This is a genomic window from Neorhizobium lilium (assembly GCF_004053875.1).
GTDB classification, from domain to species: domain Bacteria; phylum Pseudomonadota; class Alphaproteobacteria; order Rhizobiales; family Rhizobiaceae; genus Neorhizobium; species Neorhizobium lilii.
On the sequence record NZ_SBIP01000001.1, the window covers coordinates 1 to 57,671 of the forward strand.

50 protein-coding genes and 1 pseudogene (1 of these 51 running past the window's edge) are annotated in these 57,671 nt (G+C 59.9%); 16 read left to right on the plus strand and 35 right to left on the minus strand.

Features of this window, described 5'->3' with window-relative positions; translation table 11 throughout:
* The 10 genes and pseudogenes from EPK99_RS00005 to ccoN all read right to left on the minus strand — a co-directional run.
* Positions 1–265 (minus strand): annotated as a pseudogene (locus tag EPK99_RS00005) (5-aminolevulinate synthase); the annotation flags it as partial.
* A gap of 172 nt (positions 266–437) precedes the next feature.
* Positions 438–1,157 (minus strand): response regulator, encoded by a 720-nt coding sequence (locus tag EPK99_RS00010; protein WP_128440595.1) that lies wholly within the window; start codon positions 1,155–1,157, stop codon positions 438–440.
* Positions 1,158–1,290: 133 nt separating this feature from the next.
* The gene (gene ccoS / locus EPK99_RS00015; RefSeq protein ID WP_128440596.1) at positions 1,291–1,449 is read right to left on the minus strand and encodes a cbb3-type cytochrome oxidase assembly protein CcoS; all 159 of its coding nucleotides are present in this window, start codon (positions 1,447–1,449) and stop codon (positions 1,291–1,293) included.
* Positions 1,446–3,731, minus strand: coding sequence for a cation-translocating P-type ATPase (locus EPK99_RS00020; protein ID WP_128440597.1), 2,286 nt, complete (start codon positions 3,729–3,731; stop codon positions 1,446–1,448). Before EPK99_RS00020 ends, ccoS begins: the two co-directional genes overlap by 4 nt.
* A complete protein-coding gene (locus tag EPK99_RS00025) occupies positions 3,728–4,213 on the minus strand; it encodes a FixH family protein (RefSeq protein ID WP_128440598.1) in 486 nt (161 codons plus the stop codon). Before EPK99_RS00025 ends, EPK99_RS00020 begins: the two co-directional genes overlap by 4 nt.
* Positions 4,210–5,778 (minus strand): cytochrome c oxidase accessory protein CcoG, encoded by a 1,569-nt coding sequence (ccoG, locus tag EPK99_RS00030; RefSeq protein WP_128440599.1) that lies wholly within the window; start codon positions 5,776–5,778, stop codon positions 4,210–4,212. The genes EPK99_RS00025 and ccoG overlap by 4 nt, the downstream gene beginning before the upstream one ends.
* A gap of 144 nt (positions 5,779–5,922) precedes the next feature.
* On the minus strand, positions 5,923–6,786 hold the full coding sequence (gene ccoP, locus EPK99_RS00035) for a cytochrome-c oxidase, cbb3-type subunit III (protein ID WP_128440600.1): 864 nt from the start codon (positions 6,784–6,786) through the stop codon (positions 5,923–5,925).
* A 1-nt stretch (position 6,787) separates the two neighbouring features.
* A complete protein-coding gene (locus EPK99_RS00040) occupies positions 6,788–6,940 on the minus strand; it encodes a cbb3-type cytochrome c oxidase subunit 3 (RefSeq protein WP_128440601.1) in 153 nt (50 codons plus the stop codon).
* Between the two features lie 8 nt (positions 6,941–6,948).
* Positions 6,949–7,683, minus strand: a complete 735-nt coding sequence (ccoO, locus tag EPK99_RS00045) for a cytochrome-c oxidase, cbb3-type subunit II (protein ID WP_128440602.1) — start codon at positions 7,681–7,683, stop codon at positions 6,949–6,951.
* A gap of 9 nt (positions 7,684–7,692) precedes the next feature.
* Positions 7,693–9,315, minus strand: coding sequence for a cytochrome-c oxidase, cbb3-type subunit I (gene ccoN, locus EPK99_RS00050; RefSeq protein ID WP_128442068.1), 1,623 nt, complete (start codon positions 9,313–9,315; stop codon positions 7,693–7,695).
* 237 nt (positions 9,316–9,552) lie between these two features.
* Between ccoN and EPK99_RS00055 the strand changes: the two genes are divergently transcribed.
* The 3 genes from EPK99_RS00055 (at position 9,553) to EPK99_RS00065 (ending at position 12,893) form a co-directional block, all read left to right on the plus strand.
* Positions 9,553–10,314 (plus strand): Crp/Fnr family transcriptional regulator, encoded by a 762-nt coding sequence (locus tag EPK99_RS00055; RefSeq protein WP_128442070.1) that lies wholly within the window; start codon positions 9,553–9,555, stop codon positions 10,312–10,314.
* A gap of 23 nt (positions 10,315–10,337) precedes the next feature.
* Positions 10,338–12,284: a hybrid sensor histidine kinase/response regulator gene (locus EPK99_RS00060; RefSeq protein WP_128440603.1), complete on the plus strand. Its 1,947-nt coding sequence runs from the start codon at positions 10,338–10,340 to the stop codon at positions 12,282–12,284.
* Positions 12,285–12,449: 165 nt separating this feature from the next.
* Complete coding sequence (locus tag EPK99_RS00065) at positions 12,450–12,893, plus strand: pseudoazurin (RefSeq protein WP_128440604.1); 444 nt, start codon at positions 12,450–12,452, stop codon at positions 12,891–12,893.
* Between the two features lie 71 nt (positions 12,894–12,964).
* Here the strand turns inward: EPK99_RS00065 and hemN are convergent, their stop codons facing one another.
* Positions 12,965–14,317: an oxygen-independent coproporphyrinogen III oxidase gene (gene hemN / locus EPK99_RS00070; protein ID WP_128440605.1), complete on the minus strand. Its 1,353-nt coding sequence runs from the start codon at positions 14,315–14,317 to the stop codon at positions 12,965–12,967.
* A gap of 170 nt (positions 14,318–14,487) precedes the next feature.
* Here hemN and EPK99_RS00075 point away from each other — a divergent pair, with 170 nt between their 5' ends.
* The 4 genes from EPK99_RS00075 to EPK99_RS00090 all read left to right on the plus strand — a co-directional run bounded on the left by EPK99_RS00075 (position 14,488) and on the right by EPK99_RS00090 (position 18,581).
* On the plus strand, positions 14,488–15,018 hold the full coding sequence (locus EPK99_RS00075; protein ID WP_128440606.1) for a sigma-70 family RNA polymerase sigma factor: 531 nt from the start codon (positions 14,488–14,490) through the stop codon (positions 15,016–15,018).
* Positions 15,011–15,778, plus strand: a complete 768-nt coding sequence (locus EPK99_RS00080) for an anti-sigma factor family protein (RefSeq protein ID WP_128440607.1) — start codon at positions 15,011–15,013, stop codon at positions 15,776–15,778. Before EPK99_RS00075 ends, EPK99_RS00080 begins: the two co-directional genes overlap by 8 nt.
* A gap of 21 nt (positions 15,779–15,799) precedes the next feature.
* Positions 15,800–16,513 (plus strand): Bax inhibitor-1/YccA family protein, encoded by a 714-nt coding sequence (locus tag EPK99_RS00085; RefSeq protein ID WP_128440608.1) that lies wholly within the window; start codon positions 15,800–15,802, stop codon positions 16,511–16,513.
* Between the two features lie 166 nt (positions 16,514–16,679).
* Positions 16,680–18,581 (plus strand): potassium transporter Kup, encoded by a 1,902-nt coding sequence (locus EPK99_RS00090; protein ID WP_128440609.1) that lies wholly within the window; start codon positions 16,680–16,682, stop codon positions 18,579–18,581.
* 46 nt (positions 18,582–18,627) lie between these two features.
* Here the strand turns inward: EPK99_RS00090 and EPK99_RS00095 are convergent, their stop codons facing one another.
* The 7 genes from EPK99_RS00095 to EPK99_RS00125 all read right to left on the minus strand — a co-directional run bounded on the left by EPK99_RS00095 (position 18,628) and on the right by EPK99_RS00125 (position 26,553).
* Positions 18,628–20,055, minus strand: a complete 1,428-nt coding sequence (locus EPK99_RS00095) for a gamma-aminobutyraldehyde dehydrogenase (RefSeq protein ID WP_128440610.1) — start codon at positions 20,053–20,055, stop codon at positions 18,628–18,630.
* A gap of 13 nt (positions 20,056–20,068) precedes the next feature.
* Positions 20,069–20,884, minus strand: a complete 816-nt coding sequence (locus EPK99_RS00100; RefSeq protein ID WP_128440611.1) for an ABC transporter permease — start codon at positions 20,882–20,884, stop codon at positions 20,069–20,071.
* The gene (locus tag EPK99_RS00105) at positions 20,874–21,836 is read right to left on the minus strand and encodes an ABC transporter permease (protein WP_128440612.1); all 963 of its coding nucleotides are present in this window, start codon (positions 21,834–21,836) and stop codon (positions 20,874–20,876) included. The genes EPK99_RS00100 and EPK99_RS00105 overlap by 11 nt, the downstream gene beginning before the upstream one ends.
* Positions 21,833–22,819, minus strand: a complete 987-nt coding sequence (locus EPK99_RS00110; protein ID WP_128440613.1) for an ABC transporter ATP-binding protein — start codon at positions 22,817–22,819, stop codon at positions 21,833–21,835. The genes EPK99_RS00105 and EPK99_RS00110 overlap by 4 nt, the downstream gene beginning before the upstream one ends.
* A 66-nt stretch (positions 22,820–22,885) precedes the next feature.
* A complete protein-coding gene (locus EPK99_RS00115; protein WP_128440614.1) occupies positions 22,886–24,046 on the minus strand; it encodes an ABC transporter substrate-binding protein in 1,161 nt (386 codons plus the stop codon).
* A 121-nt stretch (positions 24,047–24,167) separates the two neighbouring features.
* Positions 24,168–25,079, minus strand: a complete 912-nt coding sequence (locus EPK99_RS00120) for a LysR family transcriptional regulator (protein WP_128440615.1) — start codon at positions 25,077–25,079, stop codon at positions 24,168–24,170.
* A 148-nt stretch (positions 25,080–25,227) separates the two neighbouring features.
* A complete protein-coding gene (locus EPK99_RS00125; RefSeq protein ID WP_164901652.1) occupies positions 25,228–26,553 on the minus strand; it encodes a dicarboxylate/amino acid:cation symporter in 1,326 nt (441 codons plus the stop codon).
* 296 nt (positions 26,554–26,849) lie between these two features.
* Here EPK99_RS00125 and EPK99_RS00130 point away from each other — a divergent pair, with 296 nt between their 5' ends.
* Together EPK99_RS00130 and EPK99_RS00135 are read left to right on the plus strand one after the other, a co-directional pair.
* Positions 26,850–28,622: a sensor histidine kinase gene (locus tag EPK99_RS00130; RefSeq protein WP_245455703.1), complete on the plus strand. Its 1,773-nt coding sequence runs from the start codon at positions 26,850–26,852 to the stop codon at positions 28,620–28,622.
* Complete coding sequence (locus EPK99_RS00135; RefSeq protein ID WP_128440618.1) at positions 28,619–29,974, plus strand: sigma-54-dependent transcriptional regulator; 1,356 nt, start codon at positions 28,619–28,621, stop codon at positions 29,972–29,974. Before EPK99_RS00130 ends, EPK99_RS00135 begins: the two co-directional genes overlap by 4 nt.
* A gap of 6 nt (positions 29,975–29,980) precedes the next feature.
* On the opposite strand, the gene EPK99_RS00140 is transcribed toward EPK99_RS00135, so the two are convergent.
* The 5 genes from EPK99_RS00140 to cyoA are packed head-to-tail and all read right to left on the minus strand — an operon-like array spanning position 29,981 to position 35,015.
* Positions 29,981–30,748, minus strand: a complete 768-nt coding sequence (locus EPK99_RS00140; RefSeq protein ID WP_128440619.1) for an SURF1 family protein — start codon at positions 30,746–30,748, stop codon at positions 29,981–29,983.
* A gap of 7 nt (positions 30,749–30,755) precedes the next feature.
* On the minus strand, positions 30,756–31,166 hold the full coding sequence (gene cyoD, locus EPK99_RS00145; protein ID WP_128440620.1) for a cytochrome o ubiquinol oxidase subunit IV: 411 nt from the start codon (positions 31,164–31,166) through the stop codon (positions 30,756–30,758).
* Positions 31,163–31,783, minus strand: coding sequence for a cytochrome o ubiquinol oxidase subunit III (gene cyoC / locus EPK99_RS00150; RefSeq protein ID WP_128440621.1), 621 nt, complete (start codon positions 31,781–31,783; stop codon positions 31,163–31,165). The genes cyoD and cyoC overlap by 4 nt, the downstream gene beginning before the upstream one ends.
* A gap of 2 nt (positions 31,784–31,785) precedes the next feature.
* Positions 31,786–33,789 (minus strand): cytochrome o ubiquinol oxidase subunit I, encoded by a 2,004-nt coding sequence (gene cyoB / locus EPK99_RS00155; RefSeq protein WP_128440622.1) that lies wholly within the window; start codon positions 33,787–33,789, stop codon positions 31,786–31,788.
* A 44-nt stretch (positions 33,790–33,833) separates the two neighbouring features.
* Positions 33,834–35,015 (minus strand): ubiquinol oxidase subunit II, encoded by a 1,182-nt coding sequence (gene cyoA, locus EPK99_RS00160; protein ID WP_164901710.1) that lies wholly within the window; start codon positions 35,013–35,015, stop codon positions 33,834–33,836.
* A gap of 303 nt (positions 35,016–35,318) precedes the next feature.
* Here cyoA and EPK99_RS00165 point away from each other — a divergent pair, with 303 nt between their 5' ends.
* The gene (locus EPK99_RS00165; protein ID WP_128440624.1) at positions 35,319–36,662 is read left to right on the plus strand and encodes an MFS transporter; all 1,344 of its coding nucleotides are present in this window, start codon (positions 35,319–35,321) and stop codon (positions 36,660–36,662) included.
* A 30-nt stretch (positions 36,663–36,692) separates the two neighbouring features.
* Here the strand turns inward: EPK99_RS00165 and EPK99_RS00170 are convergent, their stop codons facing one another.
* The 7 genes from EPK99_RS00170 to EPK99_RS00200 all read right to left on the minus strand — a co-directional run bounded on the left by EPK99_RS00170 (position 36,693) and on the right by EPK99_RS00200 (position 45,203).
* Positions 36,693–39,161, minus strand: a complete 2,469-nt coding sequence (locus EPK99_RS00170; protein WP_425374157.1) for a DNA translocase FtsK — start codon at positions 39,159–39,161, stop codon at positions 36,693–36,695.
* Between the two features lie 283 nt (positions 39,162–39,444).
* On the minus strand, positions 39,445–39,705 hold the full coding sequence (gene minE, locus EPK99_RS00175; RefSeq protein WP_128440626.1) for a cell division topological specificity factor MinE: 261 nt from the start codon (positions 39,703–39,705) through the stop codon (positions 39,445–39,447).
* Positions 39,702–40,517 carry a septum site-determining protein MinD gene (gene minD / locus EPK99_RS00180; protein ID WP_128440627.1) on the minus strand — a complete coding sequence of 272 codons (816 nt, stop codon included), beginning with the start codon at positions 40,515–40,517 and terminating at the stop codon, positions 39,702–39,704. Before minD ends, minE begins: the two co-directional genes overlap by 4 nt.
* A 30-nt stretch (positions 40,518–40,547) precedes the next feature.
* The gene (gene minC, locus EPK99_RS00185; protein WP_128440628.1) at positions 40,548–41,288 is read right to left on the minus strand and encodes a septum site-determining protein MinC; all 741 of its coding nucleotides are present in this window, start codon (positions 41,286–41,288) and stop codon (positions 40,548–40,550) included.
* A 132-nt stretch (positions 41,289–41,420) separates the two neighbouring features.
* Positions 41,421–43,520: a response regulator gene (locus EPK99_RS00190; RefSeq protein WP_128440629.1), complete on the minus strand. Its 2,100-nt coding sequence runs from the start codon at positions 43,518–43,520 to the stop codon at positions 41,421–41,423.
* 96 nt (positions 43,521–43,616) lie between these two features.
* Entirely contained in the window at positions 43,617–43,865 is a 249-nt protein-coding gene (locus EPK99_RS00195) for a hypothetical protein (RefSeq protein WP_128440630.1), read from the minus strand.
* A gap of 117 nt (positions 43,866–43,982) precedes the next feature.
* Positions 43,983–45,203: an ROK family transcriptional regulator gene (locus EPK99_RS00200; protein WP_128440631.1), complete on the minus strand. Its 1,221-nt coding sequence runs from the start codon at positions 45,201–45,203 to the stop codon at positions 43,983–43,985.
* A gap of 195 nt (positions 45,204–45,398) precedes the next feature.
* Here EPK99_RS00200 and xylF point away from each other — a divergent pair, with 195 nt between their 5' ends.
* The 5 genes from xylF (at position 45,399) to EPK99_RS00225 (ending at position 51,260) form a co-directional block, all read left to right on the plus strand.
* Positions 45,399–46,439, plus strand: coding sequence for a D-xylose ABC transporter substrate-binding protein (gene xylF / locus EPK99_RS00205; protein ID WP_128440632.1), 1,041 nt, complete (start codon positions 45,399–45,401; stop codon positions 46,437–46,439).
* Between the two features lie 160 nt (positions 46,440–46,599).
* On the plus strand, positions 46,600–47,910 hold the full coding sequence (locus EPK99_RS00210) for a sugar ABC transporter permease (RefSeq protein WP_128440633.1): 1,311 nt from the start codon (positions 46,600–46,602) through the stop codon (positions 47,908–47,910).
* Between the two features lie 14 nt (positions 47,911–47,924).
* A complete protein-coding gene (locus tag EPK99_RS00215; RefSeq protein ID WP_128440634.1) occupies positions 47,925–48,707 on the plus strand; it encodes an ATP-binding cassette domain-containing protein in 783 nt (260 codons plus the stop codon).
* A 129-nt stretch (positions 48,708–48,836) separates the two neighbouring features.
* A complete protein-coding gene (locus tag EPK99_RS00220) occupies positions 48,837–49,811 on the plus strand; it encodes a L,D-transpeptidase family protein (protein WP_128440635.1) in 975 nt (324 codons plus the stop codon).
* A gap of 78 nt (positions 49,812–49,889) precedes the next feature.
* Complete coding sequence (locus tag EPK99_RS00225) at positions 49,890–51,260, plus strand: cytochrome P450 (RefSeq protein WP_128440636.1); 1,371 nt, start codon at positions 49,890–49,892, stop codon at positions 51,258–51,260.
* 2 nt (positions 51,261–51,262) lie between these two features.
* Here the strand turns inward: EPK99_RS00225 and EPK99_RS00230 are convergent, their stop codons facing one another.
* The 5 genes from EPK99_RS00230 to EPK99_RS00250 all read right to left on the minus strand — a co-directional run bounded on the left by EPK99_RS00230 (position 51,263) and on the right by EPK99_RS00250 (position 57,204).
* Positions 51,263–52,144 (minus strand): dihydrodipicolinate synthase family protein, encoded by an 882-nt coding sequence (locus tag EPK99_RS00230; protein ID WP_128440637.1) that lies wholly within the window; start codon positions 52,142–52,144, stop codon positions 51,263–51,265.
* Positions 52,145–52,173: 29 nt separating this feature from the next.
* Complete coding sequence (locus tag EPK99_RS00235; RefSeq protein WP_128440638.1) at positions 52,174–53,793, minus strand: ABC transporter ATP-binding protein; 1,620 nt, start codon at positions 53,791–53,793, stop codon at positions 52,174–52,176.
* A complete protein-coding gene (locus EPK99_RS00240) occupies positions 53,786–54,709 on the minus strand; it encodes an ABC transporter permease (protein ID WP_128440639.1) in 924 nt (307 codons plus the stop codon). The genes EPK99_RS00235 and EPK99_RS00240 overlap by 8 nt, the downstream gene beginning before the upstream one ends.
* A 10-nt stretch (positions 54,710–54,719) precedes the next feature.
* The gene (locus EPK99_RS00245; RefSeq protein ID WP_128440640.1) at positions 54,720–55,634 is read right to left on the minus strand and encodes an ABC transporter permease; all 915 of its coding nucleotides are present in this window, start codon (positions 55,632–55,634) and stop codon (positions 54,720–54,722) included.
* A gap of 61 nt (positions 55,635–55,695) precedes the next feature.
* A complete protein-coding gene (locus tag EPK99_RS00250; RefSeq protein WP_128440641.1) occupies positions 55,696–57,204 on the minus strand; it encodes an ABC transporter substrate-binding protein in 1,509 nt (502 codons plus the stop codon).
* Positions 57,205–57,545: 341 nt separating this feature from the next.
* Between EPK99_RS00250 and EPK99_RS00255 the strand changes: the two genes are divergently transcribed.
* Positions 57,546–57,671 carry the start of a sialidase family protein gene (locus EPK99_RS00255; RefSeq protein WP_128440642.1) on the plus strand. The gene runs 1,071 nt beyond the window's last position, so 126 of the gene's 1,197 nt are visible here — the first part of the coding sequence; its start codon is at positions 57,546–57,548; its stop codon lies off the right edge, out of view.

Here is a 57,671-nt window from a genome sequence, read left to right on the forward strand (position 1 = left end):
TCGTGCCAGAGATATTCCGGGTGCCTCCCGCACCCGCGCCACAGTGGTCGATCGCCTCGTGCATGGCCGCGATCACTGCCGGATGCTGGCCCATGCCCAGATAGTCGTTCGAACACCAGACTGTGACATCCCTGGCACCGTCTGGCGTATGACGGGTGGCACGCGGGAAATTCCCCCGGTGACGCTCCAGATCGGCAAACACCCGATACCGACCTTCCGCGTGAAGTCCGTCAAGCGCGCCCTTGAAAAATGCCTCGAAATCCATTTCACACTCCAGTCGTCGTACAGCACGAATAATACGAAGCCGCGCAAGGGTATTTGATATGCGTCAAGTGCCTGCAGACATCATGTTTGCCCGATTATAGCGGTCTTGGATGATTATTGGTTAACACGCCGGCGGCGTACTTCGGAAACGGCCGCTGAGACAGGGAGCGGCTTCACGACCGGCGTCCTGTAAAGACATAGCCAACCCCGCGAACCGACTGGATCAGCACCGGCTCCTTGGGATCCTGCTCGATCTTCTTGCGCAACCGAACGATCTGGGCATCGATGGCTCTGTCGAATGCTTCCAGATCCCGGTTCCTGGTGAGGTTCATCAGGGTCTCTCGAGACATGACGCGCCCAGGATTGCGAACAAATACCAGAAGCATGTCGAATTCGCCGCTCGTGAGCGTAACATCCTGGCCGTTCGGCCCCGTCAACCGCCGGCGCGATATATCGAGCTGCCAGCCATCGAATCGCAGCGTCTCCTCGTCTGCCTTGGCAAGCGGAGTTGCGTGCTCCGTCAAACTGCGCCGACGCAACACAGTTCTTAAGCGTGCCAGCAGTTCACGCAGGTGGAAGGGCTTGGCGATGTAATCGTCCGCACCGATCTCGAGACCTACCACCTTGTCGGTGATGTCATCCTGGCCAGTGAGCATGAGCACGGGCATGTCGGACGTCGCCCGAAGCTCCCTCAACAACTCCAGCCCGTTCTCGCCGTTCGGCAGCACGAGATCGAGGAAGACGGCCGCATAACTCGACTTGGCCAGTTCGGCGCGCATGGAGACCCCGTCGCCCACCGCAGTAACCTTGAAGCCATTGTCTTCGAAATAACGGATCAGCATCTGCCTGATCCGGGCATCGTCATCCACCACCAGAATACGATCTGGTTCCATATCTCACACTCGTACCGCTACCCCTACTTGCCCGAGAGCGTTACCAAAGGATCGCGTCACGCGCTACCGTCCTGATTGTCGCGGTGCAGCATGGGCTGCTCCGTCTTTTTGGGACTGGAGCAAACGGCCATGACTACGGCTTCGGCTGATCGGTATCGTCCTCAGCCAGGATGCGCCAAGCCGCACCCTGAAGATCGTCATATTGGCCGCTGCGAAGCGACCATAGAAAGGCGCCTAGACCCATCGCACCCATGAAGAGGGCAATGGGGATGAGATAGATCAGCATATTCATATGGGATTCGCCTCGTAAGCGACCGCCGGCGTCGATTTCCATGGCGCAGCTGTCACGGCAGCGAGCCGGCTCAGCCTCAGAGCGTTGGCGACGACGATGAGCGACGAGGTCGACATGGCGATGGCAGCGATCAGCGGCGTTGCGTATCCGGCGATAGCGATCGGGACGGCAAGCACGTTATAGCCGATCGCAAGTGCGAAGTTCTGGCGAATCAGTCGTGCCGACTGGCGCGCGACGTGTATCGCCTGCGGTACGATGTCGAGCCTGTCGCTGAAGAAAACAAGGTCTGCTGCCTGGCGCCCTACATCGGAGGCGGTGGACGGTGCCATGGAGACATGCGCAGCCGCCAGCGCCGGCGCATCGTTGATGCCGTCGCCGACCATGAGGACGCGGTGACCGCCCTCGCTGAGACGCGCGATCTCCTCGACCTTCTGCTTCGGCGTCAGGGCGCCCAGGGCCCGATCCAGGCCCAATGCGCGGGCCGTGCGATTGACGACGCTTTGCCTGTCGCCGGAAACCATCACAATTTGGAAGCTCGTTGACTGAAGCCGCGAAACAGTTTCCAGCGCGCCCGGGCGAAGCGTGTCGTCGAAAAAGAAGTGCGCCAGCGTGGCACCGTTCTTCGATAGAACCACCTCCGTCAACGGATTGTCCGAGCCGGATGCCCCATGGCTTTGGCCGCACGCGAAAGCAGCACTCCCTAGCCTGTAGACATCATCGCCAGAAAACGCCTCCAGGCCGCCGCCTGCCGTTTCGCGGACGCGGTCGAAGATGGAATGTGCTGAACTACTGCTGCGAACCAGGGCTTGGGACAGAGGGTGGCGCGAATGAACCGCCAGCGCAACCGCAGTGGCCAGATCGCTGTCGTTTGTCGCTTGAATATTCACGAGCCTGGGGCTTCCAAGCGTCAAAGTCCCGGTCTTGTCGAAGGCAACGGTATCGATCTCGGCCAGCCGTTCCAGCGCCGAGCCATCCTTCACCATGACGCCCTTGCGGAACAACTCGCCTGCTGCAACCACCTGCACGACCGGAACGGCCAGGCCAAGTGCGCAGGGGCAGGTGATGATCAGGACGGCGACAGCGATCAGCATGGCATGCTTCCAATCACCGCCCAAAAATCCCCAGGCAAGGAAACTGGTCAGTGCGAGGATATGAACAACGGGCGAATAGAGAGATGCGGCACGGTCAGCGATGAGGCGATACCGGGCTCGGCCGCCTTCCGCCGCCTCCATAAGGGCCATGATTTCCGCCAGCAGCGAATTTCGGGCAAGCCTGGTGGCACGCACCAGAAGCGCGCCCGTCAGGTTCATCGCCCCGGAGCTCACCTCTGCTCCGTCAGAAACGGAAACCGGCCTGCTTTCGCCGGTCACGATGGACAGGTCGAGATCGCTTTCCCCGCCAAACACCGTGCCATCGACAGGAATGCGGTCGCCTGCGGCGATAGCGATCTCGTCACCGACTTTAACCTCTTCGACTGCCACGTAGCGGCGCGAGCCGTCAGCCGACACCAGAAGTGCGCCACGCGGCGCCAGCCGCGCCAATCCATTGATCGCCGAACGCGCTTTGTCGCGCATGATGTGATCGAGGGTCCGGCCAATAAGAAGGAAAAAGAGGAGGGAAACCGTGGCGTCGAACCATGCGTGCTCTCCGTGGTGCATGGTCTCCCATAAAGAAACGGCATAGGAGAGCGTCACTGCCAGCGAAATCGGCACATCCATGTTCGTGCGGCCCCGCCTCAACGCATTCCAGGCGGAGCGAAAGAAGAACCGCCCCGCATAGATCAGCGCCGGCGCTGCGATCATTGCCGAGATCCAGTGGAACATGTCTCGCGTCGCGGCGTCCGCACCCGACCAGACGGATACGGAGAGAAGCATGATATTGGCGGCGGCAAAGCCGGATACGCCGACCGCAAGCAGAAGCTGGTTTTTGTTTTTTTCGCTTTGCGAATCGGCTTGGGCAAGCAGGTTGGCGCGGTAGCCTGTGGCGTTGATCGCCTCGATGATACCGGCCGGATCGATCGGTCCGTCCGGGGTATGTTCGCTGTAGACGCAAGAGACGCGCCTCGACGTGAGATTCACCCGCGCCTTGCGCACGTAAGGAAGCCTCAACAGCGCCGTTTCGATGGTGACGATGCACTCGCCGCAGTGCACGTCGGGAATGCTGAGATCGAGCTGCTGAAGGCCCTCCCCCAGCGGATGGCTGGCAAGCGCGATCTCTTCGGCGCTGATGGAAACGGAATTCAGCGCCAGCACACCTTCCGCATTGACGCCGCAGCAGCTCACTGGTCCAACCCCGCAGTATCGATACGCGTGGCCTCATGCATGACCAGGGCTCCTTCCCTGCGCGATGTGACCTCTACAATCCAGTCGCCGGCGGAAACCGGATGAACGGCTTCGAAGCGACCCTTTGCCGTCTGGCGCAGAGCGAGCTTGAAATCCTCATGGTCTCCCACCGGGCGCTTGAAGTTTGCAACCACCTCGTCCACATCCGCCGGCGTGCCATCTCGATTGCGCAGGTCGTAGTGGATGGCATTGTCCTTGAGCGAAAGGCTGCCGACGATCCCGGAGGCTGCCATGGCCTTCATCGCTGCTGCCTTGCCGTTGAACTCCTGGCTGGCGACATAGGTGTTCTCCACCACCAATCCGCTCCAGCTAGACGAGGCCAGATAGGCCATGGTGACATTGACGGTGATGACCACGCCGAAGAACGTGACCGTGGTGATGAGCATGTGGCGGCCGGTAAACTCTGGCGTGCGGGTGATCACTGGACATCTCCTGGTGCGTTGAATGCGGCCCGATAGGTCGCTCTGTCGGAATGATCCTCGGCTTCGAGAACGAACAGGAAGCCCTCCGCCCTCGCGGCATTGGGGTTAAGCGTCACGAAGACTTTGAGACTGGTCGCAGCATCGGGTGCGGCATCGATAATGAAGCTGCGGCCCTCTTGCCTGCCGAGTTCGGCGATGCGCATGGTAGCGCCTTCCAGACCTGCGAGACTAAGCACGATCCTTCGCTGCGCAGGCACCATATTGAGGACGCGCAAGGTATAGCCGTTACGGATCGAACCGTTGCTTTCCAGCACATATTGCGGGTTGCGGTCGTGAACGACGTTGAGCTCGAGGCGGTCGCGCATGGCCAGATGGACCAGCATGGCGATGCCGACCGACATCCAGATCACCGCATAAAAGACGACCCTCGGCCGGAAGATGATGCGCCAGTCGAAGTGACGGATCGTGTCTGTGAAGCTGCCGTCCGGGTTGCGCACCCGGCTCGGCTGTACCGCCGTCCGACCACCATCGGTGGCCAGCGCCATGTTGCCTGCATATTCGCTCAGCGTGGCGTAGGCGATGAGGCCGCGCGGCTTGCCGGTCTTGTCCATGACGCCATTACAGGCGTCGATGCAGAGAGCGCAGGTGATGCATTCCATCTGCTGGCCGTCGCGAATGTCGATCCCCATGGGACAGACCGCAACGCAGGCGTTACAGTCCACACAGTCACCGACCATCGCACCTTGTGCTACGGCCTTCCTGGCATGGCGGGTGCGTGGTTCGCCGCGCCAGTCGTTATAGGTGACGACGAGCGAGTTTTCGTCCAACATGGCGCCTTGAATGCGCGGCCAGGGGCACATATAGGTGCAGACCTGTTCGCGCATGAGACCGCCCAGCACATAGGTTGTAGCCGTGAGAACGGCGATGGTTGCATAGGCGGCCATTGAGGCTTTTCCGGTAAGCAGCGACACCGCCAGTGTCGGGGCGTCTGCGAAGTAAAAGATCCAGGCGCCGCCGGTTGCCATTCCGATCACCAGCCAGATCGCATGCTTCGCCACGCGCTTCCTGAGCTTGTCGAACGTCCAGGGACCGGCATCCAGTTTCATTCGGGCGTTACGGTCGCCTTCGATCGCGCGCTCGACGACCAGAAAGAGATCCACCCATACCGTCTGCGGACAGGCATAACCGCACCAGGCGCGCCCGACCGCAGAGGTGACGAGGAAGAGACCGAATCCCGCCATGACGAGAAGGCCGGCCACATAATAGAATTCCTGTGGCCAGATCTCGATGAAAAAGAAAAAGAAGCGGCGCGAAGACAGATCTATGAGAATAGCCTGATCGGGGGCAAAAGGGCCGCGGTCCCAGCGTATCCAGGGCGAAATATAGTAGATGCCGAGTGTGACCAGCATCACGATCCACTTGAAGCGGCGAAACTGACCTTCGGCGCGCTTTGGGAAAATCTTCTTACGGGCCGCATAGAGCGGCTGGCGGTTCCGACGCGCGTTGACCGGCTCCGCGTGGAGCTGTTCTACGTCTTTCCTGTCCTGCGCCGAGTAAAGATTCATGGGACCTGTCCAATCACTAACTGTCCTCTTCCCACTCCCGCCGATCCCCTTCATTGACCAAGGTCAAGGACGCAAGAAGCCACGGCACCGCTTCCGATGACGTGGCTTCTTGCTTGCAGACCGGTTGACGGCGGATTGTCCTTGTTACCTGCCGCCACCCAACGAGTGCACGAAAACCGTGAGCTGCTTGACTGCAGTGTCGCCGAGACGTCCCTGCCAGGCCGGCATCACACCATGCTTTGGTGACATCACCTGCCGGACGATCGCATCTTCTCCCCTGCCCTTCAGCCAGATGGCATCGGCAAGGTTCGGCGCGCCCATCTCGGCTTTGCCTTTGGCATCGTCGCCATGGCAGGCGGCGCAGTTGTCCATGAATATCTGCTTTCCTGCTTCCGCCAATGCCGGGTTTGATGGCTTGTTCGTCAGGCTCCAGACATAGGCTGCGACCTGCCGGGTCTGATCCAGATCCAGTATTTCGGCGAAGGCAGGCATTTCGGATACATGCGTATCCGGATCCGTATCATAGCGGACACCGTGAGCGATCGTGGTCTGGATCGCGTCGAGATCACCGCCCCACAGCCAGTCGTCATCGTTGAGGTTGGGGAATCCGGGGCCACCGGTTGCACCGGAGCCGTGGCACGGCGCGCAGTTGACCTTGAAGGCCGAGGCACCGCCGGCGATGGCGAATTCCCGAAGCGTCGCATCCGCGTCGATCTCCTGCACGCTTTTCGTAGCGATCATCTCCTGGAACTGCGCCTGGGCAACCTTGGCATGATCCAGATCCTGCTGCAGCTCTGCACGGCTCGAAAAGCCCAGATAGCCTTTGGTGGCCGAGGTAATCATGGGGATAGCGGGATAAGCGATTGCGTATCCAATTGCCCAGAGAATGGTGGCATAGAAAGTATAGACCCACCAGCGAGGCATAGGATTGTTCAGTTCGCGAATGCCGTCCCATTCGTGGCCGGTGGTTTCGACGCCGCTGATTTCATCGATGTGCTTTTCCGGCATCTCAATCATCCTTCAGAGGAATATCGGCGGCTTCCTTGGCTCTCTGCTTGCCGCCGGGACGCAGGGTGAAAAGCACCGCGCAGACGAAGAAGGCCGACATGGCCAGAAGCCCCCAACTGTCGGCGAAGTGCCGCATTGCCGTGTAAAGTTCCATTGTTGACCTCATCGATAGCCGGTGGCGTCGTCATAGGTGGAGAAGTCGACCAGGGTGCCGAGCATCTGCAGGTAGGACACCAGCGCGTCCATCTCCGTAAGCTTGGTCGGATCTCCGTCGAAGTCGCCCACCTTGGCCTTGGGATAGCGAGCGAGCAGGCCGGTGGTATCGACGTTCGGATCGGCCTGCGCCTTCATGTCGGCCTCGGCATTGGTCAGCATCTCATCGGTGTAGGGGACGCCGACAATCTCGTTCGCCTTGAGGTCCATGCCCACATCCTTGACGGTCACTTCCGTCTGCGAGAGGAAGGCATAGCGCGGCATGATCGACTCCGGCACAACAGCGCGCGGATCGGACAGGTGCTGGACGTGCCATTCGTTGGAGTAGCGGCCACCCACGCGGGCCAGATCCGGCCCGGTGCGCTTGGAGCCCCACTGGAAGGGATGGTCGTACATCGACTCTGCCGCCAGCGAGTAATGGCCGTAGCGTTCCACTTCATCGCGGAAGGGCCGGATCATCTGGCTATGGCAAACGTAGCAGCCTTCGCGGACATAGATGTTGCGTCCGGCCAGTTCGAGCGGTGTATAGGGCCGCATCCCTTCCACCTTCTCGATCGTATTCTGCAGGTAGAACAGCGGGGCAATCTCAACGATGCCGCCGATGCTGACCACCAGAAGCGAGCCGACCAGAAGAAGCGTCGCATTCTTCTCGATGATTTTGTGTTTGTCTAATATCGATGCCATGTCTTCACCTCACTCGGCGGGCTGTGCCTGAGGCACATAGGTGGTCGGGAGAGCCGCTTCGTCGCGTACGTGGCCGCGGATGGTCATGAACACGTTCCACGCCATTACCAAGCCGCCTGCCAGGTAAAGCGCGCCGCCAAGGGTACGCACCAGGTAGTAGGGGAACATGGCAGCGACGGTTTCTGCGAAGGAGTAGACCAGGAAGCCTTGCGAATTGTACTCGCGCCACATCAGCCCCTGCTGGATGCCAGCGACCCACAAAACGGCGGCGTAGACCACGATGCCGAGGGTAGCGAGCCAGAAGTGCCAGTTGACCATACGCATGCTGTACAACCGCTCGCGGCCCCACAGTTTCGGCGTCAGATAATAGATGGCGCCAAAAGTGATCATGCCGACCCAGCCGAGCGCGCCGGAGTGAACGTGACCGATGGTCCATTCGGTATAGTGGCTGAGCGAGTTCACCGTCTTGACCGACATCATCGGGCCTTCGAAGGTGGACATGCCGTAGAAGGCAATGGCGATGATCATCATGCGGATGATCGGATCGGTGCGGATCTTGTCCCAGGCGCCTGACAGCGTCATCAGGCCGTTGATCATGCCGCCCCATGAAGGCATCCACAGCATGATGGAGAAGACCATGCCGAGCGTCTGCGCCCAGTCCGGCAGTGCCGTATAGTGCAGATGGTGCGGGCCGGCCCATATGTACATGAAGATCAGCGCCCAGAAGTGGATGATCGACAGGCGGTAGGAATAGACCGGGCGATTGGCCTGCTTGGGAACGAAATAGTACATCATTCCGAGAAAGCCGGCGGTCAGGAAGAAGCCCACTGCGTTATGGCCGTACCACCATTGCGTCAGCGCATCCTGGACGCCCGAGAAGACCGAATAGCTCTTCGAGCCCAGGAAGGAGACAGGGACCGCCAGGTTGTTGACCACATGCAGCATGGCGATGGTGACGATGAAGGCGAGGTAGAACCAGTTTGCCACATAGATATGCGGCTCCTTGCGCTTCAGGATCGTGCCCAGGTAAACCAGAAGATAGGCCACCCAGACAACCGTCAGCCACAGATCGACATACCATTCTGGCTCGGCATATTCGCGACCTTGGGAAATCCCCAGCACATAGCCGGTCGCCGCGAGCACGATGAAGAGCTGGTAGCCCCAGAAGACGAACCAGGCGAGATTGCCGCCGAACAGGCGGGCGCGACAGGTGCGCTGCACGACATAGAAGGACGTCATGATCAGCGCGTTGCCGCCGAAAGCGAAGATAACCGCCGAAGTATGAACCGGGCGCAACCGGCCGAAATTCAGATAGGGTGCGAAATTGAGATCGGGGAACGCAAGCTGGGCCGCGACGATCACGCCGACGAGAAAGCCGACGACGCCCCAGAATACGGTTGCGATCAGCCCGTAACGTATGACTTCGTCGAAATAGCCCGACGGCTCGACTCTCGGCTGAGGGCCAGCGACCGAGAAGTCGATTTTTCTCATCAGCAAGATCGTACCTGCCAGAAGGCAGAGACATAGTGTGCCCATATGGACTGCAAACAGGTGGTCGTGAGCAAAGGCTGCTCCCAGCAAAGCCAGAAACGCTGCAACTGCGACCACCACGGTTTCCGTCGTGTAATTCATCATGTCGTCCCCAGTGCGCGGCCGACCGCAATGCGGCCGACCTTCTCGTACTTGAGGGAGGACTCTCATGGAGCCGGCAAGACCTCCTTGATTTACATCAATGAGATCCAAAGCCTACGTCTGGCAGTGCGGGTTGTTACGAACTGTTACGCGGTCTTACCAATTGGTACACGCCGCTCATCCTTGTGTGACACGACACTCCTAATCTCGTCCTCATCAAACAAAGGGGACATGACGATGCTGATGCAGGGCAAAAACGCGTTCGAGATTGCAGGTTATGCGAGAGAGGCGGTCCAGCCTCGCACATCACCCTCGCGCGGGTCGACGCCCTGCCAATCCCTGTTGGCGCTGTTTCAGATGTCTGCGCTCGAAACCGTGCCAGCTAGCAAAGCCGTCTGTTGGGAAGGTGATTCGGCGAGCCACCTCTTCCAGGTCGTCGAAGGCGTCGTCCGCCTACAGCGCATCATCGGCGAAGGCCGCAGGGCGATCACGGCGTTTCAGTATGCCGGTGACGTGGTCGGCGCGTTTGTTCAGGGCGAGTTTCCGTTTACGGCGGAAGCGGTGACCGAGTGCAAGATTCGCCGCATTTCCCGCAAAACCTTCCTCAGTGAAGTTACTGGCTCGGACGTCCTTCGTCCGGAATATATCAAGCTTCTGTGCGAGGAAACAGCAGCAGCCCATGAGCAGATGGTGCTTCTGTCCAAGAAGAATGCGGAGGAAAGACTCTGCAGCTTCCTGGTGGAGCTTGCCTCGCGAGGCGGGGCTCCGGGCCAGACAGGCCTGCTTCAGGTGCCGATGAACCGTCAGGACATCGCAGACTATCTGGGCATGACGATCGAGACCGTATCGCGCACGATCAGCAAGCTCGCGGCAAGGAAGATCGTGGTTCCGGAAGGCCGACACAACCTGCGGATCATCTGTTTCAGTCGGCTCTCCCGGCTCTGCGGTAATGCCGATGCTTTTCATTCGGAAAACTGCCATAGGATGGGCATCCACTGAACAACCGCAGACCTATGTTAGCCATGCCTCATCGTCTCGTATCTCCAAGAACCGCGTCGCCCCAGGAACTGGAGGCGCTTGTGCATGTACTGGATGGGGCCGATATCGTGGTCTACCATTTCGAAGGAACGATCACCCATTGGTCTATCGGGTGTGAGAACATGTACGGATGGACGCCGGAACAAGCCGTCGGGCAAAAGATCTACGATCTTCTTGCGACGACGCTGCCCCAGCCTCGCGAGGCCGTCCTCGATCAGATCAAGTTCCAAGGCTTTTGGCAGGGCGAAATGATTCACCGTCACAAAAACGGGTATGACATCCACGTCGCCGCACGTTGCGTTCTCGTAAACCTGCCGGACGGCGAGCAGGCGATCATTCAGACCAATAGCGATGTTAGCCCCCTTCGCAAGGCGGAGGCGGCGGTGAGGTCGCGCGAGGCTCATCTGAGTTCAATCCTCGATACGGTGCCGGACGCCATGGTGGTGATCGACCACAAGGGGATCGTGCAGTCCTTCAGCAAGGCGGCGGAAAAGCTGTTCGGCATGAAGGGGGAAGAGATCTGCGGCAAGAATGTCAGCACGCTCATGCCCAATCCGGATCGCGAAGCCCACGACGATTATATTGGCCATTATCTGGAAACGGGTGAGAAACGCATCATCGGTTACGGCCGGGTCGTCACCGGCCAGCGCGCCGACGGCACGCAATTTCCGATGGAACTTCATGTCGGCGAAGCGACGGTGAATGGAGAGCGGATCTTCACCGGTTTCGTGCGAGACCTGACCAGCCGCTACAAGATCGAGGAAGACCTCCGCCAGGCCCAGAAGATGGAGGCCGTCGGACAGCTGACCGGCGGCATTGCCCATGACTTCAACAATCTCCTGACCGTCATCAGCGGCAATCTGGAAATGGTCGAGGAGAAGCTGCCGCCCGGTCCGCTTCGGGACATTCTCAAGGAGGCGCAGGAGGCGGCGTCCGACGGCGCCAAGCTCACCGGCCAGCTTCTGGCGTTCGGACGGCGCCAGCCGCTGAACCCGAAGCAGGCGGATCTCGGCCAGCTGATCAGCGGCTTTTCCAACCTGCTGCGGCGTACTCTGGGCGAAGACATCAAGCTCTCTACCATACTTACAGGCTCGAACTTCGATGTGCTTGTCGATAGCTCACAGCTGCAAAATGCAATTCTGAACATTGCAATCAACGCACGCGACGCCATGCCAAAGGGCGGCAAGCTGACCATGGAAATCTCTCGCGTCCAGCTCGATGCCGATTATGCTAAAATGTATCCGGAGGTGCGCAGCGGCGACTTCATCCTCATTGCCATGACGGATACCGGCATCGGCATGAACGAGGAGGTTCGCAAGCACGCGATCGAGCCCTTTTTCACCACCAAGAAGACCGGCTCGGGAACGGGCCTCGGCTTGAGCATGGTCTATGGCTTCGTAAAGCAATCCGGAGGTCATCTGCAGCTTTATAGCGAGATCGATCATGGTACGACGATCCGCATCTATCTCCCGGCCATGAGTGGCAGGACGATGCAACCGGCGCATGAAGAAGCAGGCGCGGCAGAAATGCCTCTTCCCCAAGGAGACGAGACCGTTCTGGTGGTGGAGGATGACCGGCGCGTCCGCCGCGTTGCTGTCGCACGGCTGTCGAGTATGGGGTATTCGGTCCTCGAAGCAGAGAGTGGCCATGGCGCCCTCGCTATCCTGAAGGACAACAGGGACATTGCTCTGCTGTTCACCGACATCGTCATGCCCGGCGGCATGACCGGCGATGAGCTTGCCCAAGAAGCTCGCGAGATCCGCCCTGATCTGGCAGTGCTGTTCACGTCGGGATATTCGGAGCCTGCGCTCGCGGCCAAGAACATCATCCCCGGCGCGCAGTGGCTGAGGAAACCATATACGGCGCGCGAACTCGCCAGCACCATCCGCGAGCTCCTGAACGGCCCTGACAGAGAATTCCCTCACTTGTAACGACGAGATCTGGCACCGCCTTAGCCGGCAGAGCCAATCGGCAGCTATGCTGCTGGCATCGACGGGGCATTGATTTTATTGCGTTTGACGCGTGTCAAAGAGCAAATTCCGCACATCGCATAGAAGACTGGCAGGGCCAAAGTGGCCTCAACAGGAGACATGCAAATGCGTTTCAAGATTGGTCTAATCGCCGCCACCGCAGCTCTGGTCGCTTCGGCGATGCCGCTGTTGGCCGCCGATCATCAGATCCAATTGCTTAACAAGGGCGCGGACGGCGCCATGGTATTCGAGCCTGGCTTCGTGAAGATTGCTCCCGGCGACACCGTCACCTTCGTGCCCACCGATAAGGGCCACAATGTAGAGACATTTCCCGGCCTCATTCCGCAGGGTGCAGCAGAATTCAAGTCGAAGCCCAACGAACAGTTCCAGACCAAATTCGACGTGCCGGGCGCCTATGTTGTCAAATGCACACCGCACGCCGGCATGGGAATGGTCGCGCTGATCCAAGTCGGCGACAACCCGACCAATCTCGACACCATCAAGACCGCCAAAGTTCCGCCCTTGGCACGTAAACGCCTGGATGCAGACCTCGCACAGGTCTCGCAGTAAAATGTTGAGGGCGGCACCGCGGTGGGTGTCGCCCTCTTCTAAACAACGCGTAGCCGACGATGACCGTGCCCTCATGCCGCCTTGGCATGGGTGCGGCCGAAGGAGCCGAGATAGGCATCGAAGGCCGCGGCCACGGCGCGCACCATGAAGCGAGCATCCTGTGAAACGATCACGCGGTCACCCGTCATGCGAACGACGCCATCGGCAACCAGTTCTGCGAGCCGATCATTGTCCTTGGTCAGTTCGGCATGGTCGAGACCTGTCCCACGACACAGCGCTTCCAGATCGACCTCGAAATCGCACATCAGGCGCTCGATGATCTTCGCCCGCAGCTTATCCTCCTCCGTCATGAGATATCCCTTGGCCGTTGGAAGATTGCCGGACGACACCTGCTCCGCATAGCGTCCGAGAGGAACCTCATTCTGGAAATAGCCCGCTGGCAGATTTCCGATGGCGGAAGCCCCCAACCCGATCAACGTATCGCAGCTGTCGTCCGTATATCCCTGGAAATTCCGCCGCAGCGTGCCCGACATGGACGCGATTGCTAGCGTATCCTCCGGAAGGGCGAAATGATCGAGCCCGATGCGGACATAGCCCGCAGCTGCCAGTTCTTTTGCAATCGCTTCCGCCTGCTCGTTCCTCTCGCTTGCACCGGGAAGCGTATCTTCCTCGATCAATCGCTGGTGTTTCTTGAACGCCGGCACATGGGCATAACCGAATACCGAAAAGCGATCCGGCTTCATCTCGAGCGAAGCTTTGACTGTATCCACGCAGGATTGAACCGTCTGGTGCGGCAGGCCGTAGATCAGGTCGAAGTTGATGCTTTTCGTTCCGGCCTCGCGCAGCCTCGTGACTGCTGCTTCGGTCTGCTCGATGCTCTGCACCCGGTTGATAGCGTGCTGGACTGTGATATCGAAGCTCTGGACGCCGAGGCTTGCCCGGTTGACACCGTTTTCTGCGAGGGTTCCGATCATCGCGGCCGAGAGCGTCCGGGGATCGATTTCGATGGCAATGCCGGCGTCATCCGCGAGCTGAAAGGCGCTTCTGAGCTTTGTCATCAAGGCCGCAAATTCCTGCGGCTTCAGGATGGTCGGCGTGCCGCCCCCGAAATGGACATTCTTGACCGGCGAGGCATGGCCTGACGCACTGGAAACCAGTTCGATCTCCCGGTTCAGGACTTTAAGGTAGTCGATAATCGGCCCGTCCTGTCTGGTAATGCTGGTATGGCAGCCGCAATACCAGCACATGGATCGACAGAAGGGAATGTGTAGGTAAAGCGAGACGGGATCGCATCCGCCCAGGCCGGCAAGCCCTTTCGCATAGTCGTCCGGCCCGACCGCTGCCGAAAATGCGGGCGCGGTCGGATAGCTGGTATAGCGCGGGAGGCGGGCTTCACCATATTTGGCAACGAGTGCATGGGGCATATTGGCTTTCCTGACGAGGATCGTCATGCCTTATGTCGTCCGCTACAGCTGCCTTCCTTGCTCTATGTCAAATGCGACAGTCGTCCAGCTGGAAAACCGCACGAAGGGAAGCCGCCGAAAAATTTCCGGTGCCCTGGAATAGACCGCGTTGATCATCCGTATATAGGGGCATGAACCAGGAGAAACGCCCTTTCGATGTGATCGCCCAGCTGACGGCTCTGCGCCGCTATGCTCGCTCGCTTGCGAGGACCTCGTCAGACGCGGAAGATCTCGTGCACGACGCGCTAGTAAAGGCCTATGAGCGCCGCGCGACCTTCCGGACGGGAGCCAATCTGCGCGCCTGGCTGTTCGCCATTCTCCACAACACGCATATCGACCGGCATCGCGCGCAAGCCACCCGGCTGCGCCAGGAAAGCGGACGTATCGATGAGTCCGGGCTATCCTATCCGGCCAGCCAGGAACAGTCGATCCGACTGCGGCAGGTGCGCGAAGCCTTCATGACCTTGCCGGAGGAGCAGCGCGAGGCCCTTCATCTGGTTGCAGTCGAGGACATGACCTACCAGGAAGCGGCTGAGTCGCTGGGCATTCCCATCGGAACCTTGATGTCGCGCATATCCCGTGCCCGGGCGCGCCTTCGCTCTCTCGAAGACGATCCGAAACAGCCGAGCCATCTCAGATTGATAGGAGGCGGCAATGACTGACGTCGAAGCCGTGAACGAAACCGATCTCGACGCCTATGTCGACAACCAGCTGGATACGCCGGCCCGCCTGCGGGTAGAGAACCATCTTGCCCGCCATCCGGATGTGGCCGCACGTGTCATGGCCGATCTTGGCATGCGTACGACGCTGAAGCTGGCGCTGCAGACGGAGCAGACAAACAGCAGCCCGGCGACCCGCGAAGCGGCACGTCGGCTGACGGCGAGCCTGGAGGGCCGCCGAATGTGGACATCCCTGCAGCGTATTGCCGCTATCGCCGTCCTGATTTCGATCGGGTGGTTCGCCAACTCCTCCATCGGCCCCTTCGGTCCGAGCGAGGTCAATGCCTCTACCCATCCTCCGGCCTTTGTCGAACAGGCCCTGCGCGCGCACCAGACGTCGCTCGTCCGTGAAGCCATGCCGTCCCAACCGGAGGTCAAGACGTACGACCGGGAGGAAATCCGTGCAGCGACCGCCATATTGATGCCGAAGCTGCCTAAGGACTGGCAGGTCGTGGACGTCCAGATCTTCCCGTCCGATTTCGGCCCGAGTGTGGAAGCGACCATCGAGAAGGATGGAATGCGGCTTTCGCTGTTCGCGGTCCGCCCGGGTCATTTCGGCGTCGAACCGGTCAAGGACCTCAAGATGTCGAACGCGGAGGCAGCATGGTGGCAGATCGGCGAAATTGCCTATGCCCTCGTTTCCAGCAATCCCGAAGCCGGCCTTTCGGACGAAGCCGAGCTTCTTAAGAACTCACTCCATTAACATCCACGAAAGGAGACATACATGTATCCGAACCAGAACCGCTTCGGCGGCATTTCCCAGACATCGGCGGCCCTGGACGAAGGGCTGCGCCAGCATATGCTGCGCGTCTACAACTATATGGGCCTCGGCCTGGTCGTTACCGGCATCGTCGCATTGATCGTCGGCACGACGCCTGCGCTTTACGTGCCTATCTTCTCCTCGCCGCTCAAGTGGGTGGTGATGCTGGCGCCGCTCGCCTTCGTCTTCTTCTTCTCGTTCCGTATCCAGACCATGTCGGCTCCGGCTGCGCAGATGACCTTCTTCGCATTCTGCGCGGTGATGGGCCTCTCGCTTGCCTCGGTTTTCCTGGTCTTTACCGGCGCAAGTATCGCACGCACCTTCTTCATTGCAGCCACCATGTTCGGCGCCACCAGCCTCTACGGCTACACGACCAAGCGTGACCTTGCGAAGTTCGGTTCGTTCATGATCATGGGCCTGATCGGCGTTATGATCGCCTCGATCGTCAACATATTCCTGGGCTCCAGCGCCCTGCAGTTCGCCGTCTCCATCATCGGCATTGTCGTCTTCGTCGGCCTGACCGCCTGGGACACGCAGAACATCAAGGAACAATACGCAGAAAACTACGACCAGGAATCACGCCAGAAGCTGGCTGTGTTCGGAGCGCTGTCGCTCTACCTGAACTTCGTCAACATCTTCCAACTGCTGCTGAACTTCACGGGCGACCGCGAGGCATAAGGTTGCGGATCATGTGCGGGCGGATCTGCTCAACCGCCCGCACATGATCAACTGGCCTGTTTGCAGGGATCAAAAATCAATCGCCCGTGTTTACCGGATTGCATTGAAAGTTCCATTAGTGTTCCTGTGGCGCCGCGACCACGCCAAATGCAAGACCGGAGACAGCATGACTTCGTCGACCACCGACGCGACCGGGTCCACATCGGAAGCCCGCAAGCTCCTGTTGCTCGTCATGGGATCCATCGGCGTCGTCTATGGCGACATCGGCACCAGCCCCCTCTACGCCTTTCGTGAGGCTTTACGGCCTTTCGCATCGGATGGTTTCCACCATTTCGAAGTCATCGGCCTGATTTCGCTCATGGTCTGGACACTGACCGTGATCGTCACCTTCAAATATGTCCTCTTTCTCCTAAGAGCGGACAATGATGGCGAAGGCGGTACACTTGCGCTCCTCGCCCTGCTGATGAAGAAGACCGGTAGCTACATGCCTGTCCTCTTCTTTGCCGGCCTCATCGGTGCGGCGCTCTTCATCGGCGACGCCATGATCACCCCTGCCCTCTCCGTCATGTCGGCGCTGGAAGGCCTCAAGCTGGTGGCTCCCGCCTTGTCTGGCTATGTCCTGCCGCTTTCCGTGGTGATCATGGTCGGGTTGTTTCTGGTCCAGTCAAAGGGCACGGCGGCCGTTTCGAAATTCTTTGGCCCCATCACCGTGCTCTGGTTCCTCGCCATGGCCTGGGGCGGCATCATCCATATCGGCGACGACTGGACGATCCTGGAAGCGCTCAACCCCATCTATGCGCTCTGGTTCATTACCCATGCAGGAACGGTCGGGTTCATCGTGCTCGGCGCCGTTTTCTTGACTGTTACCGGTGCTGAGGCGCTTTACGCTGATCTTGGCCATTTCGGCCGCAAACCTATCCAGATCGCCTGGTTCATCCTGGTCTTTCCAGCCCTGATGCTGAACTATCTGGGTCAGGGCGCTCTCGTCCTGTCCAATCCGGCCGCAGCCGAAAATCCGTTCTACCTGATGTATCCGGAATGGGCGCTGCTGCCGGTCGTGATTCTGGCAACGATGGCGACGATCATCGCAAGCCAGGCGGTCATCACGGGCGCTTTCTCACTGGCACGCCAGGCTGTGCATCTCGGTTTCCTCCCGCGGCTGATGATCAAGTTTACATCGGAAACGAATACCGGACAGATCTACGTGCCGGCGGTGAATGCCCTGCTCTTTATCGGCGTCATCCTGCTCATCCTGTCCTTCCGCGATTCCGAATCGCTTGCGACCGCCTATGGGATTTCCGTGACTGGCGCCATGGTTGTGACAACCTTGATGGCCTTTCAGTTCCTTCGCTCGATCTGGGGCTACAGGGTCTTCGTGGCCGGTGCGCTTCTGATCCCGCTTTTCCTGATCGAATCCGTCTTCCTGGCGGCGAACCTCTTGAAGATCCACGATGGAGGCTGGGTGCCGGTGGCGCTTGCGCTCGCCATCATGCTGCTGATGTGGACATGGACCAAGGGCTCCCGCTACATCAAGGAGAAGACGGCCAAGAATGACATTCCGCTCGAAACCTTCATCCCAATGGTGGAGAAGCCATCCGCACACGCACCTGTCACCGTGCCTGGAACGGCGGTGTTCCTTACCAGCGTACCCGATCGTACCCCTGCGGTCCTGCTGCACAACATCAAGCACAACCACGTGCTGCACGAGCAGAACGTCATTTTAACCATCTGGACGCAGGACAAGCCCTATGTGCCGCAAAGCGAGCGAGTGCAGATGACGAGGCTGTCCAAGCGCTTCATGCGGCTCGACATCACCTTCGGCTTCATGGAAGAGCCGAATGTCACCAAGGCGCTCAGCCTGTGCCGCAAGAAGGGCTTCAAGTTCGAGATCATGCACACCTCGTTCTATCTTGGCCGACGCAATCTGATCAGCACGCCGAATACGGGACTGCCAAGGTGGCAGGAGACGCTCTACATGACGCTTGCCGACTTCGCGATCGATCCTTCGGCCTATTTCAAGCTACCGCCGAACCGTGTCGTGGAGATAGGCGAACAGGTGGCTATCTGAGGCAACCGCCGGGCAAGGCCAGTGCCGCTGCCCGGCTGGACGGCGTTTATTCGTAGCGCACCATGACATGCCGCACGGCCGTGTAATCCTCCAGCGCGTAAACGGACATGTCCTTGCCATAGCCCGATTGCTTCAGCCCACCATGCGGCATCTCATTGACCAGCATAAAGTGGGTGTTGATCCAGGTGCAGCCATATTGGAGCTGCGATGCCGTCTTCATGCCTCGGGCAATGTCCTTGGTCCAGACAGACGAGGCAAGGCCGTAGTCGCTGTCGTTCGCCCAGGCAATCGCGTCTTCCGCCTCGGTAAACCGGGTTACGGAGACGACCGGGCCGAACACTTCGCGACGGACGATCTCGTCCTCCTGGGTGGCACCGGCGATCACGGTCGGCGCGAAAAAGAAGCCCTTCTCACCTGACGTCGCCCCGCCGGTGGTGATCTCCATGTGCTTGTGCTCCGCGGCGCGTGTCACGAAGCTCTCGACCCGATCCCGCTGGCGCTTGGAGATCAATGGTCCGATCTCGTTCTCGGTGTCGTCCGCCTGGTTGAACTTGATGGAGGAAACGGCCGAGGTGAGGTCAGCGACGAAATTGTCGTAGACCCTGGCATCGGCATAGATGCGGCAGGCGGCGGTGCAGTCCTGACCGGCGTTATAATAGCCGAAGGTGCGGATGCCCGCGACGACCGCATCGATATCCGCGTCGTCGAAAACGATGACCGGGGCCTTGCCGCCGAGCTCCAGATGGGTGCGCTTCACCGTCTTTGCGGCGGCGGCGAGCACCTTCTTGCCCGTCGCGACATCGCCGGTAATGGACACCATGTTGATTTTCGGATGGTTGATCAGGGTATTGCCGACGCTCTCGCCGCGTCCGAGGATCACGTTCACCACGCCCTCCGGCAGGATATCGGACAGAAGCTTCGCCATCTTCAGGGCCGTCAGCGGGGTCTGTTCCGAGGGCTTGAAGACCACAGTGTTTCCACCGGCAATGGCCGGCGCAAGCTTCCAGGCCATCATCATCAGCGGGTAGTTCCAGGGCGCGATGGAGCCGACGATCCCGACCGGGTCGCGTCGGATCATCGAGGTGTGGCCCGGCATGTACTCGCCGGCCACAGGGCCATGGAGGTTGCGCACGGCACCGGCAAAGAAACGGTAGCAGTCCACGATTGCGGGAAGCTCGTCGTTCAGGACGGCATTGATCGGCTTGCCGCAGTTCAGGGCTTCGAGGGTCGCGAACCCTTCAGCATCCTTTTCGATCGCATCCGCGATCTTCAGCAGATAGGAAGCACGTTCCGATGGCGTGGTTCTCGACCAGCCTTTGAAAGCCTTTTCCGCCGCGTCCACCGCCGCATCGATCTGTCCGGAAGACGCCTCGGGAAGATCGAGAACCTTCTCTCCCGTCTTCGGATTGAGAATGACCTCTTCGGTTTCCATCCCCGCCTCGAAGCGTGACCCGATCAGCATTGCGGTATCCATGACGTTCTCCCTTTCATTTGCCGGAACCGGCGATCTGATCGCCGTCGCGGGTGAGGTAGTAAGCTGCCAGGATCGGCAGGAATGTAACGATAACGACCAGCATGGCCACGACATTGGTGACCGGTCGCTGGCGCGGCCGGATAAGTTCTTCCAGCATCCAGATCGGCAGCGTCGCCTGCTGGCCGCCGGTGAAGGTGGTGACGATCACCTCGTCGAACGACAGCGCGAAGGCGAGCATGCCGCCGGCCAGCAGCGCCGTGCCGATATTCGGCAGGATCACGTGCCGGAAGGTCTGGAAACCGTCCGCGCCGAGATCCATGGAGGCCTCGATCAAAGAGCCCGAGGTGCGACGGAAGCGGGCGACCGCATTGTTGTAGACGACGACGACGCAGAAAGTGGCGTGGCCGAGCACGATGGTCCACACCGAAAACGGGATGTCGAACAGGCTGAAGGCGGAGCGCAATGCGATACCGGTAACGATGCCCGGAAGCGCGATCGGCAGGATGACGAGCAGCGAGATGGCTTCCCGGCCGAAGAACTTCGTCTGGCTGACCGCGGCGGCACAAAGCGTGCCCAGCACAAGCGCGATCACCGTCGCGATACACGCAACCTGCACCGAGAGAGCCAGCGCCGACCAGACATCCGCCCGATTCCAGGCTACGGCGAACCATTTGAGCGTGAGGCCGGGCGGCGGCCACTGGTAGCTCTTCTCCTCCGTCGTGAAGGCATAGGCGAAAATCAGCAGGATCGGCAGGTGCAAGAAGAGCAGGCCGCCGGCAGCGCAAACCTTGAGAAGAAGCGGTGATTTTTGACCGCGGTCAGAGCGCATCGAACGCCCCCAATCTCTTCGCTGCCGCAAGATATAGCCCCATGATGACGATCGGCACGACCGAAAAGGCCGCCGCCAGCGGCACATTGCCGGCCGTACCCTGCTGTGCATAGACGGCCTGGCCGATGAACAGTCGCGACGAGCCGATGATCTGCGGGATGATGTAGTCGCCGAGCGTCAGTGAAAATGTGAAGATCGAGCCGGCGACGATGCCAGGCAGGGCGAGCGGCAGCAGCACCGTGCGGAACGTCTGCCGCGGCGAGGCGCCGAGATCGGCCGAAGCCTCGATGAGGTTTGCGGGCACGCGCTCCAACGCCGCCTGGGTCGGCAGGATCATGTAGGGCAACCAGATATAGACAAAGACAAGGAAGGTGCCGAGATAGCTGACGGAGAGCGAATTGCCACCGATTACCGGCAGCGACAGGATGGCTTCCAGCACAAAACCCAGGTGCAGCTTGGCAAACACCCAGGTGACGATTCCCTCCTTGGCGAGGATCAGCTTCCAGGCATAGACCTTGACGAGATAGCTCGACCAGAGCGGCAGCATGACGCCGAGGTAGAAGAATGCCTTCCACCGGCCTTTCGCATAGCGGGCAGCATAGTAGGCGATCGGGAAGGCGAGCACGGCCGAAGCCAATGTGACCAAAGCCGCCATGCTGACGGTGCGCAGAATGATGTCGAGATTGGTGCCGTTCAGCAGTTGCGCATAGGTCGCCAGAGTGAACTCCGGGTTCACCACCCCGGAAAAATCGTCAATCGAGAAAAAGCTCTGCAGCAGAAGAGCAATCAATGAGCCGATATAGATGATGCCCAGCCACAGAAGCGGCGGCGTCAGCATGAGGATGAGCAGCAGCAACGGATGCCGCCAGAAGGCGTCCGACAATGCCCCGGCGAAACCACCGCGTCGCGGAAGGATAGACGAACCGGGCGTATCGACCGTCAATACCGTCATGCCGCGTCGTCCATGTAGTGGATGTCCTGGCTATTCCAAGAGAGGCGGATAGGCGTGCCCACATCCGGCACATCCGCGCCCGCCGGCAGCATCACGTGCAAGCGCGCACTGCCAAGCTCAACCGCAAGCCGAGTGCCGGCTCCTAGAAAGCTTACATTCTCGACCACTGCTTCCGCCCCCTCACTTGCCACTCGCACTGCTTCTGGACGAAGGCTGGCCCAGCGACGCTCGCCGCCGAGCGACGCCATGAGGTCCGGCGAGAGCAGGTTTGAGGAGCCGACGAAGTCCGCCACGAACCTTGTCTTCGGCCGCCGGTAGATCTCCTGCGGGGTGCCCTGCTGGACGATGCCGCCATTGTTGAACACCGCCACGCGGTCCGCCATGGACAACGCCTCGCCTTGGTCATGCGTCACGAACACAAAAGTTATGCCGAGAGCCCGCTGCAGGCTCTTCAGCTCCTCCTGCATCTGCTCGCGCAGTTTAAGGTCGAGCGCCCCGAGCGGCTCATCGAGCAGCAGGACTTTCGGCTTGTTGACGAGAGCTCGGGCGAGCGCCACGCGCTGCCGCTGGCCGCCCGACAGCTGGCTCGGTTTGCGGCTGCCATAGCCGGGCAGCTTGACGAGCTCCAGGGCCTTCTCGGCCTCCTTATATCGATCTGTCTTGCTTATGCCCTTAACCATCAGGCCGTACGCGACATTGTCCAGAATGTTGAGATGCGGGAAGAGCGCATAGTCCTGAAAGACCGTGTTGACGTTGCGCCTGTAGGGCGGCACGCCCTCGGCCCGTTCGCCAAAGATCTCGATGCTACCCGCAGTCGGTTGCTCGAAGCCGGCGATCAGCCGCAAGCATGTCGTCTTGCCCGACCCAGAAGGGCCGAGCATGGCGAAGAACTCACCCGAAGCGACATCGAGATCGACGCCATCGACGGCGCGGACCGCCCCGAAATGACGCGAGACCTTCTGGAAGCGAACGGCAGGTGTCATGGCTGGCTCCGGATGAAGGGCGAGGTCGATCTGCCCCTCCTGGAGGGGCAGATAAAGGAGCGGCGCTTAGCGGCCGCCGATCACACCGATATAATCGGAAACCCAGCGGTGATAGGGCACGCACTCGCTCTGCGACGTGCATTTGGCGACCGGCGTTTTCCAGAACTTGATCCGGTCGAAGTGCTCGTAGCCGTTGGTCTTGCAACCTTCGTCGGTCAATAGCTCGTTCCCCTTGCAGGCGGCGGGGACTGAGGGAACAGCACCGAACCATGCAGCAGCATCACCCTGAACCTTCGGCTTGAGCGAATGCTCCATCCACATATAGGCGCAGTTCGGATGCTCGCTATCGGCATGCAACATCGTCGTATCGGCCCAGCCTGTCACTCCTTCCTCGGGGAAGGTCGAGGCGATCTTCTGCTTGTCTGCCTGCATGAGGTTCACCTGGAAGGGCCAGGAACCGGAGGCCACGACGCCTTCGTTCTTGAAGTCGTCGACCTGGATCATCGCGTCGTGCCAATAGCGCGACACGAGCTGGCGCTGGCCGCGCAGGAGGTCGAGCGCCGCCTTGTACTGATCTTCGTTCAGCTCGTATGGGTCTTTGATGCCCAGATCAGGCTTGTGCGCCATCAGATACATGGCGGCGTCGGCTATATAAATGGGGCCGTCATAGGCCTGTACCCGGCCCTTGTTGGACTTGCCGTCCGGCAGGGTCTGCTCTTCGAACACGACGTTCCAGCTGGTCGGCGCCTTGTCCTTGAAGGCGTCCGTATTGTACATCAGCACGTTCGGACCCCAAAGATAGGGCACGCCGTAGTGGACGCCCTTCACCGTGTGCCATGGCGCACTCTGAAGCCGCTCGTCGATCTGCTTGAAGCTGGGAATGAGATCGGTATTGATCGGCTGGACTCGCTTTCCGGCTATAAGTCGAAGCGACGCATCGCCGGAGGCGGTGACGAGGTCGAAACCGCCTTCGTTCATCAACGCGACCATCTCGTCCGAGGTCGCCGCCGTCTTGACGGAAACCTTGCAGCCGGATTCCTTCTCGAAATCGGAAACCCAGTCATAGGCCTTGTCGGTCTCGCCGCGCTCGATGTAGCCTGCCCAGGCCACGATGGTAACGGCACCCTCCCCCTTGCTAAGCGCTTTCAACGGCTCGGCTGCAACGGTCTGCGTGACAAAACTCAGGCTGGCAAGCGCAACGGTGCACGACTTCAGAAGATATTTCATCGTCTGTCTCCCGGTTCTTGGATACCGCTTTTGCGGCGTTTGTTCCCAGAGAAAAAGTGCGACGAAAATCCCGCCTTCGCAAATTCATTTATCAGAACGGCGATATCGGAAATTCCGATATCTACATGCGTACGCGGCCTGACCTCATGCTTTCCGCGACGCCGATAAAATCACGTGCGGCCTGCGAAAGGCTGGATCCCTTGCGCCAGACGATACCGACCTGCACCACCGGCAACGAACCCGAAACGTCTCGGCTTTCGATCCGGTCGCCTTCCAGCGACCAGGGACGGTAAACGAGTTCAGGCAGCAGCGACACGCCCGCTCCGGTCGCGACGAGACTTCTCACTGCCTCAACGGATCGGGTTCTAAAGGCGACGTGGGGCCTCGCGCCGAGAGCCGATAGCAGCTTGCCGGTATTCTCCTCGATCTCGTCCACGGTCAGCATGATCAGCGGCTCACGGGCGATGTCGGCGACCGAAATAATGTCGGCCGATACAAGCGGATGGCCCATTGGAAGCCAAAGGCGATAAGGCGATGTTTCAAGGATTTCCGCCTGCAGCGCCATGCGGTCGCGCAGGTTGGAGATCACCATGACAGCAACATCGAGCTCGCCGCCGACCAGCAGATGTTCGAGATAACCGCCATTGTCCTCAATCGCGCTCACCTCGACCCGCGGGCAAGCCCGGCGAAAGCGGGCGAGAAGGTCGGACAGGACATAACCTGCAACCAATGATGTGACACCGATATTGAGCGTGCCGGATGTCGCCGTTTCACCGGATGCGAAGCTGTGTCGTGCGTCTGAAACCGCGGAGAGGACCTTGGTCGCGTGGCGCAGGAACTGGTGGCCGTTATGGGTAATCGTCAGCCCGCGCGGATGCCGCTCGAAAAGGCTGACGCCAAGATCGCTCTCCAGCTCCTTCAGCGACTCCGTAATGGAAGACTGCGAGATCGACAGATTCTGGGCGGCACGGGTAATCGAACCCTGCTCTGCCACGGCGACGAAATATTGAAGCTGGCGGAGGGTGAAAGCCATGAAACGGACTGACGCTAGCGAGGTGGCCTCAGGTGAACCCGCGGCTCGGATGCCCGTTATCCTAAGCCGAGCTATCGCATATGCAACGTATCAGGTCGCAGAAAAGGGAGCCCGCCGACAAGGCGGGCTCCACGGACCTGATCTTGGACTACTCGGCCGGCTGGTAAGCGACAGACGCTGCATCTTGCGGATGCCCCGATAGTGCCCGAGCCAGTTGAGCCTCGTCCAGCTCGTTTTCCCAACGCGCGACAACGATGGTGGCCACCGCATTGCCGACGAAATTCGTCAGCGCACGGCACTCCGACATGAAGCGGTCGATGCCGAGGATCAGGGCCATGCCGGCAACCGGTACAGATGGCACCACCGACAGCGTCGCGGCCAGCGTGATGAAGCCGGCGCCGGTGATACCGGCGGCACCCTTAGAGCTCAGCATCGCCACAAGCAGAAGAAGGATCTGCTGCCCGAACGACAGATGAATGTCGGTTGCCTGGGCAATGAAGAGGGCAGCCAGCGTCATGTAGATATTGGTCCCGTCCAGGTTGAACGAGTAGCCTGTGGGGATCACAAGCCCGACCACCGAGCGCTTGCAGCCGGCATTTTCCATCTTCTGCATCAGGCCGGGCAATGCCGCTTCCGACGACGACGTGCCGAGAACCAGCAGCAGCTCTTCCTTGATGTAGCGGATGAGGGCGAAGATCGAGAAGCCGTTATATTTGGCCACGGCACCCAGGATCACGATTACGAAAATCAGGGACGTCGCGTAGAAGGTGCCGATCAGGAAAGCCAGGTTGGCAATCGAGCCAATGCCGTACTTACCGATGGTGAAGGCCATGGCGCCGAAGGCACCGATCGGAGCTGCCTTCATGAGGATGCCGACAAGACGGAAAACGGGGGCTGTCAGAGCCTGAAGGAAATCGGTTACGGGCCTGCCGCGCTCGCCGACTAGGCCAAGCGCAATCCCGAACAGCACCGAGAAGAACAGCACCTGGAGGATATCGCCCTGAGCGAACGCTCCAACGATCGTATCCGGAATGATGTTCATCAGGAAGCCGGTGATGGTCGTTTCGTGTGCCTTGGTCGCGTAACTGGTGACCGCACCCGCATCAAGTGTCGCCGGATCGATGTGCATGCCAGCGCCTGGTTGCACAACATTGGCGATGATCATGCCAACCGCAAGCGCCAGCGTGGAGAACACCAGGAAGTAGAGCATCGCCTTGCCGGCGACGCGTCCGACCTTGGCAAGGTCTGACATTCCTGCAATGCCGGTGGCAACCGTCAAGAAGATCACCGGAGCGATGATCATCTTGACCAGCTTGATGAATGCGTCGCCAAGCGGCTTCAGGGCAGTCCCGATGTCAGGATAGAAATGCCCGATCAGCATGCCGGCGATGATCGCCACAATCACCTGCAAATACAGGTGACGGTAGAATGGCAGCGGACGACGCGGCGCGTCGATCCCGGATATAACAATCATGATGTCCTCCATCAGCCTCAACCAATGACTGGCTCTTCCCGAGGCAATTTGCAGTTATCAAAAGTACATCGCAAAACCCGTGCCAAATGGAATTAGTTCTCATTGGCCTGAAAAATGATCGATTACGGCGTTCAATCTCGCGAAGAACGGCAACTTGTGTGCTTTGTCGCACAAGAGCGATTGCCGCCAATGCGGTTTTATGCACACTCCATCATATGGATGACACAGAGGAACGGCGGCGCGACTTGGATTTGCAGGCTAAGGCCCGCAGGGCTTGGGCAGGCTTTCTGGTTATTATGGTCGTGGTCTTTGCCGCGGCACTCTATGCCGTGACTGTTTATGGCGGCAGATCGGCGTTGCTTTCGCTTGAAGTGGAAGGCCGCACCGCCGCAAGCTTGAAGGTGGCTCTGCTGCGCGCAGTATTGGAGCGCCCGCGAGCTCTCCCCTTTCTCCTTTCAGAAGATCGGGACGTTCAGGAGGCTTTGCAGCCGGGTGCTGAAAGCAAGCAGGCAGCGCTCAATGCGAAACTGGAGCGCATCATTGCAGGCACCAACGCCTCGGTGATCTACGTGGTTGCAAAGAATGGGATTACGGTCTCGGCCAGCAACTGGAGGGAGCCCACCAGCTTCGTTGGCAATGACTACGCCTTCCGCAAATATTTTTCAGGTGCCATAGCCCGCGGCACGGCTGAAGATTTTGCGATGGGAACCGTCAGCAAACGGCCAGGGCTTTACATCTCCCACCGGATCGGTCCGCCGGAGGCGCCGCTGGGAGTCGTGGTCGCCAAAATGGAATTCGACCAGCTCGAACAGGATTGGCGGGAAACGGCGCGCCCCTCTTTCATATTCGACGAAAACAACGTGGTGCTGATAACCACCATCCCGTCTTGGCGCTTCATGACAACGGTCCCGCTCAAGGCGGCGAACCTGATCGGTATTCGCGACAGCCTGCAATTCGGTGACGCACCGTTGTTACCGCTGCCCTTCCATCTGGTCGAAGACCTAGCTCCAGATGCCTCGATCGTTCGTGCCGTTGTGCCTGGCGCAGGAGAAGCCCTCTATCTCAGAATCAGGCTGCCCGTGGCGCCGATGAAATGGAATTTCGAGTATCTTCAGCCGATGGAGGCGCCGGTGGCAGCGGCCAGGCGGGAAGCACAACTCGCCGCCACACTCGTTCTCGCGGCCGTTTTCCTTGTAGCGGCATTATGGATGCGTCGGCGACAGGTAGCCTTGATGACCATTGCTGTCGAACAACGGGCGCGTGAGGACCTGGAACTACGGGTTGCGGAGCGCACACAGGATCTAAGCCTTACGCGCGACCGGCTTCAGGCCGAGATCGCAGATCACCACGCAACCGAAGCAAGGCTGCAAGGCGTGCAGCAGGATCTGGTGCAGGCAAACCGCCTTGCCATTCTCGGCCAGGTGGCAGCGGGCGTCGCCCACGAGATCAACCAGCCTGTTGCGACCATCCGTGCCTATGCCGATAATTCCAAGGTCTTTCTTCAGAGGCAGCAGATGCAGCCAGCCATGGACAATCTCGATCTGATCGCTCGTCTGACAGAACGCATTGGCGCGATCACGGAGGACTTGAAGGCCTTGGCTCGCCGAGGCCGTTCGGCGCCTGAGCCGGTCGATCTCAGCGAGGCCATCGAAGGCGCGATCCTATTGCTGCGAAGCCGCTTCACCGGCAGGCTCGACGGATTAACCGTCAGGCCTATGCCGAATGGCTCCACTGTCATGGCCAACCGGCTTCGGCTGGAGCAGGTGTTCATCAACTTACTGCAGAATGCCTTCGAGGCTGTTGAGGGCAGCGGCACCGGCCAGGTCAGCGTCTCGGCCGAAATTCGGGATCAGGAGGTCGCGGTCGCGGTCGCAGACAATGGGCCTGGCATCGCGCCTGAGATTCTAAAGTCCATGTTTGCGCCTTTTAACTCCTCCAAGGAGAAGGGCTTGGGCCTCGGCCTGGTGATCTCCAAGGACATAGTCGCCGACTATGGCGGTCGTATCACCGTTGAAACAGGACCGGAGGGGAGCTGCTTCACGGTTTATCTCAAGAGGGCAAGCGAGTGAGCGAGGCGATTACGGTTCTCCTGATCGACGATGACAAGGATCTGCTGCGGGCCACCGGACAGACGCTTGAGCTTGCCGGGTTTCACGTTGCCTTGTCCACCTCGGCGGAAACAGCCCTTTCGGGGCTCAATGCAGATTTCAAAGGCGTGGTCGTCTCCGACATCCGCATGCCGGGCCTGGACGGGCTAGAGATGTTTCACCGCATCCGCAGCATCGATCCGGAGCTTCCAGTCATTCTCATGACCGGCCACGGAGACATCTCCATGGCCGTCAAGGCGATCCAGGATGGTGCTTACGATTTCCTGGCCAAGCCCTTTGCGGCTGAACGGCTGGTGCAATGCGTGCGCCGCGCGGCAGAAAAACGGGCTCTTGTGCTTGAGAACCGCGGCCTGCGCAAAGCCGCCCAGCAGGCCGAGGACGGATTGCCGCTGATCGGCCAGACGCCAGTGATGCAACGCTTGCGCGACATGCTGCGGCAGATCGCCGATACGGATGTCGATGTGCTTGTCACCGGAGAAACGGGGACGGGCAAGGAAGTGGTTGCAAGCCTCCTGCACCAGTGGAGCAGGCGGTCGAGAGGTCATTTTGTTGCCCTCAATTGCGGAGCCCTGCCCGAACAGGTGATCGAGAGCGAATTGTTTGGACATGAGCCCGGGGCCTTTACCGGAGCGCAGAAGAAACGCATCGGGCGGATCGAGCACGCAAGCGGCGGCACGCTTTTTCTGGACGAGATCGAAAGCATGCCGCCGTCGAGCCAGATCCAGATGCTGCGCGTGCTGGAGATGCGGGAAGTGACGCCACTCGGCACGAATGAGATACGCCCGGTCGATCTACGCGTCGTCGCGGCTTCCAAGGTCGATCTGGGTGATCCCGGTCAGCGTAAAGGGTTCCGAGACGACCTCTACTACCGCCTCAATGTCGTGACCCTGTCGATCCCGCCTCTGCGGGAGCGGCGGGACGACGTGCCGTTGCTATTCAACTATTTCGCGGAGCGAGCCTCGCGGCGATTTGGCCGGAGCGTCCCTCCCCTTTCCTCCGCGGTCGCACGCTATCTTCGAGATCATGACTGGCCGGGCAATGTTCGCGAATTGGCGCACCTGGCCGAGCGGTTCGTGCTAGGTGTCTGGCAACTCAGCCAAGCTCTCCCGTCAGTCTTGGTTGGCAGCCAACAGGATCTGACACTGCCCGAGCGCCTAGAGCGCTATGAGGCGGAGATCATCCGCGAGACGTTGAAATCCTGCCGCGGCAATGTGCAGGAGACGATCGCAACGCTTGGGATTCCACGCAAGACATTCTACGACAAGATGCAGCGCCATGGCATTGTCAGAAGCGACTTCGCGATAGGCGACTGATACCGGTCAGCCGGCGCGCAGACGCCTGACATAGACCAGAGCGCCCAGCGACATCGCAGCCAATGCGAACCAGGTCAGAGCATAGACAAGGTGGCTGTTGCGGAAGGTGACGACCGTCAATCCACCGACCGGGAATCCGCCCGGATTGGGCGTGGCGTCGGCGTCGATGAAATAAGGCGCGGTATTTGCGATGCCTTTTGCTGCAGCAATGGCGGCCACGTCCCGCGAAAACCAGCGGTCCTGTGCCGGATTGTTGGCGCGCAGGAAGCCGCCACCGGGTTCGGTTATCCGCAGCAGGCCGCGGAGGGTTACACTGCCGCTCGTATTGCCATCGCTTCGCGATACCGGATCGCGCTTTTCCGGCGGCACAAACCCCCGATTGATGAGGACGGCTGCTCCTCCGTCAAGTTGCAGCGGCGTCAGCACCCAAAAGCCTGGCCCGCGCTCCGTCACCGCCTGTACAAGCGTTTCACGGCTATGATCGAAGACGCCATTCACGATGACGTGGCGGTACTCGAAGTCCTGCGCTTCCGCATCCGACCAATTCGTTGGCGAGGGAGGTGCCACCGGAGCGGCCGCTACCCTTGCCTCTACCCTTGCAATCAGGTCCAGCTTCCAAAACAGGCGCTGGACCTGCCAACTGCCGAGCCCCGTAAAGACAAGAGTTAACAAAACCAGGAAGGCGCGGAGCAGGACGCTCGACCTGCCGGAAGAGGCAGAGGGTACAGCTTGCGCCGCACCCTCTTTGTCCTCTTGTTCGGAATTCGGGCGCATCAACGCCTCACGGCATGTTCTTCATCATCTCGGGAGACATGGGCATCATGTTCGTATTGAGGTGGTGCATGACCCAGAGCGAGCCCGAGAGCGCGATGAAGACGATGACGATGGTGAAGATGAGCGCCATGATCGTCCATCCGCCTTCGCTGCGCGTGTTCATGTGAAGGAAGTAGACCATGTGCACCACGATCTGTATCGCGCCCAGGAACATGATCAGCGACACGGTCATGATCTTGCTCTCGAACACATCGCCCATCACCAGCCAGAACGGAATGGCGGTGAGGATGACGGACAGCACGAAGCCGGTCATATAACTTTTGAACGTGCCGTGGCCGGCTTCATGTCCATGACTATGGCCATGATGTGCCTGGTGCGCATCTTCATGCACGGGAGCTACAGGGGTTTGAGTGGTCATCCGACGAGTCCAATCAGGTAGACAAAGGAAAAGACGCCGATCCAGACCACGTCCAAGAAGTGCCAGAACATGGAAAGGCACATCAGGCGGCGGCGGTTTGCTTCGACGAGGCCATACATGGACACCTGAACCATCAGCGTGATGAGCCAGATTATGCCGAAGGTGACGTGCAGCCCGTGCGTGCCGACCAGCGTGAAGAAGGCCGACAGGAAAGCACTGCGCGTCGGGCCGGCACCTTCGTGGATGAGGTTGATGAACTCGTAAAGTTCAAGCCCGATGAAGATCGCTCCGAAAACGCCCGTAATGCCGAGCCAGAACAGCGTCTCGGCCTTTGCATTGCGCTCCATCTGCAGCATGGCGAAGCCATAGGTGATGGAAGAGAGCAGCAGCATCGCCGTGTTGACGGCAACCAGCGGAAGTTCGAACAGATCCGCCGGCGAAGGCCCGGCCGCGTAATTGCGGCCGACCACGGCATAGGTGGCAAACAGTATCGCGAAAATCAGGCAGTCGCTCATAAGGTAGAGCCAGAAGCCGAGATTCGTGCTGCTCTCGATGTGGTGATCTTCCTCGAGGAAGAACTGCGGCTGTTCCGATGTGTCGAATGTGGGCTGGCTCATGATCACACCTGCTTTGCGAGCAGTTCAGTGCGACGCTCTTCCTCGGCCGAAACATCGGCAGCGGGGATGTAGAAATCGCGCTTGTAGTTGAAGGTATGACCGATGGCGACCGCCAGAATGGCCACGAAGGAAACCGCCACCATCCACCAGATGTACCAGATCAGGCCGAAGGCAAGGGCAATGCTGAGGCCGGACAGGATCGCGCCGGTGCCGGTGTTCTTGGGCATATGGATCGGCTTGAAGCCTTGCAGCGGACGCGAATATCCACGGTTTTTCATGTCGTACCAACTGTCGTGATCGTGAACCACCGGTGTGAAGGCGAAGTTGTAGTCCGGCGGCGGCGAGGACGTGGACCATTCGAGCGTGCGGCCGTTCCACGGATCGCCCGTCGCATCGCGCAATTCCTCGCGGCGGATGAAGCTGACGACGAGCTGGATGATGAAACAGGCGATGCCGCAAGCGATAAGCACCGCGCCGATGGCGGCAATCACGAACCAGATCTGCAGCGACGGATCTTCTATATGCTGCAGGCGGCGCGTTACGCCCATCAGGCCAAGCACATAGAGCGGCATGAAGGCGACATAGAAGCCGATCAGCCAGAACCAGAAGGACAGCTTGCCCCAGAAGGCATCGAGTTTGAAGCCGAAGGCCTTCGGGAACCAGTAGTTGACGCCCGCCAGAAGCCCGAACAGCACGCCGCCGATGATGACGTTGTGGAAGTGGGCGATCAGGAAGAGCGAGTTGTGGAGCACGAAGTCAGCTGGTGGCACCGCCAGCATGACGCCCGTCATGCCGCCGATCACGAAGGTGACCATGAAGCCGACGGTCCACAGCATCGGCACGTCGTAGGTTATACGGCCGCGATACATGGTGAAGAGCCAGTTGAACATCTTAGCCCCTGTCGGGATGGAGATGATCATCGTGGTGATGCCGAAGAAGGCATTTACCGAAGCGCCTGAACCCATGGTAAAGAAGTGGTGCAGCCAGACCAGGTAGGACAAGATCATGATCACGCAGGTTGCGTAAACCATGGAGGCATAGCCGAACAGGCGCTTGCCGGAGAAGGTGGCGACCACTTCCGAAAAGATGCCGAAGGCGGGCAGAACCAGAATGTAGACTTCCGGGTGACCCCAGATCCAGATGAGGTTGACATACATCATCGGGTTGCCGCCAAGGTCGTTGGTAAAGAAGTTCGTACCGACATAACGGTCGAGCGTCAGCAACGCCAAGGTGGCCGTCAGGATCGGGAAGGTGGCCACAATCAGGATGTTGGTGCAGAGCGAGGTCCAGGTGAAGATCGGCATCTTCATGAAGGTCATGCCCGGGGCGCGCATCTTCACGATGGTCGCGATCAGGTTGATGCCAGACAGGGTCGTACCCACGCCCGCGACCTGTAGGCCCCATAGATAGTAATCGACACCGACGCCCGGCGTATAGGCAGCACCGGAGAGCGGCGGATAGGCGAGCCAACCAGTTCGTGCGAATTCACCGATGAACAGCGAGAGCATGATGATGATCGCGCCTGCCGTTGTCATCCAGAACGAGAAGTTGTTGAGGAAGGGGAAGGACACGTCGCGGGCGCCGATCTGCAACGGAACCACGAAATTCATGAAACCGGTGACGAACGGCATCGCCACGAAGAAGATCATGATCACGCCATGCGCGGTGAAGATCTGATCGTAGTGATGCGGCGGCAGAAAACCTTCATTGTCGCCGAAAGCAATTGCCTGTTGGGCGCGCATCAGCAGCGCATCAGAGAATCCGCGCAACAGCATTATGATGGCAAGGATGATGTACATGATGCCGATCTTCTTGTGATCGACACTCGTGATCCAGTCGCGCCAGAGCGGACCCCAGAACTTGAAATAGGTGATGGCGCCCAGAAGGGCCAGACCACCTATCGCAACGCCGATGAACGTTATGATGAGAATCGGCTCGTGATAGGGGATGGCCTCAAGGGTCAACCGGCCGAAGATGAACTTCAGAAGGTCAGGATTGGAAAACATGGGATAACCCGATCATCAGTTTACCGCGACGCAAAGCGCCAAGTTCAGTTGTTATTGTTCAATTGAGTCGGCGCAGGGTTGCTGCTGCCACTGTCCGGAGCCGGCGCAGACGGCTCGCCATGCTGCATTCCCGGCATGTTGTTCATGTCATGCTGCATCGGCTGCCCGCCATTGTCGTTGACCGTCTTATTGGGCTCCTCCGGGCTGCGGGAAGGCTCTCCAGACGCTGGGAAGGTCGGCGAATTGGTCATCTCGCCCTTCTCCACCCGCCTGTTGTCGTATTCCAGCTTTTCGCGGTTTTCCAAGCTTTCCTTGCCGGCGCCGCCCATCCTGTCGATGTGCATCATCTCGTCCGTGCACATCTTGCCCGGCTGGGCGCAGAGGTTGAGGATCGACTTGTAGAGATCTTTGTCGGCGCTGGCATAGTACCGGACGGGTTCCTTCTCGCTCGGCTTCTCAAGCCGCAGATAGGCATCCCGGTTGAGCGCCGTACCTTGCGTCTTCACACGGGCGACCCAGTCGTCGAAGCCCTGCTGTGTCATCCCGTGAAACTTGAAATACATATTTGAGAAGCCGAGACCGCTGTAATTGGCCGAGAAGCCCTTGTACTCGCCTTCCTTGTTGATGACGGCATGCAGCTTGGTCTCCATGCCGGGCATTGCATAGATCTGGCCCGCCAGAGCGGGAATGTAGAACGAGTTCATGACGGAGGTGGCAGTGAGCTTGAAGTTGATCGGCACATCCACCGGCGCTGCAAGCTCATTCACCGTCGCAATCCCCAGATCTGGGTAAAAGAACAGCCACTTCCAGTCGAGCGCCACCACTTCCACCGTCAGAGGCTTCGCGTCGGCAGGAACGGGACGATCCGCGTCCAGCCGGTCGAGCGGACGGTATGGGTCCAGCTTATGGGTGCTGATCCAGGTCACCGCGCCCAGCGCAATGATGATCGCGAGCGGCGCAGACCAGATGACCACTTCAAGCCGCGTCGAATGGTGCCATTCGGGATCATAGGTCGCAGCCGTATTGGTGCGGCGATAATGCCAGGCGAAATAGAAAATGAGAAAGAGCACGGGTATGATGATCAGCAGCATCAAAACGGTCGAGACCACGATGAGATCTCGCTGCTGGGCGGCGATATCCCCCGAAGGGGACATGACCACGAAATCGCAGCCGGCCAGCAATGGCAGCAGCGCGACGATGAAAACCTGGAAAAGACGCTTCAACATAAGTGACATCAGCTTGGACCTGCGATTTGTTAAATCCGCCTAAAGGAGCGGCGCCTCATTCTCCATGAGGTGTTTCGTCGCACTGCAGCATCCGCTACCGCGTTGCAGCGCGCTCGTCCAGCCGCATACCGGTTGAATACGCGCATGACCGTAATCTAGAGACGTAGCCTCCAATGAACAGAGGTATTTTCGGCGAAACGACAACAAGCGCCTCCCGTTAATATTTTTAGATGCAAATCTTGATTGACAGCGGCCCCGGCCGACATTCTCATGGTAATGCGTATGTGCAGAAGGAAGTCGATCATGAGCGAGGCCACAAATCTATCTTCAGCGTCAATGGAAAGAGACGCGCGGCAGATCCATGACGACAAGCCGATCTCGCCTGGCAGCATCGTGATCGGTGTCATTATCGGGCGAATGGGCGAATTCTTCGACTTCTTCGTCTACGGCATCGCGTCCGTCCTGGTTTTTCCAAGGCTTGTGTTTTCGTTCGTGCCTGATCCGGTTACGGCGACGCTCTATTCGTTTGCAGTCTTCTCGCTGGCATTCCTGGCGCGCCCGGTGGGGTCACTGGTTTTCATGTGGGTTGACCGCAACTACGGGCGCGGCACGAAGCTGACAATTGCGCTCTTCCTTCTGGGCGGGTCGACCGCTTCGATCGCCTTCCTGCCGGGATACGAGACGATCGGCATGTGGTCTCCTGCCCTGCTTGCCTTATTCCGGCTAGGTCAGGGCTTTGCGCTCGGCGGCGCATGGGACGGCTTGGCTTCGCTCCTCGCGCTCAACGCGCCGGAAAACAGGCGCGGGTTCTACGCAATGGTTCCGCAACTCGGCGCTCCGTTTGGCTTTGCGCTGGCCAGCCTTCTGTTCGGTTATTTCGCCGTCAATTTGTCCGACGCAGACTTCCTCAGCTGGGGATGGCGCTATCCGTTCTTTGTCGCGTTTGCGATCAACGTCGTGGCCCTCTTCGCGCGCCTGCGAATCGTCGCATCGCGAGAGTTCGGCGAAGCTCTTGAGAACCATGAACTGGAGCCTACCCCAGTTCTGGAGATGCTTCGCGTCCACGGGATCGACGTTGTCCTGGGAGCGTTCGCGCCGCTGGCGAGCTTTGCCATGTTCCACCTCGTCACCATTTTCCCGTTGAGCTGGGTGACGCTGTTCGGCGGCCAGACGGCCGGCAGCTTCCTCTTCGTGCAGGTGCTGGGTGCGATCGTCGGCCTTGGAACCGTGATTCTCTCTGGCCTGCTGGCCGACAGGCTCGGGCGCCGCCGTCAGTTGCTGATCGGCGCGATCATCATCGCGATCTTCAGTTTCTCGGCACCTTTCCTGCTAAACGCCGGCCGCCTGGGTCAGGATGCCTTCATCATCATCGGCTTTGCCATCCTTGGCCTCTCTTTTGGCCAGGCATCTGGTTCGGTATCGTCGCGCTTCGGCCAGAAATATCGCTATACCGGCTCGGCACTGACATCCGATTTGTCCTGGCTGGTCGGCGCTGGCTTTGCGCCGCTGGTAGCGCTTGGGCTTGCAAGCCAACTCGGCATCATCTTCATCGGCGGCTATCTGATCTCGGGCGCCATCTGCACGATCCTGGCCCTGCTTCTGACCCGCGTCATCACCAACAACATGGAGCCCCAGGGGCGTAGCTGATCGCAGCTGGCGTGAGAATGAGCCGGGCGCTTAGGCGCCCGGCATCTCCGTCGGCATTTCCTGGCCGCCGACGATGATCGACCGCTTGCCGACATGGTTGGCCGGACCGACAAGCCCCTCTTTCTCCATCCGCTCCACCAGCGATGCTGCCCTGTTGTAGCCGACCGACAGGCGGCGCTGGATGTAGGAGGTGGAGCACTTCTTGTCGCGCAGCACCACCTTGACCGCTCGGTCGTAGAGATCGTCGCTGTCTTCCTCCCCCATGGCTGACTTGTCGAAGACGGCGGGATCCTCCTCTTCCGCTTCCGGCTCGTCGGCATCTTCCGTGACAGTGCCAAGATATTGGGGCCGTCCCTGAGTTTTCAGATGTGCAACAATCGATTCGACCTCGTGATCAGCGACGAAGGGTCCGTGAACGCGGGCAATCCTGCCGCCGCCAACCATATGCAGCATGTCGCCCTGGCCAAGCAGATGTTCGGCCCCCTGCTCACCCAGAATAGTGCGGCTGTCGATCTTCGAGGTGACCTGGAAGGAAATGCGGGTCGGGAAGTTGGCCTTGATCGTGCCGGTAATGACATCCACTGACGGGCGCTGGGTCGCCATGATCAGGTGTATGCCGGCAGCGCGGGCCATCTGCGCCAGACGCTGGATGGCACCTTCGATGTCCTTGCCGGCAACCATCATCAGGTCGGCCATTTCATCGACGATGACGACGATATAGGGCAGCGCCGCCAGGTCCATCGCCTGCTCTTCATTGATTGGCTCGCCGGTGGAGCGGTCGAAGCCGACCTGGACGCTGATCATGATCGTTTCGCCGCTCCGGCGCGCCGCTGCGACCCGGGCATTGTAGCCGTCGATATTACGCACTCCGAGCCGCGACATCTTGCGATACCGGTCTTCCATTTCCCGGACTGCCCATTTGAGGGCAAGCACGGCTTTCTTCGGGTCGGTGACGACAGGCGTCAGCAGATGAGGGATACCGTCATAGATGGACAGTTCGAGCATCTTCGGATCGACCATGATCAGACGGCACTCGTCCGGCCGCAGACGGTAAAGGAGCGACAGGATCATGGTGTTGACGGAGACGGATTTGCCCGAGCCGGTGGTGCCGGCAACGAGCAGATGCGGCATCTTGGCGAGATCGGCAATCACCGGCTCGCCGCCAATCGTCTTGCCGAGGCAAAGCGGCAGGGCGAAGCTGGTGCGCTTGTAGCTGTCGCTTTCGATCAGCTCGCGGAAGTAAACGGTCTCCCGCTCCGGATTGGGCAGTTCGATGCCGATGACATTGCGGCCGGGCACGACCGCGACGCGCGCAGACAATGCCGACATGGAGCGGGCAATATCGTCCGACAGGCCGATCACGCGCGACGACTTGACGCCAGGTGCCGGTTCGAACTCATAGAGGGTGACGACAGGGCCGGGCCTGACATCGACGATTTCGCCCTTGATGCCGAAATCTTCCAGAACACTTTCGAGAAGGCCGGCGCTTTGCTCCAGAGCCTCAGGCGTCATGGCCGCGGCTTCGCGAAGGATGGGTCGCTGGAGCAGGTCGGCCGAGGGGAACTCGAATTCGTCCTCAGCCGACATGGCTGCATTTTGCGGCAAACCGGAGAGACGGCGAGATGCCAGCGCAGCGGCCATGCTTGGGCGGACCGGCTTAGGTTGCGCTATGGCTGTCGGCGCAGGCAAGGCCGGTGCCATGACGTCGGTCGCGATCGGTTCGACCGCTTGCGGCTGGAGGACCTGGGCAACCGAGGTGGGGCTTCGCAGCGTGATAGAGCGGTAGCGAAGAACAGGCGAGCCTTCTTCCACATCGAGATCGACTGGAGCCGGCTGGGGTTGCTGCGCAGCCATCTGCTCCCTCGTGCTCCGGACTAGTGGGGCTTGCGCTTGCATAGGCACGGAGGCGGAAGCCGCAAGCGCTTCCCCATCATCGCTTGCGGCACCAAAGTCGATAGCCTCCCAGAAGAGGTGGTCCGGCAAGTGCGGCAGGAGCGACGATAGCGCACTTGGCGGCATGGCAGCCGGTTGCGAGGCGGCTGCAGCGCTCGGAACTAGCGGCAACTGCGGCGAGGTCTTTGCCGCAGCTAGCGGCTGCTTCCTCGTCGCCACGAATTCGCGTCGCAGCTCGTCGACCAGCGCCCGAGCGCCGGGCGCTGCGTCCGTCGGGAGGCCACGCGTGACCAGTCCCCGCTGCGCTGCCCGCTCCTCGAAGGAGGGCTTCGCAGCGGCGGCCTGCATGCGGCTCTGAATAGCGGAGGCAATGCGCGATGCCTGAGCAACAACAGGTGCTGTTACCGCGGGTGTGGACATCTCTGGGCCGGGAGAAGTTTTCCGGGCAATGGCCTTTTCCGGGGTACGCGTAAAGCGGACGTTCGGCGCAAGCGAAAATGCGCTCTGCCATATCGGCAGCTCGCCTTCGGGCGCAGGTTCGGCAATAGCAGGGGAAACGGCAGCCTTAGGCTCGAACACTGCTTCGGGCAGTTGCGCGGGCGGCACTGCTACCTGTTGATGCGAGGTCTGCGGCGCTGGATCAGCCCCGTCCTCTTGAGCTCCGGTTTGGCCTGGGAAATTGGTACGGGAAAGACGCATGTAATCATTACACCGATGGACGAGAGGGCGACCGACGCGAAGCTTATGCAATAGAAAATAAACGTTAATCGTCCCTTTCCAACGCCCAAGAATTCCCTCCGCCTCAGACACGCGAAAGCCCCCGGATCGGCTTGATCCGGGGGCTTTTCAGCATGCTTGAAAATCTTTTCAGGAACTGAACCGTATCAGCTCACGCTGCCATTACAGCCGCACCGCGCGGGATCTCCACGTCGATTTCTAGAATCGAGACATGTTCGTCGCGATCAACCTTGACAGTCACCTTGTCCGGATCAACCTGGACATGCTTGGCGATCACAGCGAGAATTTCTTCACGCAGCAAAGTGACAAGATCATTGCCGACCGAGGAGCGTTCATGGGCCAAGAGGACCTGCAACCGCTCACGCGCCATGGGCGCCGAGCGCGGCCGGGCGAAGAGACGGAATATGCTCATGCCGCTTTCCTTCCGAAAATCTTGCCGAAAATGCCGCGCTTTTCGCCCGGAATGGTGATCGGCAGATCCTCGCCGGCCAGCCGGCGGGCTGCGTCGAAATAAGCCATGGCGGGCGCGCTCTTGGCGTCCGCCAAGGTCACTGGTGCACCGATATTGGATGCGCGCAGGACATCGCTGCTTTCCGGAATGATGCCGATCAACGGTATGGAAAGAATCTCCAGAACGTCTTCGACCTTGAGCATATCGCCGCGTTCGGCCCGGTTGGCGTCGTAGCGGGTCAGCAGAAGATGCTTCTCGATACGCTCCCCACGTTCGGCCTTCATCGTCTTGGCATCGAGGAGACCGATGATTCGGTCCGAATCACGCACCGAGGAGACTTCCGGATTGGTCACGACGACAGCCATATCCGCATGTCGCATAGCCAAGGTGGCGCCGCGCTCGATGCCGGCCGGGCTGTCGCAGATGACCCAGTCGAAATAGCGCTTCAGGTCCGCCATCACCTGCTCGACACCTTCGGGCGTCAGGGCATCCTTGTCGCGAGTCTGCGAGGCAGGCAGAAGGAAGAGATTGTCCAGACGCTTGTCACGGATGAGGGCCTGCGGAAGCTTGGCATCGCCCTGGATGACGTTGACGATGTCGTAAACCACCCGGCGTTCCGCGCCCATGATCAGGTCAAGGTTGCGCAACCCCACATCGAAATCCACGACAACGACCTTTTCGTTGCGCTGCGCCAGCGCTGCGCCAAGTGCTGCGGTGGACGTGGTCTTGCCGACGCCCCCCTTGCCTGACGTCACTACGACGACTTTCCCCATCTTGATCTCCCTGTGCTCAGCCCTGGGGCCTCAAAAAAGTGTTTCCGCCATGATCACATCACCTTCCAGCCAAAGCTGGACGGCCTTGCCAAGCAGTGCCGGATCCATGTCCTCGGCCATCTTGTAGACGCCGTCGATTGCAATCAGCTCCGCCTCCAGCTTGCGGCAGAAGATGCGCGCCGAAGCATTGCCGACCGATCCCGCCATGACGCGACCTCGAAGGGCTCCGTAGATGTGAACCGAACCACCCGCGATGATCTCGGCACCCGACGCTACCGACCCGATGATGGTCACGTCCCCTTCCGGGAAGATGACCGACTGGCCGGATCGAATCGGCTCACTGATGACGATCGACTGGGTGACCTGCCGCTGTTCTTGCACGACCGGCTTGTCCGGAGCTGAGTTCCGCGTCTCCGAAACGGGCTGCGGTTCCTTCTCCTCGACCTCGAAATCGGCCGCTGGGCGACCGCCCTTCATGAGCGGCGGCATGCCCGGCTCCATCATCGAGGGCCTTGCACCTTCAATGCCCATGATGCGGACATTGCGCTGCGCCAGATCTTCGATAAGCGCCTTGAGCTGCGCACGATCGATCGCAAGGTCAGAAACGTCGAGCACTACGGGGCGCCCCAGAAAGAAACCCGCGGAACGTGCCGCTAGGTCGTCGAGTTGGACAAGCCACTGGTCCAGCGGCAGATCCGGAGAGAGGACGACTGCCAAGAAGGAGCGTCCCTTGATGCGGATCGAACGAGCGTCTGTTAGCACTTTGGTCATCTATGTAAACAAATCGTTGACGTGTTTCTAGCGCCGACATGGTTAACAACCCGTTAACGCGACTTCCCAAAGGTAAACGTCGCAGGCTTGCGCGGGGGTGGAGAAGGAGCGCTTTTGGCGCATTTCTTCGGTTTAATCGGCCGTTGCAACACGCCACAGCGGGATGACGTTTTCCGCCTTGCGGTCGCGATCCTCCATGGCACGGACAAGCGCATACCGTAGTTCGTCGGCAGTGAACGGCTTCGACAACACGGGCACGCCTGCTTTCGCCCCGGCCTCCAGATCTTCGCTATAGCCTGTCATCAAAGCGAACCCGATGGCTGGGAACCTCCGGCGGACCTCGTCGCGCAACTGCAGCCCGTTCATCCCCGGCATCATGACGTCACTGAGGACGAGATCCAGATCCTGTGCGCCGTCGAGAATCGCAAGCGCCTCCTGACCGCTGCCAGCTGCGGCAACTTCCAGCCCCAACTCCTCCACGCCGAGTCGCGCGGCCTGCAAGGAGGCTGCATTGTCGTCCACGATCAGCACTTTGCGAGGCAGAAATGGCGCCGAGGCCTCAGGTGAGGCCGCAAGGACCGCCTCGCCCGAGGCGCGCGGAAGATAGATGCTGATGGACGAGCCGCGGCTATCGCCGTTCGCGGCCGTGGCCATGCCGCCGGAGCGCTCCGCAAAACTGTAGACCTGCGTAAGACCAAGGCCGGAGGCAGCCGCTCCCTTCGTGGTGAAAAACGGCTCGAATACCCGGTGCACATATTGCCTGGGAATCCCAGGCCCATCATCGGAGACTGTAATGACAATGCCAGGCCCGACTAGTTTCTTCGTCTCCGCGAAGAGGTCTTGAACATTACGCGCCTTGATCGTCACCCCGCCGCCGCTGGCCATGGCTTCACGCGCATTGGTGACAATGTTGATCAGCGCGGTGGTGAGTGCCTGTGGGTCGATCGTCACGGGCCACAGATCCCGATCAATCGCCATATTGAGCGTGACATTATCCAAAGCCGCCTGCTGAAATAGCTTTTCGGCGTCTCCGATGGGCTTTTGCAGAAGGATGGTTTCCGCGCCACGATTGGAGCGTCGAGAGAAAGACAATAGCCGCTGAGTCATGGACTTGCCACGATCCACAGCCTCCACCATCATGTTCAGTACCTGATCGAGCCGCTTTTCATCGTTGCGTCTGCGACGAATACTTTCGACCCCGGACTGGAAAACCATCAGCAGATTGTTGAAGTCGTGCGCGACACCACCTGTCAGTCGCCCCAGCGCGTCCATCCTTTGCCAATTGGCAATGGCGGCTTCCTCTATGCGCCGCGCCCGCAATTCGCGGACGAACAACCAGATAGCGAAGGAGGAGAGCACGGCTGTCAACATGACGATGAGAACTAGAAAGCGGAAGCTTTGGGCACTCAAGGCCTGATATTGTCCGAGCGGCATTCCCAGCGTGACCCTCCAGGGCAGCCCATCAACCTTGGCAGAATAGGATTGCAGCTCCTCCCCATCCGCCATCTGCGTCAGACCGAGGCCATCGAAAACAGGCGTCTTCCTTAGTGCAGCAACCGGGCCGCCGACGAAATCGACATTCCCGACGCTCGACGCCAGAAGCGTGCCGCTTTCGCTCTCGATCCAGGCCGCCCAAGTCACCGGAAGCCCGTTCGACCGAAGCACATCCGTCAATGTCTGCGCCGCTATGACCGCTGTCAGCCCGTAAACCGTCTTTCCGTCCCGGCTGACCGGCACCCGGACAGGAAAGGCAGCCAGACCACCCGGTCCGCGCACGACGTTGCCGATTGCAGGTTTGCCGGTATCGAAGACACGGTCGTTGCTGTCCGCCTCCACCACGACTGCGCCAGGGCCCGAATGGAGCGGCGGGTTCGACAATAGGATCCGTCCACGCGGATCCGTGACCCGAATGATCTGCCAGGCGGGAATGCGCATGCGCATGCGCCCGGCGAGTTCGAGGAAATCGCGTCGGTCGACCGGCGGATCGAGCCGGGGAGAATCGGACAGCATGGTCAGGAGCTGTATCTGCATGGACACTTCCTTGGAAAGTGCCGCGGCCGCATAGCCTGCCCGCTCCCGCAAGACCTGTTCAAGCGTCGCTTTACGCGCTTGGATGACATAGACGTCAATCACGCCCGATATGATCGCAACCGGGATGAGCGCCGCCAAAGCCAGCAGCAGGAACGGCCGCGACTTTGCCATAAGGCGCTGTTTGTGATCGTTGGGCGTCATCGATCGATTCGTGCTGCTTTCATCGAGATCGAACCTTAAGCCGAGACGCCCGTTTGGCAAACTTCTTCGGCAGAATCACCCATTGCCCTGAAGCACCTATGGCCTGTGCGCGGACTTGTCGTTCATGGCAACCAGTTCCGAAAGCGCCTTGTGCTGGGCGACAGCTCGCCGCAGAAGAGGCACGGTGTCATTGCCCTCACGGAAGAGGTTGATCATCACCGCAGCCGCTAAACCAAGGTCAGGGCTATCCTTTGCAAGCCCATGTTCCTGCTGCCATTCCTCCAAAACTGTTTCGATGATTTCCAGTTCCACAGGACCGAATGTCGTTTCAAGGAATGGACGCATACTGTTAAGGCTCCTCATGCAAAGCGCGTCATTTGGTGGACGGCCCTGCCCTTTCAAGGGCCTGCCAAGTTTTCGTGAAGAGTGACGAGGAAGACGATTTTCACGCTGAGGCTTAATTCAGGAAGCCGCCTGACGCTGCCGGCCGGTGAGGTGGAGCACTTCTTGGTCTACCCTGGAGAAGGCAACGATAAGGTGGCCTTCAAAGACCAGGGCTGGCTCATCCGGCACTACGGTCAAAGACGGGATCCCTTCCAGCCGGGCCACCGCCGTCTGCGCCAGTCCCTCCCCCAGCCCGTCCTGCAGAAGATCATAGTGGCGCGTGCCGGGCCCGGTCACGAAAATAGGCATCGAACCGTAAAGGCTGAGCAGTCGCGACAGCCCGTTGCCAAGCGCGATCCCTGCTTGGCGAAAAGCCATCCTTGCCATCCTATGGCCCTGGCGGGCCTGACTGGCGATTTTCTCTATCTCGCTCAGCGGAACGAACTTCGACGGAATGCGGTCAGTCGGCGCCTCGAAGGCTGCCCTCAGGATGGCGTACAACCCTGCATAAGCCTCGATGCAGCCGCTTGCCCCGCAGCGGCAAAGGGCACCATTTGCCGTGTGCAGCATATGCCCGAAATTCGGCGCGATGATCTCCGGGCTACCGGAACTCGCCAGCCGAGATACGCCGAGGCCGATGCTGTGCCCAAGAGACAAGGCAGCGAGGTCGGTACCGCCCTTGCTCATGCCGAGCCTGCGGGACAGTGCTGTCGCGACCAGCAAGGTCTCGTTGTTCAACACCACCGACGCTTCCCAGTCTGGCTTAAGAAGATTGGAAAAATCCACAGATCGCGCGCCGAAAACCGGCGACCATACAAGGCTCGGCAAGCTCGGATGCACAAGCCCTTTGCTGCTGATGGATACGAGCAGCACCTGGCTCCGATCTATCCTGGATCGGGATAAGGCCCGTTCCAGCGCCGCCGATATGGAGGCGAGGAAGAGGACCGGAGTATCCTCCCGTCGAGGTTCCACAAACCGGTCGAGCAGTGTTCCTGCATAGTCCACGAGCGAATACTGGATGACATCCGACGAGACCGTCATCACGATCACATAGCCGCAATTTCGTCGCTGGCTGAACTGGACGCGGGGCCGCCCACGGCCGGAGATAGCCTGCTGCTCGATCCGTTCGATGATGCCCGACCGCTCCAGCTCCGCCGTGATTGCGGACACCGTCGCGGAAGCCAGCCGAGTGGTTTCGCAGATTTCCGTATGCGCAAGCCGTCCATGGCGCCGCAGAACCGACAGCACCAAGGCGCTGTTCTGCTGCCGGACCAGCTCCGAACTCGATTTAGCAAGCATTGCTTACGCCGCCCTTCTCGGCACCTCGATAGCCTATTCATGAAGCTATTTCGACTGCCGATTGACAGTATCTCCGATCTCTGACATCTAATTTCTCGACTGTCGAGAAAAAGCGGGAGGCGCTTTGGCTGGCAGATTTTGGCGGAAGGGGGAGCAGAGGCTTTTGGCCCGTTCGCCGTCAACTGGGAGGACAATATGAAATCGATCGTAAGGTTGATGGCCGGCGCGGCCATCCTTGTTTCCATGCAGACCGCATCCATGGCGGCTAATCTCGTCGTCGGCGTTTCCTGGTCCAATTTCCAGGAAGAGCGTTGGAAGACGGACGAAGCCGCAATCAAGAAGGCGCTCGATGCGGCCGGCGCGAAATACATCTCCGCCGACGCACAATCTTCGGCTTCGAAGCAGCTGACGGACGTCGAATCTCTGATCTCCCAAGGCGCCAATGCGTTGATCGTCCTTGCCCAGGATTCGGACGCCATCGGCCCGGCCATCGAAAAGGCAACCGCGGAAGGCATTCCGGTCGTCGGCTACGACCGCCTGATCGAAAATCCGGACGCCTTCTACATCACCTTCGACAACAAGGAAGTCGGACGCTTGCAGGCGCAGGGCGTCTTCAAGGTCAAGCCAGAAGGCAATTACGTCTTCATCAAGGGCTCATCCGCCGACCCGAATGCCGATTTCCTCTTTGCCGGACAGATGGAAGTCCTGAAGGCGGCGATCGACGCCGGCAAGATCAAGAATGTCGGCGAAGCCTATACCGACGGCTGGAAGCCGGAGAACGCTCAGAAGAACATGGAGCAGTTCCTCACCAAGAACAACAACAAGGTCGATGCCGTCGTCGCATCCAACGATGGCACCGCCGGCGGCGCGATCGCGGCACTAGATGCTCAAGGCTTGGCAGGTTCCGTTCCTGTCTCCGGCCAGGACGCCGACAAGGCGGCCCTGAACCGCGTGGCGCTCGGCACCCAGACGGTTTCAGTCTGGAAGGACTCGCGCGAACTCGGCCGGAATGCTGCTGAAATCGCTCTGGCGCTCGCCGGCGGCAAAAAGCTGACCGAGATCAAGGGCGTACAGGTGTTCGAAGGCGGCCCCAAGAAGCGGAAGATGCAGTCCGTCTTCCTGAAACCGCAGGCAATCACCAAGGACAACCTGAACCTTGTCATCGATGCCGGCTGGATCAGCAAGGCGGAAGCCTGCCAGGGCGTCAAGGCCGGCAGCGTTGCCGCCTGCAAGTAAGCGGTAAGTCGCTAAATCTCACAGTATGCGGCGCCGCAGCGTTTACGCGGCGCCGTCCTTCTGCAGGAAAGGCTCGGCTCGCCCTGAGCCAGCCACGGAGTGCACGGGCGGACCACATGCTGCCCCGCGCTCCCGCTTAAACGGGTAGGAACGGCGAAACATGGCCGATACGACGCATTCCACGACATCCGGCGGAGCAAGCCAGACGGGAAATCCCGTTACGCGCTTTTTCCGTGCCACCGAGATCGACACCCGCATGCTTGGCATGATCGGCGCCTTGCTGATCATCTGGATCGGATTTCACATCCTGACCGGCGGCCTGTTCCTGACGCCTCGAAACCTCTGGAACCTGTCGGTGCAGACGGCCTCGGTTGCAGTCATGGCGACGGGGATGGTGCTGGTCATCGTCACCCGAAATATCGATCTCTCGGTCGGCTCCATCCTCGGGTTCACCGGTATGGCCATGGGCGTCCTTCAAGCGCGGCTGCTGCCGGAATGGCTCGGCTTTGACCACCCGGCAATCTGGATCATCGCGCTTGCTTGCGGACTGGTCATCGGCGGGCTTATCGGCGCCCTGCATGGATTGATCATCGCCTTTCTCGGCGTCCCCTCCTTCATTGTTACCCTCGGAGGCCTTCTCGTCTGGCGCGGCGCAACCTGGTTCGTGACAAGCGGCCAGACCGTGGCGCCCATGGATGTGAACTTCCGCCTAATGGGCGGCGGCACCGAAGGCTCGATCGGCGCCACCTGGAGCTGGGTCGTCGGCATCATTGCTTGCCTTGCCATCGCCATCGCCATCATCAACGCCCGCCACCAGCGCAAGCGCTTCCATTTCCCGCGCCGGCCCATCTGGGCGGAATATTTTCTGGTTGGGCTCGGTTGCGCGGTTGTGCTCGGCGCCGTGATGATCGCCAATGATTACTACTGGCCAGTCAACATCGCCCGCCGCTACGCCGAGGCCAACAACATCGCCTGGCCGGAGGGCGGGCTGCTGATCTCGCAGGGGATCGCCGTGCCGGTACTGATGGCGATCGCCGTCGGCATCGTCATGACCTTCATCGCCACCCGCTTGCGCTTCGGCCGCTATGTGTTTGCCATCGGCGGCAATCCGGAGGCAGCGGAACTTGCCGGCATCAAGACCCGCTGGGTGACAGTCAAGATCTTCGCGCTGATGGGCATACTCTGTGCCATCGCCGCCGCCATCTCTACCGCCCGGCTCAATGCCGCGACCAATGCGCAAGGAGAGCTCGACGAACTTTATACGATCGCAGCAGCCGTCATCGGCGGCACATCGTTGGCCGGTGGCATCGGTTCGATCGCCGGCGCCATGCTGGGTGCGCTCGTCATGCAGTCGCTGCAATCCGGCATGGTCCTGCTGGGCATCGATACCCCATTCCAGCGCATCGTGGTCGGCGCCGTGCTTGTCGTCGCCGTCTGGCTCGACACCGTCTACCGCGCCCGCGCGAAATAACAGGAGCTCCCATCGTGACGGACCAAACCAATCCGCTCGTGGAAATGAAGAATATCTCCATCTCCTTCGGCGGGATTCATGCGGTTGAAAATGCTTCGATCGATCTCTACCCAGGGGAAGTCGTAGCTCTCCTTGGCCATAATGGCGCCGGTAAATCGACGCTGATCAAGATCCTCTCCGGCGCCTATCGGCGCGACGAGGGCGATATCATGATCAATGGCGAGGCAGCCGATATCCGTACCCCACGGGATGCCAAGAAATTCGGCATCGAGACGATCTACCAAACGCTTGCCGTCGCAGACAATGTCGATGCAGCAGCCAACCTCTATCTTGGCCGCGAGCTTCAGACGAAGTGGGGAACGCTGGACGACGTCGCCATGGAAGCCAATACCCGCAAGGTGATGGGCCGGCTCAACCCGAACTTCAAGCGTTTCAAGGAACCGGTGAAGGCGCTCTCCGGCGGACAGCGGCAGTCGGTGGCGATCGCCCGCGCCATCCTGTTCGATGCGCGCATCCTGATCATGGACGAACCGACAGCTGCGCTCGGACCTCAGGAAACGGCGCAGGTTGGCGACCTCATCAAGCAATTGAAACAAGACGGTATCGGCATCTTCCTGATCAGCCATGATATCCACGATGTGTTCGACCTCGCCGACCGTGTTTTCGTGATGAAAAATGGCAAAGTCGTGGGCCAGGCCCGCACACAAGACGTCACAAAGGATGAGGTGCTGGGCATGATCATCCTTGGCAAGGTTCCGCCCGGTGCCACGCCCGGCCCCGGCGCAATGCGGGTTTAGCTAAAGACTGCGGCGCCGCGCCCGGGCAATCCAGGCCGCCAAAAGTGCTAACTTTGAGAGAGCACGGCAGGATCGCGCGTTCCGAAGACGTGAAGGGGAACCAAATTCCCCTCCGCGGTTTAAGCGGTTATGAACAAGACGATCTTCCTGACCTCTTCGCTGCTTCTCGCATTTTCCGGCGCCGCATCCGCTCAACAATTGACGCCCGACATGATCAACACGGCAGCCGTGGCTGCTGTGCCGACCGAGTCGCCAGTCGGCCCTCCAAAGGCCGACCCAGCCGTTATCCACCTTCAGGTCCTGCTTGATCGGGCCGGCTCTTCTCCCGGCGTCATCGATGGCTTCTATGGTGCCAATGTCAGCAAGGCTATTGCCGGGTTCGAAGCGATGCAACGACTTCCCGTCGATGGAAAACCTGATCCCGATGTCCTTGCCCGGCTGACCGAAGACGGACCGGCAATCAAACCGTACAAGATTTCCGAGGATGACCCCAAGGATCTGGTCGATGCTATCCCTAAGGATTACGCCGAGCAGGCAAAAATGAAGCATCTGGGTTATACGCGCATGACCGAGAAGCTCGCCGAGCGCTTCCATATGGACGAGGATCTTCTGAAAATCCTCAATGCGACATCGGCATTCAAGCCGGGTGACACGATCTCGGTCGCTGATCCTGGTGCTTCGCAGGAAGGAAAAGTCAAGCGGATCGAAGCCCGTAGGAAGGCAGGGCAGATCGTCGCCTTCGCGGATGACGGATCGATTCTTGCGGTGTACCCGGCCACGATCGGGAGCGAGGAGATGCCTTCCCCTTCCGGCACTCACAAGGTGAACGGTGTCGCGCGCATGCCGGTCTACGAATACAATCCCAAGATCAACTTCCAGCAGGGCAAGAATAAGCAAAAGCTCACGCTGCCGAGCGGCCCCAACAATCCAGTCGGCACGGTGTGGATCGACTTGTCGGAGCCGACCTATGGCATCCATGGCACGCCCGAGCCCTCCCTCATCGACAAATCGGGATCGCACGGCTGCGTGCGGCTTACCAACTGGGATGTGGAGGAACTGTCCCGCATGGTGAAACCCGGCGTGGTCGTCGATTTCATCGACTGACACATGGCTGGCCTCTTTTGCGCCACGAAGCCGTGACTGTTTCGAGGGCCAGTTTTCTCATATCCAAAGGAATTACGGATGGATGCCCGTACCAATGGCTCGACAAGCTTCCCATTGACGAAGCACTCGACCGCAAGAGCTTTGCTGACGATGATCGACAATCCGCTGGATGCGCTACCGCCGGCGGTGTTCAGCGAGCCGATCGTCTTTACCCGCCAGGTCGGTAGCCTCAAGGTCTACCTGAGCGATCCAACCCTAATTCACGAAACGCTCGTCAAGAATGCTGATCGCCTTATCAAGGGTGATCAGGTCAGACGCATTCTTGGGCCGGCGCTTGGTCAAGGTCTGCTAACGGCTGACGGCCAGCACTGGAAATGGCAACGGCAATCGGTCGCGGCCGCCTTCCGGCATGAAAAGCTCCTCGATCTGCAGCCGGCCATGCTTACCGCAGCGGAAGACACCAAAGCTCGCTGGGTCCAGACGGACGGCAAGCTTCTCGACATCGGCCATGAGATGATGCGAACCACCTTCGACATCATCGTCCAGACCATGTTGTCGGGCGGTCATGGCATCGACGTCGCGAAAGTAGAGCGAAGCATTTCCGACTATCTCAGCCCCAGTGGCTGGACTTTCGCTCTCGGAACGATCGGAGCCCCTGACTGGCTTCCCTATCCGGGTCGCTCGAAAGCGCGTGCCGCCGTCGCATTTCTGCGCTCCAGTCTGGCGGCGGTCATCGCCAAACGCCGGCAGACGGGCGATGTGACGCACGACCTCGTCTCCATGCTGCTCGCGGCATCCGATCCTGAAACTGGCCGGACCATGACCGACGAGGAGATCATCGACAATCTGATGACCTTCATCACGGCCGGGCACGAAACGACGGCACTTGGACTGGCTTGGACTTTTCATCTTCTGGCCCAGCATCCAGCCGAAGAGGCAAAACTGGTGCATGAGATCTTCGAGATCACCGGAGGCGGCCCGGTCATGCCTGAACATGTTGCCCAATTGACCTATACGCGGCAGGTCTTTTCGGAGGCCATGCGGCTTTATCCGCCTGCCCCCATCATCACGCGCACGGCAACCGAGGCGTTCCAGCTGGACAAATACCTTATTCCGGCTGGCAGTGTTTTCTTCATACCGATCTACGCGGTGCATCATCGGGCCGAAATTTGGCCGGATCCAGAAACCTTCGATCCGGGACGATTCGACCCCGAAAAATCGCGCGCGCGGCATCGCTATGCCTATATGCCTTTCGGAGCAGGGCCTCGGGTCTGCATCGGCAACGCCTTCGCGTTGATGGAAGCCGTTGCCGTTCTGGCCGTGCTGCTCCAGTCGTTCCAGCTGTCCAACCGCAATACGAAGCCGCCAAAGCCGGTGATGAAGGTGACATTGAGACCGCGACCAAACCTGATGATGGTCGGCAGGCGGAGGCTCCAACCCGCAGCCTGAGCCTAAACGAGTTCGTGCTTGCGCAGGAGCGCGCGGATGTTCTCGTCCTGCTCGGTATTCGGCAGCAGGGCCGGCTGGCGGCTGGCACCGACGGATTGGTCCTGCAAGTAAAGCGCCCGCTTGACCATGGCCGGCGCAAAGCCGAGTGCATAGAGATCTGTCCGGAAGTTGGTGAAGCGCGTCTGCTGCCGCTCTGCTTCTGTCAGATCGCCCGCGTTGAAGGCGCTGATAATTCCGGAGAGAACGTCAGGCATGGCGTTGCCGAGCCCGGAAATGCAGCCGGCCGCTCCGTTCTGCAATGCCCACAGCACGAGGTGGTCTGGGCCGGAATAGACCTCGAAGCCGGGATTTTCCCTGGAGACCTGAAGATAGGCTTCCAGTGTCTGCTGCGCCCCGCCCGAATCCTTGATCCCGGCGATATTTCCATGCTGGGCAAGCTTGGCGGCAGTCTCTGGCTCGATATGGTTCTGGGTACGTGCCGGGATGTCGTAGAGATAGACAGGTGTCTGCACCGCGTTCGCCACCGTCGAAAAATGCCGGATCAGTCCATCCTGCGTGCAGGCAATGAAGAAAGGCGTGATGACCGCGATCCCGTCCACGCCGATGCGGTCGAACTCGCGGGCAAGCTTCAGGGTTTCGAATGTCGCAGGCATGCCCGCATTGACGATGACCTTCGCCTTGCCGCCAACCTCCGCGACAACTTCCTCCGTCAGCCGAACCTTCTCCTCGTAGGTCAGGGCAGTGAAGTCGCCATTCGTGCCCGCGCACATGATGTTGTTGCCGGCAGCCACCTGGCGGCGAACCTGCGCACGGGTGGCCTCATAGTTGATCGTCTCATCCTCGTTGAAGCAGGTGACGAGCGCGACGAAAGCGGACTTGGACATTTTAAAACTCCAATGGATCGGTGTAAGCCTTATGAGGCCCGTTCGAGGCGAGCAGCGCGGTGCGCAGCCTGGACATCAGGGTCCGGGTCGAGGCTCGCGGCGAACAGAGCCCGCGTATAGGCTTCGCGGGGAGTGTCGAAGACCTGGGTGACGGTTCCCATTTCCACAACTTCACCCTTCCGCATGACCATGACGTAGTCCGCGAAATCTCGCACCACAGGCAGATCGTGGGCGATGAAGATGAATGAAATCCCCATGTCGCGCCGAAGCTGGTCCAGAAGCCGGATGACCTGTGCCTGCACGGAAACGTCCAGGGCCGACACGGCCTCGTCGCAGACGATCAGCCTCGGCTCGAGCGCAAGAGCGCGGGCAATGGCGATGCGCTGGCGTTGGCCGCCTGAAAACTGGTGCGGGTAGCGGCCCATATGGTCCGCTGAAAGCCCGACCTGCACCAGCAGTTCGGCAACGCGTTCCTGCCACTTCGCTTTCGGCAGAATATCCGGGTGAATGGCCCAGGCTTCGGAAATGAGCTGATAGACGGTCATGCGGGGGTTGAGCGATTGCGTCGGGTCCTGGAAGACCATCTGCAGTTCTCGGCGCAGCTTGTAGAGTTCCGCTGGCGACAGTTTGAAAAGGTCCCGCCCCTTCCAGTGGGCGCTGCCGGCATCCGGCTCATCGAGCCGCAGCAGCATGCGCGCCAGCGTCGATTTTCCCGATCCGCTTTCGCCGACGATCGCCAGCGTCTCGCCTGCTGCAAGGTCAAAGGAAACGCCCTTGAGAGCGTCGAAGGCGCCGAAGCGCTTGCGCACGTCCCGCACCACGAGAAGCGGCTCGGCCTTGACTGCCGGCCGGTGCATCTCACCTTTTCCGGGCGCAGCCGCAATCAGCTTTTTCGTATAGGGATGGCTCGGGTTCTTGTAGACCTCGCGCACCGTGCCGGATTCGACCAACACGCCCTTCTCCATCACTACCACGCGATCGGCGATTTCGGCCACGACGCCGAGATCGTGGGTGATGATGAGGACACCCATGCCGGTTTCCCTCTGAAGCTCCTTTAGCAGAGCAAGCACTTCCGCCTGAACTGTCACATCGAGCGCGGTCGTCGGCTCGTCGGCAATCAGCAGGTCCGGCCGCAAGGCAAGCGCCATGGCGATCATCACGCGCTGCCGCTGACCGCCGGAGAACTCATGCGGATATTTGCCGACGGCATGCTCCGGTTCGGGCAGCCCCACGCGCCCCAGCAGCCGCAGCGTCTCGGCTTCAGCCTCCTGCTGCGCCATGCCGTGGGTCGTCATTGCTTCGCGGATCTGCCAACCGACCGTGTAGACCGGGTTGAGGTGGCTGAGCGGGTCCTGGAAGATCATCGCGATCCGTTTGCCGTTCACCTCGCGCCGGTCGTTCGGCGCCATCGTCAGGAGGTCCTTGCCCTCGAGCAGAATCTCGCCGGAGCTGATATGGCCGGGCGGCATGTCGATCAGGTTCATGATGGCAGAGGAGGATACGGATTTCCCCGACCCGCTTTCGCCCAGGATCGCAAGCGTCTCGCCGCGGTCGAGATGATAGGAGATGCCGCGCACCGCATGGACGACTCCGGCCGCCGTGAAGAAATCGACCGAGAGATTGCGCACTTCGAGCAGATGATCAGCCATTCTTGCGGCCTTTCATTTCGAGCCGCCAGCGCTGCACCGGGTCCAGCGCAATGCGCATCCAGTTCGACAGGAGATTGAGCGACAGGGTGGTGAGGATGATGGCGAGCCCTGGCCAGAAGGACAACCACCAGGCGTTCGTCAGGTACTGCCGGCCTTGCGAGATCATCAGCCCCCAGGTGATTTCCGGCGGCTGGATGCCGATGCCGAGGAAGGACAGTGCGCTTTCCGCCAGCATCACATAGGCAAAATCGAGCGTCGCAAGCGTCGTCAGCGTCGGCAGGACCACTGGCAGGATATGCCGAAATAGGATGCGTCGGCTGGAGGCACCCATGACCCGCGCCGCCTGAACGAACATCCGCTCCTTGATTTCCAGCACTTCCGCCCGCGTGGTGCGCAGGTAGACGGGGATGCGGGTGATGGCCAGCACGGCGACGAGATTGAGAATGGAGGAGCCGAGCAGAAACAGCACGATGACCGCGATCAGCAGCGACGGGAAGGACATGATGACGTCGGCAAGCCGCATGATGACCTGGCTGACGCGAGGCCCCGAAAAGCCGGCGATCAGGCCGAGGAACGTGCCGACCACGGCCGACATCACGACAGCGCCTGACGCGACCATCAGGGTATTCTGGCCGGCGACGATGATGCGCGCCAGAAGCGGACGACCGAGCGCATCGGCGCCGAGCCAATAGACCCATTCCCGGCCCCAGTCGAAAGGAGCAAGGTTGCGGCCTCGCAGATTCTGCTTGCCCGCCAGCTCGCCCAGCCAGTCGGGACCGATGACGGCGAGAACAAGCACAATGATCAGGAAGATCGCTGCGACGAAGGCGAACTTGTCCGCCCACAGCATGCCGAACACTCGTTTCAGGAAGGGCTGTTCGGGAATGATGAGTGGATCGGTGCTGGAAAGGCTCAATGGTCTCTCCTCAGTGTCGGATGCGGGGATCGAGCAGCGCATAAGCAAGATCGATCAGCACGTTCATGATAAAGATAGCGATAGCAGTGACGAGGATCGCCGCCAGCACCACGTTGAAGTCGCGCTGCAGGATGGAATCGATCATCAGTTTGCCGACGCCGGGAAAGCCGAAAATGGTTTCCACGATGACCGCGCCGTTGAGAAGGCTTGCCGCCTGGTCGCCCATGACGGTGATGACCGGCAACATGGCGTTGCGCAGCGCATGCACAAAGATGATCGGGCCGGCCTTAACGCCTTTGGCGCGCGCCGTCTTCACATAGGCAGACGAGAGCGCGCCGATCATCGAGCCGCGCACCACCTGAACGATGATCCCGAATGGTCGCACGAAGAGCACGGCGATCGGCAATATCCAGTGGAGGACGGAACCGGTGCCCGATGTCGGCAGCCAGGCAAGCTGGATGGAGAAAACGACGATCGCGACGATAGCCAGCCAGAAATCCGGCACAGACGCACCGATCAGGGAGATCATCGAGGAGAAGCGGTCGAAGAACCCTCCGGAGCGGAAGGCCGCAAGTGAACCGACGACAATCGCAGCAACGGCCACCAGCGACATGGTGATGGCAGCAAGCCAGAGCGTCCAGATGAAGGCTTCGAGCACGACGTCCAGTGCCGGCCGTGCCTTACGCAGGGATTCGCCGAGATCACCCGTCATCACGCTGCCGACATAGTGACCGAACTGAACGAGCAGCGGATCGTTGAGGCCGTGAAGTTCCCGGAACTGCTGCTTCATCTCGGCAGACGCTTCCACCGGCAGGAACAAGGCCGCAGGATCGCCGGTCAGCCTCGAAAGAAAGAAGACCAGGACCAGCAATCCTATCAGCGAGATCAGGCTGGAGAGAGAGCGTTTGCGAATGAAACTGAGCATGTCATCCTCAAGTCGATGAGGCGGCGGATATCCGCCACCTGGGATCGCAGAGCGGCGACCGTTACTTTATGCCGATCTCGGAGAGCTGCAGCATGGAATTGGTCGCGATCGTCGGCTTGAAGTCGAGACGTTCAGACACCCTGGAGAAGCCGACCATATGGAAAAGCAGCACGTCTGCGACCACGTCGTCGTGCAGGTAGGCGATCAGCTGCGACCAGAGCTTGGCACGTTCGTCGCCGACGGCGGCCGTTGCCCGCTGGATGAGATCGTCCACCTTAGGATCGGAAAAGCCGGCCTGGGTGCCCTTCGAGGCATATTTGAAGAACATGGTGAATGAGGGATCACCCTTGGAATTGTCATGCGAGGCGGCCACTAGGATCGGCCCGCGGCCTTCCTTGAACGGCTTCGAGTAATAGCCTTCATGCTCCGCCACTTCGACGAACTTCAGGTCAACCTTGAAGCCGACATCCTGAAGCTGCGCCTGAATGGCCTCCATGATCTCGGTCACGTTAGGGAAATTCGCTGTGCGCGCGATGATGGTGATCGGCGTTTCGACCGGCACTCCGGCTGCCTTGGCTTCCGCCAAAAGCTTCTTCGCGCCATCGGGATCGAACGGGAAAACCTTTACGTCCGGGTTCCATCCGAGCGTCGTCGGCGGAACGAGGGCGGTGGCGAGTACGGCGCCATCGGGCACGAGCGAGCCGACAAAGGCTTGACGGTCGATGGCAAGGTTCAGCGCCTTGCGGACCCGGACATCGTTCAAGGGTGCGATGTTGTGGTCGATCCGGAGATAGACGGTTTCGCTGTCGAGGTAGGAAAAGTCCGTCTTGGTATTGGTCGCGTCGAGCTGCGAGATGGACGGCGAAAGATCCGCCTCGCCCGTCTGCACCATGGCAGCGCGCACGGCAGGATCGGCCCGGAACAGATAGGTCGCCTGCGTCACCTGGGGCTTTTCACCCCAGTAACCGCCCCGGGCGCTGAGCACGATCTGCTGGCCCGGCGTCCAATTGGACAGCTTGTAGGGGCCGGTGCCGATCGGTTCGCGAATGAATTCCAGCGGCGTCTCTTCAGGCACGATCGTCACCAGGGACATCAGCAGCGGCAGGATCGGCTGGGCCGGGTCCACCTTGAAGTCGATGGTATAGTCATCGACGATATTGATCGCCACGTTCATGCCGCCGAAGTAGCGACGCGATTCACAGGCATTCTTCGGGCTCATGATGCGCTCAAAGCTGTGCTTCACATCCTTGGCGTCGAACGTCGTGCCGTTGGAAAAGGTGACGCCATGACGAAGGTGGAAGCGCCAGCTTCCGTCCGTGTTCTGCTCCCATTTCTCAGCGAGGCGCGGCATGACGCCCTTCTTGCCGCGAACGTCAAGCTCCGTCAGCGTTTCGCTGACATTCTCCATGATGATGCGCCCGATATTGGAGCGCGTCGCCATGCAGGGCTCCAGAAGATCCGCCTCTTCGGCAAGCACGATCTTGATCGGGCCCGAGCCTGCAGCCGCAGGCGAAATGCCGGCCGTCAATGAGGCTGCCATCAAAGCGCCGAATACCATTGTTCTCTTCATGTCGTCCTCCTCCCAATGAAACGAAAGCCGCGATCCCTCAGCGACAAACGCCAGATAGCAGCCGAATATGCGAGGTCCATCAGAACGCCGCATCAAGCCGACATCAAGCGCTCCTCAGCCCTCAGTCCGCTTCCTTAAGCCTTGCGGCGACAATCGAACTTTCGTCGCAGTTTGTCAAATTAATTTCCAATATCTTTCTCTGCGAATAAATATAGATGTTTATTATCATGCAATTTCAATGAGTTATTTTCTAAATTGAGATTTTTAAAGCACTTTCTTAATCCCAATAAACTTGACAACTTTGTTATTTTGGCAATCCTGAAGACGACAAGGAGGAGCCAATGACACCCGACGAGATAGCCCTCGCGATGACGGGCGCCGTCCAATCCACCGCCAAAGGTCGGCACGAGGCTTTCCTGCCCTCGCCCATGGTGCAGAACCATGCGAGCTTCCTGCACTGGCTTGCG

What these genes read in the sequence shown, in the direction of transcription:
- cyoA (WP_164901710.1), bottom strand. Translation starts at nt 35,015, where the DNA reads ATGTTGAAGCGTCTTTTCCAGGTTTTCATCGTCGCGCTGCTGCCATTG.
- minC (WP_128440628.1), bottom strand. Translation starts at nt 41,288, where the DNA reads ATGACCAAAGTGCTAACAGACGCTCGTTCGATCCGCATCAAGGGACGC.
- minE (WP_128440626.1), bottom strand. Translation starts at nt 39,705, where the DNA reads ATGAGCATATTCCGTCTCTTCGCCCGGCCGCGCTCGGCGCCCATGGCG.
- EPK99_RS00060 (WP_128440603.1), top strand. Translation starts at nt 10,338, where the DNA reads ATGCCTCATCGTCTCGTATCTCCAAGAACCGCGTCGCCCCAGGAACTG.
- EPK99_RS00010 (WP_128440595.1), bottom strand. Translation starts at nt 1,157, where the DNA reads ATGGAACCAGATCGTATTCTGGTGGTGGATGACGATGCCCGGATCAGG.
- hemN (WP_128440605.1), bottom strand. Translation starts at nt 14,317, where the DNA reads ATGCCCCATGCACTCGTTGCCAAATATGGTGAAGCCCGCCTCCCGCGC.
- ccoP (WP_128440600.1), bottom strand. Translation starts at nt 6,786, where the DNA reads ATGCCGGAAAAGCACATCGATGAAATCAGCGGCGTCGAAACCACCGGC.
- EPK99_RS00115 (WP_128440614.1), bottom strand. Translation starts at nt 24,046, where the DNA reads ATGAAATATCTTCTGAAGTCGTGCACCGTTGCGCTTGCCAGCCTGAGT.
- EPK99_RS00040 (WP_128440601.1), bottom strand. Translation starts at nt 6,940, where the DNA reads ATGGAACTTTACACGGCAATGCGGCACTTCGCCGACAGTTGGGGGCTT.
- EPK99_RS00190 (WP_128440629.1), bottom strand. Translation starts at nt 43,520, where the DNA reads ATGACGCCCAACGATCACAAACAGCGCCTTATGGCAAAGTCGCGGCCG.
- EPK99_RS00165 (WP_128440624.1), top strand. Translation starts at nt 35,319, where the DNA reads ATGAGCGAGGCCACAAATCTATCTTCAGCGTCAATGGAAAGAGACGCG.
- EPK99_RS00120 (WP_128440615.1), bottom strand. Translation starts at nt 25,079, where the DNA reads ATGGCTTTCACCCTCCGCCAGCTTCAATATTTCGTCGCCGTGGCAGAG.
- EPK99_RS00200 (WP_128440631.1), bottom strand. Translation starts at nt 45,203, where the DNA reads ATGCTTGCTAAATCGAGTTCGGAGCTGGTCCGGCAGCAGAACAGCGCC.
- EPK99_RS00125 (WP_164901652.1), bottom strand. Translation starts at nt 26,553, where the DNA reads ATGATTGTTATATCCGGGATCGACGCGCCGCGTCGTCCGCTGCCATTC.
- minD (WP_128440627.1), bottom strand. Translation starts at nt 40,517, where the DNA reads ATGGGGAAAGTCGTCGTAGTGACGTCAGGCAAGGGGGGCGTCGGCAAG.
- EPK99_RS00195 (WP_128440630.1), bottom strand. Translation starts at nt 43,865, where the DNA reads ATGCGTCCATTCCTTGAAACGACATTCGGTCCTGTGGAACTGGAAATC.
- EPK99_RS00065 (WP_128440604.1), top strand. Translation starts at nt 12,450, where the DNA reads ATGCGTTTCAAGATTGGTCTAATCGCCGCCACCGCAGCTCTGGTCGCT.
- EPK99_RS00225 (WP_128440636.1), top strand. Translation starts at nt 49,890, where the DNA reads ATGGATGCCCGTACCAATGGCTCGACAAGCTTCCCATTGACGAAGCAC.
- EPK99_RS00080 (WP_128440607.1), top strand. Translation starts at nt 15,011, where the DNA reads ATGACTGACGTCGAAGCCGTGAACGAAACCGATCTCGACGCCTATGTC.
- EPK99_RS00235 (WP_128440638.1), bottom strand. Translation starts at nt 53,793, where the DNA reads ATGGCTGATCATCTGCTCGAAGTGCGCAATCTCTCGGTCGATTTCTTC.
- ccoO (WP_128440602.1), bottom strand. Translation starts at nt 7,683, where the DNA reads ATGGCATCGATATTAGACAAACACAAAATCATCGAGAAGAATGCGACG.
- EPK99_RS00095 (WP_128440610.1), bottom strand. Translation starts at nt 20,055, where the DNA reads ATGGATACCGCAATGCTGATCGGGTCACGCTTCGAGGCGGGGATGGAA.
- EPK99_RS00100 (WP_128440611.1), bottom strand. Translation starts at nt 20,884, where the DNA reads ATGCGCTCTGACCGCGGTCAAAAATCACCGCTTCTTCTCAAGGTTTGC.
- EPK99_RS00230 (WP_128440637.1), bottom strand. Translation starts at nt 52,144, where the DNA reads ATGTCCAAGTCCGCTTTCGTCGCGCTCGTCACCTGCTTCAACGAGGAT.
- EPK99_RS00090 (WP_128440609.1), top strand. Translation starts at nt 16,680, where the DNA reads ATGACTTCGTCGACCACCGACGCGACCGGGTCCACATCGGAAGCCCGC.
- EPK99_RS00245 (WP_128440640.1), bottom strand. Translation starts at nt 55,634, where the DNA reads ATGCTCAGTTTCATTCGCAAACGCTCTCTCTCCAGCCTGATCTCGCTG.
- EPK99_RS00220 (WP_128440635.1), top strand. Translation starts at nt 48,837, where the DNA reads ATGAACAAGACGATCTTCCTGACCTCTTCGCTGCTTCTCGCATTTTCC.
- ccoS (WP_128440596.1), bottom strand. Translation starts at nt 1,449, where the DNA reads ATGAATATGCTGATCTATCTCATCCCCATTGCCCTCTTCATGGGTGCG.
- cyoC (WP_128440621.1), bottom strand. Translation starts at nt 31,783, where the DNA reads ATGAGCCAGCCCACATTCGACACATCGGAACAGCCGCAGTTCTTCCTC.
- EPK99_RS00055 (WP_128442070.1), top strand. Translation starts at nt 9,553, where the DNA reads ATGCTGATGCAGGGCAAAAACGCGTTCGAGATTGCAGGTTATGCGAGA.
- EPK99_RS00075 (WP_128440606.1), top strand. Translation starts at nt 14,488, where the DNA reads ATGAACCAGGAGAAACGCCCTTTCGATGTGATCGCCCAGCTGACGGCT.
- cyoB (WP_128440622.1), bottom strand. Translation starts at nt 33,789, where the DNA reads ATGTTTTCCAATCCTGACCTTCTGAAGTTCATCTTCGGCCGGTTGACC.
- EPK99_RS00085 (WP_128440608.1), top strand. Translation starts at nt 15,800, where the DNA reads ATGTATCCGAACCAGAACCGCTTCGGCGGCATTTCCCAGACATCGGCG.
- cyoD (WP_128440620.1), bottom strand. Translation starts at nt 31,166, where the DNA reads ATGACCACTCAAACCCCTGTAGCTCCCGTGCATGAAGATGCGCACCAG.
- ccoG (WP_128440599.1), bottom strand. Translation starts at nt 5,778, where the DNA reads ATGAATCTTTACTCGGCGCAGGACAGGAAAGACGTAGAACAGCTCCAC.
- xylF (WP_128440632.1), top strand. Translation starts at nt 45,399, where the DNA reads ATGAAATCGATCGTAAGGTTGATGGCCGGCGCGGCCATCCTTGTTTCC.
- EPK99_RS00140 (WP_128440619.1), bottom strand. Translation starts at nt 30,748, where the DNA reads ATGCGCCCGAATTCCGAACAAGAGGACAAAGAGGGTGCGGCGCAAGCT.
- EPK99_RS00250 (WP_128440641.1), bottom strand. Translation starts at nt 57,204, where the DNA reads ATGAAGAGAACAATGGTATTCGGCGCTTTGATGGCAGCCTCATTGACG.
- EPK99_RS00130 (WP_245455703.1), top strand. Translation starts at nt 26,850, where the DNA reads ATGGTCGTGGTCTTTGCCGCGGCACTCTATGCCGTGACTGTTTATGGC.
- EPK99_RS00105 (WP_128440612.1), bottom strand. Translation starts at nt 21,836, where the DNA reads ATGACGGTATTGACGGTCGATACGCCCGGTTCGTCTATCCTTCCGCGA.
- EPK99_RS00110 (WP_128440613.1), bottom strand. Translation starts at nt 22,819, where the DNA reads ATGACACCTGCCGTTCGCTTCCAGAAGGTCTCGCGTCATTTCGGGGCG.
- ccoN (WP_128442068.1), bottom strand. Translation starts at nt 9,315, where the DNA reads ATGAATTACACGACGGAAACCGTGGTGGTCGCAGTTGCAGCGTTTCTG.
- EPK99_RS00210 (WP_128440633.1), top strand. Translation starts at nt 46,600, where the DNA reads ATGGCCGATACGACGCATTCCACGACATCCGGCGGAGCAAGCCAGACG.